Source organism: Chitinophaga pinensis (assembly GCF_007896845.1).
Taxonomy (GTDB): domain Bacteria; phylum Bacteroidota; class Bacteroidia; order Chitinophagales; family Chitinophagaceae; genus Chitinophaga; species Chitinophaga pinensis_C.
Map to the genome: position 1 here is coordinate 1 of NZ_VOHS01000015.1, position 57,671 is coordinate 57,671.

A 57,671-nucleotide genomic window follows, 5' to 3' on the forward strand; every position below is an offset into this window, starting at 1 on the left:
TTTTATTGAAATATGGGCATCACGAAATAGTTGTCAATAGTGGCAGCAACGCATGCCTGTTTCCTTGCCAGCTATCTTCTTTGACTATCTGAATTCATGCTTGTCAGCAATGTCATCCGAGGAGTAACACCTTTAGAATTTGCTGCCGCTGTATCAACAAAAGGTTTTTTCCGGCTCCCACGTCCTGATGTAATTAATACTGGCACCTGTATAAGGGGCAGGCAAACTTTGGGGAGTGGCCGCTGTTCTATTGTTATTAGGCCTGTTCTGGGCAAATAACGTTGCCGGCATCACTGATGATATCAGTAATACGCCCGCTCCTAAGACATATCTCTTAAATTCCATGTTTTTTATTAATTGGTAACGGGAAGCCGATATTTGCTACAGCCATCGCTGCCTCTGGTTGATCTTCATATCCGGAACACTATTCAGTGAAATGGCACCTGAATTTTCCTGCAATTATTTCATATACGGGATAACTGATGCTATATACAGATTCCGGGGGACCGGGATATTAACTTTATCAGAACCACTCAACCGCATTGGGAACTAATGGGATTATACCGGCGGAAGAGTGTATTTGATGTTTTACAATTACCAGCGATCCCGTTGGACAGATCGTCGGTAATGTAAATCATGTAGTAGTATAGCTTAACAATTCAATTGAAATTTGTCAGCTAAAAGCTTACCGTTTAGTTGGTATAGGTGATTACGCTAAAATGTATATCCTAATCTTAACTTAATCGGGCTTGTTGATGGTGTATTACGCTTTGCCAGAAAATCATACAACAACATGATGTTGCCTTTCATCTTGCGCTGACCTTATATTTCTTACTCACGCCCAGCAGTGCGCTTCCCTGCCAGCCACTCCAGTCAGTTAACTGACTGCATGTGTGATCGTCGATACATAGTTCTGTTCAAAACCACCATTCACGAAGAAAGTACCTTTCAGCTTCCAGTCCACGAAAGACCGTAAACCAACACCCTGATGACTGATTACGATGTTATTCCATCCCGTACCCAATCCCAGCTTGTAAGACGCGCCGATACCGGCTGTACCATTTTTTGAAATTTATATCCCACCTGTGCCGCGATATCAGATGTGGTTGGAAAATAGCGGGTAGATTTCTGAAACTGAATGTTGCCTCCAAATTCCAGTCGCTGCAGAAAACTTTTCGTTTTCATCGGATTAGGTTTGAAATCAGGCATGTCACCGGCATTGTCCAGATCGGGGAACTTTTCTTTCAGCTCATTCAGCTGCGTTCTCGCCTGATCCATCTGCTGGCCCACCGCCTGCCGGGCAGCAGGGTCACTTCCCAATCGTTGCTGAATCATCTGTTCTACCTGTGCACGTGTCTGCAAACCTTCAAGGCTCTGCGCCACATTATTGCCTCCGGCGCCCAGATTAAACATACTGGCCAGCTGCGAGTTTTTCTTAAGAAAATCATTGTAGGCCGGTATTTTCTTCATCAGCTCCATCGCCTTTGCCTCCGCCTTCTTTTTATCCTTCAGCACCGCTTTATATTCATTCACCTGCTGACCATAGTAATAAGCTTCCTTATTGATCTTCTGCAGGTCTTTGGAGAAACCGTATACTTAGACAACTGTTCTTTCAGCTCTTTTTTGTGCTCACGGATATAAGCCTTGATCTGATCGGCCTGTTGTAACTTACCCTGCAGAGATTCAAGGCTGCCGGTAGCACCGGCTAACTTGTCTTTTGAAGCGCCCAGCAAATTCCCCTTCCCTTCCAGGAATTTCAGAGAACTGCCCAGACTATCCAGATAACTGTTACCCATGGGCAACTTACTCATCACTTTACCTTTCAAACCCGATTTCAGGCTTCCCAGACTGTCTATGGATTTTGTAAAAATGTTCTTTGCAGCCACCGAGTCCACTTTCCAAAGACGTGCTTTCATTTTCTTCTCCTGCCTCAACAGACGACTCAATGCCTTGTCAGCACGTTTATTCACCTGATGCTCAACACGATCAGACTTCTTTTTGACTTCTGACAGGTATTTACCGGGCAATTGTTCTGCCTTCTGCATACTACTATCTGCGGCAACCGACATGTTCGGCTGGGTTACATTAATAGGGCCATGCAGACTCATTATAAGAAAACTTATAATAATCCCACTATTCATATATATAGGTTAAGATCTGACTTGATTTAATGATTCACGAACAAATAAGAGTAGCCTGATAAGGTATAGGGCAACATCTGATTTTTACCCGAACAAAGTTATAAAAAAAATATACACAACGGCGTTAACTGTATTATCATCGTATTATATTGAATACCAAGTTCTACAAAGAAACCAATACATCACGCATTGTATCTGCGGAGTGAACAAATAATACTATCAATCTGCTAAATTTATATACCGGCAGATTCTCCTCCAACAAAAAAAGCCCGCCAGAATAGGTCCGGCAGGCTTTATATTTCAATCTCAACAAACTACAAATTTCCTTTCTTCAGTTCCTTCACGGCGTAGTCGCAAGCTCTTGCTGTCAGCGCCATGTAAGTAATAGAAGGGTTCTGACACGCAGAAGAAGTCATACAGGCGCCATCCGTAATAAATACGTTCTTAGCCGCATGTACCTGATTCCATCCATTCAGTACTGAAGTCTTCGGATCACGTCCCATACGGGCCGTCCCCATTTCATGGATACAATGTCCCGGAGGCGGCATGCTGTCATACGTACCGACGTTTTTCAGACCGGCAGCTTCCAGCATTTCCTTCGCACTTGCTGCCATATCCTTACGCATCGCGAGCTCATTCTCTTTGAATTCGCAGTCGATATCCAGTGTCGGCAGACCGTACTTATCTTTCTTATCCTTATTCAGCGTTACTTTGTTCTCATAATAGGGCAGATGCTCGCCCCATGAACCGATGCCAAAGCTCCAGTTGCCCGGTTCTGACAATGATTCTTTCAGAGACGCACCTACGCCATCAAATGACACTCCACGACCACGTTCTGCGCCGCCCTGATAACCAAAGCCACGTACATAGTCTTTTTGTGTTGTAGCCGTATTAATGTTACGGAAACGCGGAATATAGATCCCGTTAGGTCTGCGTCCGCTACTATAGTATTGATCCTGAAAACCATCAAACTCACCTCCGGCACCGACACCATAGTGATGATCCATGAGGTTATGTCCTACCTGTTCGCTGTCATTCCCAAAACCATTCGGGAAACGGCTGGAAACAGAGTTCAGGAGAATGGAAGCCGTACCTAAAGTAGAGGCATTCAGGAAGATAATATCTGCATAATATTCCACCGTCTGCATGCTATGCGCATCGAGGATCTTTACCCCGGTAGCCTTGCCTTTCTGATCATCATAGATCACTTCCAGTACGATGGAGTCAGGACGGAGGGTCAGATTACCCGTTTTTGCCGCTGCCGGCAGGGTGACACCGTTACTGCTGAAATAACCTGTAAACGGACATCCCCGGTGACAAAGATTACGGTACTGACAGGGTCCTCTGTCGTTGTGTTTCTCGGTCACGTGTGCCACGCGGCCAATCGTCATGATACGATCATCATAACGTTCTTTAATCCTTGCTGCCACATGTTTCTCCAGACAGTTCATCTCCATGGCCTTCATGAATTTACCATCCGGCAACTGTGGCAGTCCTTCTGCCTGCCCACTGATACCAATGTACGTTTCCACGTAATCATACCAGGACTCAATATCTTTATAACGGATAGGCCAGTCAACACCAAAACCATCTTTTGCATTGGCGCCGAAGTCAATATCGCTCCAACGGTATACCTGACGGCCCCACATCAGGGAACGACCGCCTACATGATATCCGCGGAGCCAGTTGAATGGCTTTATCTGATTGTATGGATTTTCTTTATCATTCACCCAGTATTGCCGGGAAGATTCATCAAAGGCATAACACTGACTCTGTATCGGATAGTTTTCTTTTTGTTCAAGTGTGCCTGACAAACGGTGCGGAAACTCCCATGGTGCTTTCATGGCTGTCGTATAGTCCTTGATGTGCTCTACGTTACGACCACGTTCCAATACCAGGGTTTTCAGTCCTTTTTCGCATAACTCTTTGGCTGCCCAGCCACCACTGATGCCCGAACCAACTACAATGGCGTCATAGGTGTTTTCTTTCTCCGCTCTAATGTTGAGATGCATAGTGTAAAAATTAAATCAGGGAATGACAGACCACGCATTGTTGTTGGCGGTCCCTCATTCCCTGATCTATATCTGATTAAATATTTCCTTTCTTCATTTCCTTCACAGCGTAGTCTACTGCTCTTGCCGTCATCGCCATGTAAGTCAGTGACGGGTTTACACAAGCGGCAGAAGTCATAGACGCACCATCGGTCACGAATACGTTCTTCACAGCGTGCATCTGATTCCAGCTATTGAGGATGGAAGTCTTCGGATCACGTCCCATACGTGCGGTACCCATTTCATGGATCGCCATACCGGGATAAGAACCATTGTCGTAAGTCCTGATATCTTTGAATCCGGATGCTTCCAGCATTTCTGCGGCATCGTTCATCATATCCTTACGCATTTTCATTTCATTCTCTTTGAATTCGGCGTCGAACTTCAGTACTGGCTGGCCCCAGTCATCCTTCACGGAGTTGTCCAGTGTCACCTTATTATCTTCGTAAGGCAGACATTCACCGAAACCACCCAGCCCCATACTCCAGCTACCCGGTTCAGACAGCATATCTTTAAAGTCTTTACCTACGCCCATTTCAGCGATACCACGAGCCCAGCTACCACGGCTTGCACCACCCTGATAACCGAAACCACGGAGATAATCACGTTTATCGCTGCCGATATTTCTGTAACGGGGGATATAGATACCGTTTGCACGGCGACCGAAGAAGTATTTATCATCAAATCCTTCTGCGCGGCCGGAAGCACCTGTACGGAAGTGGTGATCCATCAGGTATTTACCCAGTACGCCACTATCATTACCCAAACCATTCTGGAAACGGTTGGAAATAGAGTTCATCAATACGAAGGTAGTACCCAGTGTAGAACCGTTTACGAAGATCACTTTCGCATAGTATTCGGTCATCTGTTTGGTCTGCTTGTCAATCACGCGTACACCGGTTGCTTTACCTGCTTTTTCATCATAGATAACAGAGTTAACGATGCTATCTGGTCTGAGCGTCAGATTGCCTGTCGCCATTGCAGCTGGCAGTGTTGAAGACTGCGTGCTGAAATAAGCGCCAAACGGACATCCACGGCTACACAGGTTACGGAACTGACATTGCGTACGACCCGGTAACGGCTTGGTGATATTCGCTACACGTCCCATAGTGATTCTACGATCAGGGAACGCTTTTTCTACTTTTGATTTCAGATCTTTCTCCACACAGTTCATTTCCATCGCTGGCATAAACTGACCATCCGGCAATTGTGGCAATCCTTCTGCCTGACCACTGATACCTGCAAATTTCTCTACATAGTCATACCATGGCGCCAGGTCTTTATAACGGATAGGCCAGTCAACAGCAATACCATCTTTCAGGTTCGCTTCAAAATCAAGATCACTCCAGCGATAAGACTGACGGCCCCACATGATGGATTTACCACCCACGATATCCGGGCGGTACCAGTCAAAACGCTTTACTTCATTATATGGACTCTGGGAGTCGTTGATCCAATATTTTTCGTTGTGTTCACTGTATGGATAGTCGCGGCTCAGTTTAGGATGCGTTTCACGCTGATCTATTGTTATACGGCCACGATGTTTAAATTCCCACGGATCTTTTGTTGCAGTTTCGTAATCCTTAACGTGTTCAAGTTTCTTTCCTCTATCCAGCATTAAAACTTTGAGACCTTTTTCGGTGAGTTCTTTTGCAGCCCATCCACCGCTGACACCGGAGCCTACCACAATCGCATCGTAGGTATTCTGCTCCTGAGCTTTCGTATTCAGATTCATGGAATTCTTTGTTTTGTTGTTGAGACTTTAATTCTTCCTGCACTCCGGCGTGCTTATACCGCCCATGCTTTCTCCCCTTTGGTGTAAGGGATACAGCCTTCGTATTTACCGGGTACTGCCACATAACGCAGTGCTTTGGTTGCGCCCGGTTCTGATGTGAAATAACCGGTCAGGGTCAGTTCTTTCAGGATCTGGAAATAATGGGTAGGATCGCCTTCCTTCTTGTTATCACGTTTATTGTAGTCAACACGCTCCTTATCAATAGCTGTCAGCACAGTGGTTTTCTCTTCTGCAGACAGGTCTACAAACGATTTCTTGAATTGTTTCTGACTGGCTTCATCGATTTTCTTCAGGCCTTCCAGTACAACTTTCTGGTCTTCCGGCTTATAACAATCATTCAGCATCACAACAATAAACTCATCAACCTTGGCGGCTTTAGCCCCCGGTGTGCTTGTTTCCGGAATGATCGTCTCCGCTACTTCGGCCAAAAAACTCTTGGTCTCAGGCGCCTGCAATGCATAATTATCAGGGCCTTTCGGGTTACAGCCCTCAAGGGCTGATAACGTGGACGCGGAAATTGCGCTACCCAGTAAAAGGGCAACGTTCCGGATGGCTTCTCTTCTATTCATAATAGTAAATTGATTTGACCTTCGCCCTAAGTTTCGAAAAAAAAATGACTTTTCATAAAAAAATAATTAAATGGAAGGTTAAAATCCTAAAAATGTAAGAAAACGAAAGGGCGTCCGCCTCTTCGGTGAACGCCCTTTCTATCCATTTTGTTGAGAAAACTACATAATATACTTCCCTTTTTCATCCACCAGTACGACCGGCAGCTTGTGATGGGCTTCGAAATAGTCGTAGGCATATTTCAGATCCACCCAGAATTTTTCGGAAGAATTGTCTTTCAAAGTGAAATTACCGAGGTAATCCATGGAGCGTATATTGCCAAACTTCACCGGGAATACGTGTACAGGAATGAAATCCTGACCGGAATTCTTTGCGTTCACCGCCATTACATACACTTCCTCAATGATATCGTCTGTTAACGGAATACAGCCTATTGTCAGACAGCTACCGTGGATATAGATCTCACCACCCGGCTTTTTAGGGTCACTGAGGATCTTATCTGCGAAGTTCGGATAATTGATACCCAGAGACAGGTGATAGCTGCTATTCGGGTTAAAATCGTTGATATAGTAGAAGCCTTCCGGTACCTGCCGGTCTCCTTCCTTACGTTTTGGCCCCATTTTACCTGACAGGGTACATACGCGATAGGATTTAAACAGACGGAAAGTGTCAGAAGCCTTGTTCTTCACCCAGATTTCCAGTTCGCTGTCAAGCTTAAAGGAACGAATGAAGATATACTTAGCCGGATAAGTCAGCCCTTTCTTCTGGAACTCTTCTTTGAGTTGCTCTTCTTTATCCCTGTAGGCGGCGCCTACTTTCGGAAACATTTTCTGGTTATCCAGAAATGACTGCTGCATCTGCTGGGCCTGCACTTTTCCCATTCCCAGCAGCATTAAAACTGCTAAAACGACCTGCTTCATAGATATTTTAACACAATTTTACAAGTTCACATTGTCAGAAATCTACCTTACGGGAGCATTTTGTACCGGTTGCATGTTAAAAGTCCAATATGCGAGAAAGAATAATAACAGAGAGAACAGTGCGTAAATGATCATTCCCACCTTACGGTTGGCGAAGCGCAAAATGTAGTGGCGCTGGCCCTGGTAGATCAATACAGCCGTAATCATCTGAAAAATTCCTCCCAACAAAAATAATACTCCGAACAAAGTTTGTACTCTCATAAGTAAACGATCTCTTATGCAAATTATTTTAAATTCCTGAACATTTCCAATACCATGAAAGGACCAAATAATGAGAGCCGGAGAAAATGAGGTAACAGGATGCAGAGGAATCTGAGCCATTGATGGTAAAAAGTACTGTGTATTGGCAGTAAGTACCTGAACAGCAGCGCCTGTATATGTTTTACGGAAGGTATAGGCATAAACAGGTAAAAAAATTCAATGACAGCAGTCAAAAGGCATAACAAACAATGGCCTTCATTGAAATAACGCTTTAACACTAATAAAAAGGCATATTGCCTTCCGGAATGCCTTGCGTGCATTCCGGAAGCAATATGTATAGTTTACAGGTTGCCTCTCAGCGCCTGTTCTCTTTCTATGGATTCAAACAGGGCTTTGAAATTACCCTTTCCGAAAGATTTCGCGCCCTTACGCTGGATGATCTCAAAGAATACTGTCGGACGATCCTGTACCGGTTTTGTAAAGATCTGCAACAGATAGCCTTCATCATCACGGTCAACCAGAATACCCAGCTGTTTCAGCGGCAGCAGGTCTTCATCGATCTGTCCTACCCTATCCAGCAATGTGGCATAATAAGATTCAGGTACTTTCAGGAATTCAACACCCCTGTTCTGCAGATCAGTAACTGTCTGGATGATATTGTTGGTTGCGATCGCAACGTGCTGTACACCTGCGCCACGATAGAAATCAAGGTACTCTTCGATCTGGGATTTCTTTTTACCTTCTGCCGGCTCATTGATCGGGAATTTCACACGGCCGTTGCCATTGCTCATTACCTTACTCATCAGTGCGGAATATTCGGTAGAAATGTCTTTATCATCGAAGGACAGCAGATTGCGGAAGCCCATTACCTGCTCGTAGAAATCTACCCATGTATTCATTTCATTCCAACCCACATTACCTACACAATGATCAACATATTGCAGACCGGTATCTGTTGGCTGATAGGCAGGATTCCATGCTTTATAACCCGGCAGGAATGGTCCGTTATAGTTTTTACGTTCGATGAACAGGTGTACGGTATCACCATAGATATGAATACCGCTGCGTACGATAGATCCAAATTCATCTTCTTCCGTAACAGGCTCCAGATATGGCTTTGCACCTCTTTTAACGGTTTCTTCGAATGCTGCGCGCGCATCATCCACCCACAGAGCCAGTACTTTTACACCATCCCCGTGTTCCAGAATATGACGTGCGATGTCATTGTCCGGATTCAGTGGCGTGGTCAGTACGAAACGCAGCTTATTCTGCACCAGTACATAAGATGCACGGTCTTTTACACCTGTTTCCGGACCGGCATAAGCCAGTGACTGGAAACCAAATGCTGTTTTATAATAATGAGCAGCCTGTTTGGCATTACCCACATAAAATTCAACGTAATCTGTACCATTTAATGGTAAAAAGTCCTGCGCATTAGCAGGAACAGCCGAAACGGCGGCATCTGTAGTTGTATGCATGATGGATTGGTTTTAGAAAGTAGAAAGTTTTGGTGTATGAGTCGATGGTTTTTGACTATACGTTATAGATAATATGATAAGACAATGCTTCCTTGCATTGCAAAAATGACAGGTAGAACCACGAAAATGGGCGCTGAAAAACGAATAGAATAAAACGGAAAATAAAAATAGAAACGCCCGTAAAGGCAGTATCATACCTGCGCTCAGGAGCGAGCGGAATCCATGGCCAGCGTAGCCATCAGAAAATAGTATTTTCTGTGACGCTGATCGGAAATCTTATGGTATGTATGCAGGTGAAGCATAAATTAGTTGCTAATGCAATATTAATCTTTCGGAATATGAAATCCAAATAAATATTCGGGGAAACCGGGGCTGACAAACGGCCACACTTACTTCCGGATATACTTCCCGAAATAGTCAATAAACTTATCATTGCCATAATCAGCAGCGCCTTCCTCCCGGTATACGATCTGCCCCTTTTTGCTGATGATGACCGTTGTCGGGATGGATTTACCGAGCAGCTCTGCAGGGATACGGCTATCCGCCACAAATACAGGCAGCTCGTATTGCTGCTTTTCAATGAAGCGTTTCGCCTTCTTGTAATTACCATCTGTGTCTACGGTCAGGAATACCACGTTTTTATCTGCTTTATACTTTTTGTATAATGAATTGATCGAGGGCATTTCTGCACGACAAGGAGGACACCATGTAGCCCAGAAATTAAGAAACACCACTTTTCCTTTCAAAGATGATAAGGTAAATGTATTGCCGTCTCCATCTGTAAATGCCATATCCGGCGCCACATTACTATCCGGCACCACTTCCTCCGGCACATCCGGCTGAAACATACCGACCTTCATCAAACCTTGCATAACAGCTGCTTTCACCGATGGGTTAACCAGCATCAGTACAAGAAATACGGTCATTGCTGCCGTACTTATATTTGATAAAGAAAATAAACGTTTCAAGCCCATAAATCAGTAATGTTTTAGGAGATAAAATTACGAATTTCCAGCAGTAACCTGTTCGCAGCTATTCATACCTCATCAAAATAGTGAGAGAAAAAAAGCAGGTTGCTCTTTATTACATACTAAATATTTATACTATTGTTTAGTATAATAACCAGTTAAATAATTGTCTTATAATACTTACGCTACGTTAATGCTACGTTGAAAACGTAGCATTAACGTAGCGTAAGTATTATCAAATAAAGAACAGACCATAACATACCCAAAGCATCATTCCCCGTCATTGTCATTTTCAACCACAGGCCTATCTCCTGCAAAAAAATTAGTAAGTAAACAAACGTTTACTTACTTTTGTGCTATCGGAAGGATAAAAAGACATTGTCATGAGACCAAAGAACCTTGAAAAAGAAGAAGCGATCCGTTCTATAGCATTACAGATCATTGCAGAGGAAGGACTGGAAAACCTGAGTATGCAAAAACTGGCGAAAGCGGCGAATGTGTCTCCCCGCACCATCTACATCAAGTATGAGAATAAAGAAGACTTTCTGATCAAACTGTTTATTGATGAAGTGATCGGGTCATATGAAAAAGCCGTACTGGAAAAATTCGATCCGGAAATGCCATTCGCAGAAGGTGTAAAAAAAATATGGACCAACAGCTTCCGCTACTTCAAAGAAAACAGACACTACTATGCGCTGATGCAGTATGGTAAATCCTCTCCCCTGCTTAATAAAGCGTATCAGCAGAAAGGTATCAGGGAAGGCGATTTCTTTGCACCCGTGCATACATTCCTCGCTTTTCATGTGAAGGCAGGCACGATTATAAAGTTACCTATGGAAGCACACAGAGCATTGTTATTTGCACCACTCCTTGACCTCATAAATGAATACTTCGAACATACAGCGCGACCTAAACAAGTGATCACTGATAAAGTATTGGCAGATTGCTGCGAAGCAGTGATAAAAGGTTTGCTGAAATAAACAAACATCATTCAAACCACTTCGTATGAACAACATTAAAAACAAAAAAATTGCTATCGTAGGCGGTGGCCCGGGTGGCCTTACCCTCGCGAGAATACTGCAGATGCGCCATGCAGACGTCACCGTCTATGAACGTGACATACATAAAGATGCCAGAGCACAGGGCGCTACACTCGATCTGCATCATGAATCAGGGCTCAGGGCATTGGAAGAAGCGGGTCTGATGGAAGCATTTAAAGCAAACTACCGGCCGGGTGCTGATAGAATGCGTATCATCGATCAGCATGGCACCATAGTACTGGAAGATAACCATAAAGAGGATGGTCCTGCGGAAGCGTACAGGCCGGAGATAGACCGCGGACCACTGAAAAAAATACTACTGGAATCCCTGCATCCGGATACTGTTGTATGGGATTGTCAGTTCAGCGGACTCACACCTTTTAACGAAGGCTGGCATCTGCATTTTAAAGATGGCCATACAACCTATGCAGATATCGTTATTGCTGCGGATGGTGCGAATTCAAAGATTCGTCCCTACATCACACCTATACGCCCCTTTTATGCGGGTGTAACTGTTGTGGAAGGCGCCGTATATCATTCGGAAAAGAATACTCCGCAGATACATCAATGGCTGAATGGTGGCAAGATCTTCGGTATGGGTGATGAAAAATCACTGATCGTAAGTTCTAAAGGAGATGGCAGTCTTGTCTTTTATACCGGTTGTAATACACCTGAAAACTGGGTACAGGAATCCGGCATCGACTTCTCAGATAAAGCACAGGTAATGGCATGGTTTAAAGCCACCTTTACAGGTTGGAGTCCGGTATGGGAAGAACTGTTTGAAAATGCAACAGGCACTTTTATCCCAAGACCGCAATACTGTATGCCTTTCGATCAGACATGGGAGGCATTACCCAATCTGACAATGCTGGGAGATGCAGCACATCTGATGCCGCCTTACGCAGGGGAAGGTGTTAATATGGCGATGCTGGATGCACTCGAACTGGGACTTTGTCTGACAAGTGAAGATTATCCTGATACCCATAGCGCGATTGCCGCCTATGAACAAGCGATGCGTACAAGAGCATCCGCTACTGCAGAGATGACAATGGAATCTACTGCCGCCCTGCATTCGCCGGAGGCTATTTCATTCCTTGTACAGATCGTCAGCTGATACTTAAAAAGTATTTTTCTTCTCCAGCTCAGGGAGCACTTCATCAATCCGTTTAGCCAGTTCAGGTAATTTGATAGTCGGCACAGCCGGAAACAGATGATGTTCCAGATGATAGAACATGCTGAACGTAATCTTATTTTTCCAGCCACCACGTTGTGTTCTGGCCATTTCAGGATGCTCGTCGGTATCATGATGTACCGTCCACACGGCGAAGAAAGCCATCAGGAATTCTCCGAAGACCATCACTATCACATGATACATCAGGAAAGCGATGTTAAAATAAAATACAATAAAGGCAAACGCGGCTATCGCGGCTAACTCAGCCATCACATTTCTTACATATTTTTTGTTGCCAAGCTGTAAGGTCACCTTATGGATGAGAAACATATGCACAGGACCGTAGAGGATAGCACCGTACCAGCTCATACCAGCTGATTTACCCTCATAATCCTCTTCTGATAAGCAATACTTATGATGTCTGATATGATTGAACTTGACCGCATGAATAGATGCCATCATCAGTACGCTATTGGAGAAGAGTGTAAACCATGTCAGGAATTTATTGGTACCGAGAGAATTGTGGAAGCCGTTATGCACCTGCCGTAAACCCGTCAGAAAGAAGAAAGCTGAACATGGTAAAGCCAGTGCGTAATAGCCGAAATAAGCCAGTAACCATGAAGAAAACAACCACGGTAATGTCAGGTTATTTTCGATCAGCATCTCTCTTATTGAGAGTGTTTTGAGGTCTTTCCATGCTACCTGTTTTACGATTTCTGCATGTGTCATGTGTAAGGAGTTTTGTATAGGTATATCAAAAGTACGGATCGTATGAAACAGGCATATGATAAAAATCAGTTCTATAAAAAAAGGGCTGGCCGGCCTGAGACGGACAATCCCTGTTAAAACTAAGAAGGGCCGCTCCCTCCGGAACGGCCCTCTTTTTCTTCACTGTTCAATTGACCTGTAACAGTTAGTTATTTTCTATACCAGCTGCAACTGGTATAATCTGTCGTTGATAAATTTGATCTCTTCAGCACTTAGTTTTACGTTGATGGCTCTTGCATTCTGGATAGCCTGTTCAGCGTTACGTGCACCTACCAGTGCAACAGTAATGCCAGGACGTTCAATCGTCCAGCGAATAACCAGTTGAGCCAGTGTTACACTTTTACTTTCCGCCATAGGTTTGATATGATCCAGAAAAGCGTTGATACGGTTCAGGTTATCGGTCTGATAAAATTTAGAGTTCGCACGAGTATCTCCTTCCCCAAACTGATGACCCGGTTTTATCTTACCGGAGAGCAGGCCTCTTTGTAAAGGACTATAAGCTAAGATCGCTTTTTTGTTTTCTATACAATAAGGTACCAGTTCATTTTCTATTGTTCTTTCCACCATGCTGAAAGGCACCTGATTGGAAGCAAGCTTCAGCACAGCCTCCGCTTCTTTCATCTGCGCTACATTGTAATTACATACACCTGCTTCGAGGATCTTACCCTGTTCCTTTAAACGCAGCACGGCCTCAAATGTTTCATCGATTGGTGTAGTCACATCCGGCCAGTGTATCTGTAACAGATCGATATAATCTGTTCCTAATCTCTTCAGGCTGTTCTCACATTCTTCAATCACGCTTTCTTTTCCTGCATATTTGTAAATGTCAATGGCATTACCTGCGTTGTCTTTACTGTTAAAGGCGAGAGAACCTTTCGCCAGATCCCAGCGCATTCCAAATTTAGTCAGGATCTGTACCTTTGTTCTGTCGAGTCCCTTCAATGCTTCACCGGTCAGCTCTTCACTTAATCCCTGTCCATAGATCGGCGCTGTATCGATAGAAGTAACCCCCTCATCTATAGATGCGTGAATGGCTCTTACTGCATCGTTTGCTTCGGTACCACCCCACATCCATCCACCAATAGCCCATGCACCAAATGTAATGGCAGATACTTTCAGATCACTTTCTCCTAATTGCCTGTATTCCATGTTTATGTTGATTTTCTATTTACATTAAAAATACCCTATCCTGCTGAGCCTTCTTTACTACAAATTAAGATAGTAATTATTGCCGTGGCATAAATTTGGTGCCCCTTTTCAAAAACAAGTATATGACAAATATCAAACAGGGACAAGTACCCGACAACAAACATGCCGGGAAAGATCATCCTCATGCACATATATCAAAGGACGGCAGAAAAGAAGATGATGATGCTATTTATCTGCAACCAGATGAAGACAACACTTTACAGACACCGGAAGAGTTTGCAAAGGACAAAGGGAAACGGCCTGAAGAGGGAGATGAAATTAGTGTAAACACGGAGGAATGAGCGTAGATAAGCATTGCCCGTAATCATGATACTTCCGGTAAGATCCGGTATAAACAACATACGGAATGCCTCAATAGTTGAAGCATTCCGTATGTTGTATTTTATCTTATGAAGATTATCTGCAACGATCTCCGTTGCATCGCCATGTTTAATGCTTAGTTTTTAATTCTTAATTTTCTCCTATTCCGCCCAACTCATTGTATAGCGTTCATCTTCTATTTCCAATGCTTCCTGCGTGATCTGCAGGGGATGGAAAGTATCTACCATTACTGCCAATTCTTTTGTCTCCTTCGCACCAATACTCTTTTCTACGGCACCCGGATGTGGTCCATGTGGGATGCCACCCGGATGTAAAGTGATCATTCCTCTTGTCACATGTTTACGGCTCATGAAGTCTCCGTCTACATAATACAACACTTCATCACTATCAATGTTGCTATGATTATAAGGGGCGGGAATAGCCTGCGGATGGTAATCAAATAAACGCGGGCAGAAAGAGCATACTACAAAATTATGTCCTTCGAATGTCTGGTGCACCGGAGGTGGCTGGTGTACACGACCCGTGATAGGTTCAAAGTCATGAATAGAAAACGCGAAAGGATATTCGCAGCCATCCCAACCTACGACATCAAAAGGATGATGTGCATAGTGGATCGGGTACATGATACCTTTCTTTTTAATACGGATAAGGAAATCACCAGCTTCGTCGATGGTTTCCAGATTTTGTGGCTGGCGGATATCGCGTTCGCAATAAGGTGCGTGTTCCAGTAGCTGTCCGTATTGACTGAGATAACGCTTCGGATAACGGATCGGACTGAAAGATTCCACGATGAATAGTCTGTTATCTGTACCCGTGAATTTTATCTGATAAATCGTTCCTCTTGGCACCTGCAGATAATCACCATAACCAAATGGCAGCTGTCCGTATTGTGTATGTAATACGCCTGAACCCTCATGTACGAAGATCAGCTCATCTGCGTCTGCATTCTTGTAGAAATAATCCGTCATACTCTGTCTGGGCGCGGCCAGTGATATATGACAGTCGCTATTCACCAGTACTGGTTTTCTGCTTTTCAGATAGTCTTCTTCCGGCTTGATATTAAAGCCCTGAAAACTACGGTGTTTCAGCATTTTCTCTTCTGCTACGCGGGGTGCTACGCTATAGGGTTCATCCACTTTGGTAATTTCGGTAGGCGGATGACAATGGTAGAGCAAGGTTGAATTGGAAGAAAAGCCTTCCGTTGAAAATAACTGTTCAGAGTACAATGTGCCGTCTGGCTTACGGAATTGCGTATGACGTTTATGAGGAATGTTCCCCAGTTTATGATAATGCGGCATGATGGATGGTTTTTCAGTCCGTTACCAGCGTAACAGACCGTGGAATACTGAATGACAATTTTGTGACAATAAGATGTTTTGGTGACTCATTTTCTGTCAGCTATGGATATGCAAACTGTAAAATAAGGAGACAGGTACATATCCTGATGCTAACAGGTATGCAGGACGCCGAAAAGGTCCGGAACAGCGCTACCGGCTGACGATTCCCTCCAGCAGGAAGCAGTACTTCCAGCGGCGTTTATCTATATAATATGTGAAATTGCGGAAATAAGGCATGTACAACGTGGTTAAGACAAATATAGGAATAATAAGGGTCTGGCGCTTCAGGGAACGATCAAGTCCACCTCTTATTCGTCGCCAGGCCGTCGCTTGTTCGTCTGAAAGCCCTCATGGCTATTATCCATGCACCCGGGCGACAGCGCATCTCTATTGAAAACCAATATTATTGTCCTGTCCTGCCTGTTACCCGGAATTTTTCTCAAATTACCCCAGCTCATTTTAAATAATTTCAAAACTTTGACAATTCATTTGTTAATCCAAAACTAATTCCAGACTTTTGTTAGCGAAAAGTAAATTGTTCCAAATAGTGCTACCAATAGTTACATACTTCACATCTGCATCCCGCACCATCTCCGGCGCGGGTATCAGCACTATTACAATTACATCTATTACAACCCCGGTGCGGGGTTAATATTCACATATCATCCAACGACCACTCAGGTGGTACACCCTAAAGGGATCTGGCATTTTTACGTATTAACATTCTTCTCACATGCAAGTATTAAAATTCGGCGGAACTTCCATGGGAAGCGCCCAGTCAATAGAACAGGTATGCAATATCATCCGTAACAAGAAACCCAACGGACGCTTTACCATTGTTGCTTCTGCCATGAGCGGCATTACTGATAAACTGATACAATGTGGTCAGCTGGCAGGACAAGGACAGGAACAATATAGAAACGTATTAGAAGAGATTGAATCCAGACATCTGGATACTATCCGTACCCTCTTCCCTATCACCGTACAAAGCGGTATTATCAGCCAGGTAAAAAAACGCCTGAATACTCTGGAAACCCTTTGCGATGGGATCTTTCAGGTGGGTGAACTGAGTGCAAGGTCATTGGATAAGATCATGAGTTTCGGCGAACTTTTATCTTCCTATCTGCTCGCGGAAAAGTTGAAATCTGCCGGACTCAATGCGGTATGGAAAGACAGCCGTGAACTGATTGTTACTGATAATAACTTCGGTAATGCAGCTGTAAACTTTCTGGCCACTAATCACCAGACTGCCCAATATTACCAGCAACAAACTGCTGATTTCTTCGTGCTGCCGGGTTTTGTATCTGCGACTTCTGACGGAGAAACCACTACACTGGGTCGTGGGGGTTCTGATTATACTGCGGCAATCGTCGCTGCTGCACTGCATGCAGAAGTACTCGATATATGGACTGATGTAAGTGGTATGATGACTGCCGATCCACGTATGGTATCGCAGGCAATCCCTATCCCACACATCAGTTATGAAGAAGCGATGGAGCTTTCTCACTTTGGTGCGAAAGTGATCTATCCTCCAACTATACAACCGGTTATGGATAAACGCATCCCTATCTGGATCAAAAACACTTTTGCGCCGGATGACTATGGTACACTGATCCATTCACAGGATGGTGATGGTCGTGTGTATCCTGTTACCGGTATCAGTGGTATACAGAAAATAGCCTTGCTGACATTGGAAGGTAGCGGTATGGTGGGTATACCCGGTTTCTCCAAACGCCTGTTTGAAGCCCTGCTCAGCGAGCGTGTTAACGTGATACTTATCACACAAAGTTCTTCGGAACACTCTATCACTGTCGGTATACACGAAGCAGACATGCTGAAAGCAAAAACTGCGGTAGACAGCGAGTTCTCTCAGGAGATACTGGAGAAACGTATCGAGCCACTGATCGTGGAAAGAGATATGAGCATCGTGGCAGTAGTAGGTGACAATATGAAAAATCACCATGGTACCAGCGGGAAACTCTTTGCTGCACTGGGTCGTAATGGTGTGAATATACGTGCGATCGCACAGGGTTCTACCGAAAAGAACATCTCTGTAGTGATCAATAAATCAGACGTTAAGAAAGCTCTGAACGTTATACATGAAGCCTTCTTTGAAGAGCCACTGAAACAGGTGAATGTATTCATCGCGGGTGTGGGTAATGTAGGTGGTAAATTGCTGGAACAGCTGAATCAGCAGCATAAATTCCTGATGAATGAACTGGGCCTGCATGTACGTGTAACCGGTATCGCCAACAGCCGTAAGATGGCTTTTGGTCACGAAGCGATCAACCTCGCTGAGTGGAAAAACATACTGGAGGAAGGGGAAGCTTCTGACATGGTTGCATTTGCCAGTAAGATCAAATCGCTTAACCTGCGTAACAGCGTATTCGTTGATAATACTGCCAGTAAAGAAGTAGCGGCTACTTATGGCGAGTTCCTGCAACATGGTATTTCCGTAGTGACCTGTAATAAGATTGCCTGTTCTTCTGATTATGCTTATTATAAAAGTCTGAAAGATCTGGCGCGTAAATACAATGCTTCTTTCCTCTTTGAAACCAATGTGGGTGCAGGTTTACCAGTGATAAACACTCTGAATGACCTGATCCGTAGTGGTGATAAGATCAACAGCATCGAAGCGGTATTAAGTGGTAGTCTCAACTTTGTGTTCAACAACTTTGTTAATGGAGCATCCTTCCGTACTGTGGTAAAGGCAGCGCAGGATGAAGGTTATACAGAACCGGATCCACGCATAGATCTCAGCGGTGTGGATGTGATGCGTAAGATACTGATCCTCGCACGTGAAAGCGGCGTTAAAATGGAACTGGAAGACATTACCAATCATTCCTTCCTGCCGGAAGAAGCGCTGAATGCGCCTTCTGTGGATGCTTTCTACGAACAACTGGATGTGCATGCAGGTCATTTTCTGGCATTACGTGAAAAAGCGGATGCTGAAGGCAAACGCCTGAAGTTCGTAGCCCGCTATGAAAATGGTAAGGCGTCTGTAGGATTACAATCTATTGCGCCGGATCATCCTTTCTTCAAACTGGAAGGAAAAGACAACATCGTACTTTATACTACCAACCGTTATGCGGAACAACCACTGATCGTAAAAGGCGCCGGTGCGGGAGCAGATGTAACGGCTTCTGGTATATTTGCTGACATCATCAGATCAGCGAGATAAAATCAATTAAAACTCCTTCCTCATGGATAATGAAAGCATAAGAGTATTTGCCCCCGCTACTGTCGCCAACGTAGCCTGTGGCTTTGACGTAATAGGACTGGCAATGGATGCTCCCGGTGACGAAATGATCATGCGTAAAAGCGATAAACCCGGTGTTACCATTACAGCGGTACACGGCGCATCGCTGTCTACTGATCCGGCGCAAAACGTGTGTGGCGTAGCCATTCAGGCACTGCTGCAGAAGTATGGTCAGCCGGATGTAGGTATAGAACTGGAACTCTTCAAAAATATTCCTCCCGGTAGTGGTATTGGCTCCAGTGCCGCCAGTTCGGCTGGTGCTGTAGCAGGCGCCAACCATCTGCTGGGCAATCCGTTTACACCTAAACAACTGGTACGTTTTGCCATGGAAGGTGAAAGACTGGCCAGCGGTGCTGCGCATGCTGATAATGTGGCGCCTGCTATTATGGGTGGTTTTACACTTGTAAGAAGCTACAAACCGCTGGACATTACGGGTCTGCATACACCTGCTGATCTGTGGGTAACCGTGATCCATCCGCAGATAGAAGTAAAAACTTCTGATGCCCGTGAGATCCTTAAACAAAAAGTACTGATGACCGATGCTATCCGTCAATGGGGTAACGTAGGTGCACTCGTTGCGGGTCTTTATCAGGAGAACTATGATCTGATCAGCCGTTCACTGGAAGACGCGATCGTAGAGCCTGTACGTGCGATCCTGATTCCTGCTTTCTACGAGCTGAAAGTAAAATGTAAGGAAGCGGGTGCATTGGGTGGTGGTATCTCCGGTTCTGGTCCTTCTGTATTCATGCTGAGCAGAGGAGAAGAAACAGCCCGTAAAGTAGCTGCGATGATGGATACGGTATATGCGCCGCTGGGCGTGGATTACAAGATCCATGTATCACAGATAAACAGGGAAGGTGTGAAAATTACAAAAGCGTAAAATCTAATGAAATATTTCAGTCTGCAGAATAAACAACACGTTGTATCTTTTGAAGAAGCCGTAGTACAGGGACTTGCGCCTGATAAAGGATTATACTTCCCGGAGCGTATTCCGGCTTTCGATAAAGCATTCCTTCATGATATCGTTCATAAAAACGACCTCGATATTGCCTACGCAGCGATACAGCCATTTGTAGGAGAAGAGATTCCTGAAGCGACCTTAAAACAGATCATTGCGGATACACTCAGCTTTCCATTTCCGGTAGAGAAAGTGGAAGGGAATGTATACTCGCTGGAACTTTTCCACGGGCCAACCCTGGCATTCAAAGATGTCGGCGCACGTTTTATGGCGGGTTGTCTGGGTTATTTCAGAAGAAATGATTCCCGTCCGGTAACAGTACTCGTGGCTACTTCCGGGGATACCGGCGGGGCGGTTGCCAATGGTTTCTATAATGTTCCCGGTGTACGTGTTGTCATCCTCTACCCTTCCGGTAAAGTGAGCACCTTACAGGAAAAGCAGCTGACCACACTCAACGGCAACATTACGGCCCTTGAAATAGACGGTACTTTTGATGATTGTCAGAAGATGGTGAAAACTGCTTTTCTGGATGAAGCCTTACAATCGCATATTATGCTGACCAGTGCCAACTCCATCAACGTTGCCCGCTGGCTGCCACAGATGTTCTACTATCTGCTGGCATACAAACAACTCAGCGCAGCACATCCTGATATTGTCTTCTCTGTACCGAGCGGCAACTTCGGTAATATCTGTGCGGGTATGATGGCTGCAGCGATGGGTTTACCGGTAAAACATTTCGTGGCCAGCACCAATGTGAATGATACGGTACCAAGGTTTATGCAGACCGGCGCTTATACACCCGGTAAAGCGACAGCCACCCTGTCCAATGCCATGGACGTGGCGGATCCGAGCAATTTTATACGTATACTCGAGTTGTTTGCGAATAGTCTGCCGGCACTGAAAGAAAAACTGACGTCAATTTCCTTCAATGATAAAGATACCGCGGCTACCATGGAGCAGGTCTGGAAAGACTACCAGTATATGCTGGATCCACATGGAGCGGTAGGTTACCTCGGTCTGAAGCAGTATTTACAGACGGCAGGTCCGGATACAGCTACTGCCGGTGTATTTCTGGAAACAGCGCACCCGGTTAAATTTGCAGATACGGCTCCGGCATCTCTGCAGGATAAGATCGTAACGCCAGACAGGGTACAATCCCTGTATGATCTGGAAAAACAATCCGTGCAACTTCCGGCTGAGTATGATGCATTAAAACAATGGCTGATGGCCAATTGATCCGGCATGCAATAAACGATCAATCAGGATGGCTGTCCGCTTATAGCGCGACAGCCATTCTTCATTTTAGCCCTCCCCGACCCGCTACAGTTATCATAACAGTGGAATTTCCAGCATTTTTTATATAATTGTCTTATGAAATACCTATTCCTCTTATCCATTCCTTTTTTGATTTGCTGCCATTCCGGTAAACAGGGAGAGTCTGTTCAGAAAAACGGTGCTGACTCTGCTCTTTATGCCGCTATGGTATTACCGCTGACCGACTCTATCGCACAATTTCCTGAAAACGAGGCCTTATACTTCCGCCGGGCATTGCTGCTCTTTAATACAGATCCTGTGCTGGCACAGAAAGACTTTGAAAAGGCGGCGCAGCTGAAACCGGCAGTGACCGATTTCTGGGCAGGAGCAGGAGAAGCGGCACTGGTGCTGGAACACTATCCGCAGGCAATTGCGCATTTTGAAAAAGCCTTACAGACGGCACCCGGCTATCCTTATCTGCAATACAGACTGGCGACCGCGCTGATTGAAAATAAACAGTATGCTGCTGCTGATAGTCTGGCGGGCGTACTGTCACAGTCCACCGGTACCTATGATAAAGCTTACTATCTGAAAGCCAGAATTGCCGAGGAAAATAAAGACACTACGCTGGCGATCAGTCACCTGACAGCGGCGGTAGACCATGCGGGACTGCAGAGTGATTATGATGCGGTGATGGAACTGGGCGATCTGTTGCTGACGAGACATTCTTCCAATACGCCTAAATACTACAGACTGGCGGCAAAACTGGACTCTGTGAATGCGGAACCTTATATTGCGCTGGGTCAGTATTATGAGCAGACCGGCAATACTGCGGAAGCCATCACTGCTTATACCAGCAGTATCTCTACTGATCCTGACGACGAAAGAGCTTATATGGCGTTGGGAACGATCAATGTGCGGAAAAAGAACTGGAAGGAAGGACTGCGTTATTTTGATCTGGCGGCCAAAACCTCCCCTAACAATTCGGAAGCGTATTATAACCGTGCACAGTGTCTGGAGCAGCTGGGCCGCAAGGATGATGCGATAGACGATTATATCAAGGCGCTCACTTTCAGAAAGGAATATCCGGAGGCGAAAGCTGCATTGGAGAAACTAAAAAAATAAACAGTTATATTCGTAACGATGAATAGCAGTATGGGCAGCATGTATGCTGTCTGTACATGATTTCTAATCTTTAAACGAGTGGCTTTGGAAAACAGAAACACATTTATAGCACCGTCTCTCCTGGCATCCAATTTTCTGGAGCTGGGTAAAGAAGTTGAGATGTTGAATCGCAGTGAGGCGGACTGGTTGCATCTGGACGTAATGGATGGCAGATTTGTACCGAATATCAGTTTTGGCTTACCGGTAATTTCACAGATCAGAAAGGCGACCACAAAGATCTGTGATGTACACCTGATGATTGAGGAGCCTGAGAAATATGCGGAAGAGTTTAAGAAAGCGGGTGCTGACCTGTTGACGGTGCATTATGAAGCGTGTACGCACCTGCACAGGAATATTCAACAGATTAAGAGTCTGGGGATGAAAGCGGGTGTGGCATTGAATCCGCATACGCCGGTGCATCTGCTGGAGAATATTATCAATGATGTTGATCTTGTGCTGATCATGAGTGTAAATCCCGGTTTCGGCGGACAACACTTTATTCCGAGAAGTCTGGATAAGATACGTCAGACACGGGAGATGATCAATCATTATAAAGCGCATGCATTGATTGAGGTGGATGGTGGTATCACAACAGATAATGCTGCCAGCATATTAGATGCGGGTGCAAATGTGTTGGTGGCGGGTAGTTCGGTATTTGCGTCGAAGGATCCGGAAGCGACGATCAGTGCGTTAAGGAACGCGTAGGTCAATCTTTTAAGACATTTAATGCGGTGGAACGCATTTATAAAAGCGATACTTAATTTTAATAAAAAGAGGGTTATGTCGGTATGACATAACCCTCTTTACTATATGAAGAATTTTCAACTCGCCTGTAACTTTGTAATGATTTCGCTGGATAAAGGTTTGGTGAGATATCCTTTCACGAATGAATAGTTATCTACTTTCTTACGGTCTTTATCATCGATGGAGGAAGTCAGTACAAAAATGCCGATCTGTTTGGCTAAGTCTTTGTAAAAACCGGCGTAGTCATTAAGGAAATCCCATCCGTCCATGACTGGCATGTTAAGATCAAGCAGGATCAGATCAGGCAATTGCTCGGCCTGGAAGGAATATTGACGCAGATAATCCAGTACGTCCTGCGCATCGGAAAAGGCCCTCACATTCTCTCCAATACCCTGTCGTTTGATCATTATGTTCGCGATCTGCTGATGAATAGGATCATCATCTACGATAAAAATCATGTTGTGCAATTGCATACAGGGATTTATTCTGTTTTAAAGGTAATAATAAATTTCGTTCCCCGGCCCGGTGTACTTTCCGCACGAATGCTTCCCCCCATTGCTTCAACCTGCGTTTTGGTGATAAAAAGGCCGATACCTTTCGCGTCTTTATTCTTGTGAAACGTCTTTCTGAAACCAAAAAGCTTATGACCGAAGCGCTCCATGTCGATTCCCAGTCCGTTGTCTTCTACAGTCAGCATAGTACGACCGTTTTCACGCCAGCTTCTCAGGTGCAGACGGGGCTTATGTTCAAGGGTACGATAACGGATGGCATTGGTGATCAGGTTCTGCAGGATACTGTCAAGGTACAGGCGCGGGAACTCCAGCGAAGGCGCATGTTCAAAATTTGTTGTGAGTTGTATCCCGCTCTTTTCAATATCCGCAAACAAAACGTCTTTCACATGTTGAAGACGTTCGGCAAATATAAGCTCTTCCCGTTCCATATCCACATCTTTCCTGATCTGGACAACGTCCACCAGGTCATTGAGCGTTTCATCTATCTTAAATATGACTTCCTGTAGTAAACTCAGGTACTGTTCCTTTTCATGTTGCAACACAGAATCATTATGCATCTGCATGAGTGCTTTCAGGTTGGCGATCGGTGCACGGAGGTTATGCGAGGTAATGTGTGCGAAGTCTTCCAGTTGCTGATTCTGGTTGACCAGGCTCCGGTTCAGCTTATTTAATTGTTTGTTGGCCCGGAAGAGGTCTTTTTGCATATTCCGGCTGTCGCTGATATCCCGGATAAAGACGGAGACGGTCCCGTCACTCATATGAGTAATCAGGAATTCGTACCATTTATAACGGCGGGGAAAATAGCTGCTGAAGGATTGAGAAACGGTGTCTGTCAGTGCTGCGGAGAAACGGGTCCTGAACGGACTGAGGTGGCCCAGTTCCGGTAGGACATTAAACAGGTTTTCTCCGGGGAGTACCTGACGACCGGCCATTTCTTCTGCTTTGGTATTGACAAAAGAGAGTGTGCCGTCCTTTTCCATGGTGGCGTATCCCATATCAACGGCATCGAAGAACAGGTGTAATTGTTCGGTGTTTCGTTGTAGCAGGTTGCGCATCTGGCGTTCCAGTTTTTTGTCGGTGATATCATTCACCAGTGCTACCACGATCTGTTCCTGATCAACGGGGTCGCGTAAGGGAAACAGGGTAAGGTCGAGCCAGACTTCTTTATTCTGGGCGGTCCAGCGGCTATCCTTCGAGAAATCCAGTTGCTTTTCGACACGCAGCATCTTATTATGCACCATGACGTGTATGAACAGTTCATCCAGCCCATAAAGCCGGGAAAACGGATCGTTCATGATATTGAAGGGTGTTTCACCTTCTTCATATTCGTACTGGAAGAATTCCCGCTGCGTCTGATTGATACGGCGGATAAATCCGAAGTGGTCAAATTGTATATAGCCGATGGGCAAGTGTTCTATGATGAGGTCCAGCAGGCGGGCGCTTTTCTGGAGTTGCATCAGGGACAGTTGTTTTTCGGTGATGTCGGACATGATCATGACCAGTTCGACGATACTGCCCTGCTGATCGGTGACTGCAAAGACGGTGGCTTCGTAATAAGCCGGCAGTATACGGATGACGCCATTGATGGCCTGTTCGCGATAACCGAGGAGTATTTCTCCCGTAGCGGGCCGGCAGTTACATTGCACGGCGGTAAACAGTTCGCATAGACCGGTTTCCTGAAAGACCGGTTCTTCAAAAAGGTTATACCCCGGCATACAGAGTACGGGGTCGATCCCTTCCCAGATCTGCTGTTGCAATTCATTGGCGCCACGGTGGGTACCATCGGGCGAGAAATGTTGCAGACCGAAAGGCATGGCGTGTAGTACGGAGGCGGGTTCGGCGGGACGCCTGCCGGTAATATCGGTGCCGGACAGGAGGAAATGGTCGCCTGCGGGACTCAATTTCCATTGTACCCACTGACGGGTATGGCAATACATTTCAACACAGGCCGGACGACCCATATTGAGCAGGTGACATAGCATAGGCCAGTACACCCCTGCATTCTTTCCGATGACATCATTAAAATGTACAGTTGTAATATTTCCTGCCGGATGAAATTCCCCCTCCGGTATCTGCAGCCACCCCGACGCCTGCTGATTGGCATACAAGAGGTTACCGTGCAGATCCAGTAACAGCGCTGGTATTACACCTGTCAGCGCGTTACTCATTATGGCATTCATCATAAAATCCCGAACGATAATCCCTTTAAAAATACTCAATATATGATTAAAAATAGCTATTCTTAACAACTATCTGGCGGGGAGACAGCCATTTGTATTATTTAAGGCCTTAATTTTGCGTTTTCCACCGATGTGGATTTCCCGTTTTCAGCATATGTAAAAGGATAAATATCTTTGGGGACAATAGCATACGGACAAACATTAAATGCACAATACAATGAAGTATTCATTCTCATGAGATTTGAAAAGTGACAAACCGGCAATGCGAAAGTCACTTATTTTTCTATAGTTCTTTGGTATTGAAGGTGAAGTTATCGCAGCATCTGCTCACTGTACAGGAAAAAGGCTTTGGCGTGGTTATTGCCGCTGCTCATATGGCTACTGCTCTATCTGGCGTGGTATCTGTAAACACCTTTTTTGCCAGTTTTAGTGAAGCCTTCAGACAACAAGGTTATAAACTCCAGGTTTCTTAATATAAAGCGTTTAAGGTATATTGCTTTAGACACCTTATACGGAGATACCTCAAACGATCTAAATAAAATATCACTTGACAGAATCAATTATCAGCTTAGATAGTATTAACCCTATCGAGTTCTTCGGAGTAAACAATGGAAAACTTGATCTGCTGAAAAAGAAATTTCCACTGTTAAAGATTCTCTCCCGTGGAACACAACTCAAGCTCTCCGGCGCTCAGGAAGAAGTAGCCACTGCTCAGGAAAAAATCGGACAAATCATTTCTTATCTCGAACGTAACGGTAATCTGAGCGAAAACTATTTTGAACAGATCCTGGGTGATGAAGAAACGGTAGATGCTTTCAAGGATCGCAATTCCAATGAGGTCCTGGTTTTCGGACCGAACGGCCGTAATGTAAAAGCCAGAACAGCCAACCAGAAGAAAATGGTATCGCTGGCTGACAAAAATGACATCATTTTTGCCATTGGCCCTGCCGGTACCGGTAAAACTTACACGGCTGTGGCGCTTGCTGTGAGAGCGTTAAAAAACAAAGCTGTCAGAAAGATCATCCTGACCCGTCCTGCGGTAGAAGCAGGTGAAAACCTTGGTTTCCTGCCGGGTGACCTGAAGGAGAAGATTGATCCATATCTGCGTCCACTGTACGACGCTCTGGATGACATGATCCCTGCTGACAAGCTCAGTTATTTCATGACCAACCGTGTCATTGAGATCGCTCCGCTGGCGTATATGCGCGGACGTACACTTGATAACGCTTTCATCATTCTGGATGAGGCCCAGAACGCCACCGAACTGCAGATCAAAATGTTCCTGACACGTATCGGTGCATCAGCCAAAGCTATTATCACGGGCGACCTTACGCAGATCGACCTGCCTAAAAATCAGAAATCCGGATTGGAAAAAGCGACCCGTATCCTTCGTAATATCGATGGTATCGGCTACCTCCAGCTGGACGAGGAAGACGTAGTAAGACACAGACTGGTGAAGGCTATTATACGTGCGTATGATGCGGCCAAGGAAAAGGAGGACCACTAACAATTAACACTTCTTTAACAGCGTTTTGAGTATGTTCACGCCCTTAAAACGTAAACTGTTAAAGACTTCCTTGCCTATACCGGTTTACAACAAGGAAACCAACAATTTTCAAAAATCGGGTACGGAACTAAAAAATTACAACGGCTGCACTAGCTGCTTTTTGTAATTTTCTAACTTTCCTCCTATTTTTGTTAACTGTATTATAATGAACAATTGCATGACCAGTTATCTGCGTATTCTCACCTTGGTATTATTTTTCGGTACTGTACTTGGCAGTTGCAAAAAGAGCGCTACTCCGCAGGAGGTTGCACTTAATTTTATGCATGCTATTCAGGAATCGAACTTTGACCTTGCCAGAGATTACGCAACCAAAGAATCGCAACAGGTAATACAGCTCTACTCCTTTTTTGATGCACGTCGTAACGACTCAGAACGGGATAAGATAAAAAAAGCCGGTATAGAGGTGATCGATACGGAAGAAAATGGTGATAAAGCAACCGTAACGGTATTGAACTCATCCTCTCAGCAAAAGGAAAGATTGCAATTGGTAAAGGAAAATGGCCGCTGGAAGATATCACTCACTTTTGAAAGTATCATTCCGAATTATCTGCCTCCGGCAAGCGCGCCATTGGACTCCTCCATGCTTCCACAGGATTCTACGGCTCCGCTCCCTACAGATAAATAAGATATTGTAGATCAACTCATACCTGTTTATTTTGCAGCAATTGCGAATTTACAGTTGAGTTCCTTATTTTTGCGCACGCGCCAGCAGACGTTTATTCTAAATTCCACATTAGCTTACGGTAAATCAGTTGCCAGGGTCCCGACGAAAGACTTTGCGACGTTATACCTTTCTGCAATGCTGAATAAACGCAGGCGCTTAAATACTAAATAATCAAAAAATAAAGTTTGATGATGACGACGAACAATCCATGGCATAGTGTCAGCACAGGATCAGAAGCGCCAAATGTAGTAAATGCTATTATTGAAATTCCGAAAGGATGTCGCGCTAAATACGAGCTGGACAAAGAAAGTGGCCTGCTGAAACTCGACAGGGTGCTCTATTCTTCTGTTTACTATCCGGCTAACTACGGTTTTATCCCTAAAACCTACTGTGATGACCATGATCCGCTGGATATCCTCATCCTCTCCCAGGTAGATGTAGTTCCAATGTGTCTCATGGAAGCGAAGGTGATCGGCGTTATGCAGATGATCGATAATGGTGAAGCGGATGACAAAATCATCGCGGTAGCTGCTAATGATATGAGCGTTGCGCATATCAATGACATCTCTGAATTGCCTCCTCACTTCACAGCTGAGATCCGTCACTTCTTTGAAGAATACAAGAGACTGGAGCACAAAACTGTAAAAGTGGCTGACTTCCAGAACAAAGCTGTTGCTGAGCGTATCGTGCTGGAAAGCATTGAGCTTTACAACAAGACTTTCGGCGATAAATAATTACCACGGATAACCGTAAAAGAAAAGACCATAGCAATTGCTATGGTCTTTTCTTTTATACCTGTTTCTGTTAGAAATATCGTTTGATAATACGGAGTTTATGCGTTCTTTCACCCGTATCTATATTGATAATGCCTTGGTTGTCAATAGGATCTACCCTTACCTTACCTGACGCATGAATGATCTCATGATCATTCAGCAGAATGCCTACGTGTGTGATTCGTCCTTCCGCATTGTCAAAGAATGCCAGATCGCCTGTTTTTGCTTCCTGTAGGAAATCTACCGTAGTACCCTGCGTTGCCTGCTGATATGCGTCCCTTAAGAGGGGGATGCCCAGCGTTTTAAATACCGTCTGGGTAAACCCGGAACAGTCCACACCAAACACCGATTTTCCTCCCCACAGATAGGCTGTGTTCAGGTATAAAAAGGCTGCCTTTGTCAGTGCTGCGATATCGACTGCACTGCCATCACCGATCTCCGCTGGTTTTTCCTCAACCTGTACCGTCACCTTTCCCCAGTTTGTCACGTCGGTCGTGCCGTGCTTTAGTATGCATCCAAATGGTGCCTGTAAAGGCTTTCCGTTCAGCAATACCCGATTTACCCACGAAGCGGTATAATGCGTGTAAGGTGCACTAAAAAGCCCTTCATCGATTATTTCAAGGTGATTTAAAGTAGCCCATCCCTCATATCCATCATACTGACATTTTACCCTCACCCAACCGTCTGATCCGGTGACAATAATTTCACTGCATTCCCCGAACAAGGCTTGTGAGATAATTTCACTTTTATGAGACTGTTCCGCCCGTAATGGCATAATTGGAACAACAGTAATTGCGTATGGCATATTAATTGTCTAAAATAATTATATGTCAAAAGACAACAAAATGAACTTTTTTGTCTTTTATATGTAAATATAGGTAACACTATGCTACAGCAGTTAAGTAATTTATCAGATAAAGAATTGATTTCCCGGGCGAGAAAGCTCAAGGATCAGGAAGCCGAAGGTGTACTCATGGAAAGATACAGCCACCTCATGGTTGCTGTTTGTTTACCCTACCTCAACAATGGTCCGGCTACCAGTCCGGAGGAGATTTACCCTGCTTTGCTGCAGCGTCTCAGTGACAGTCTGAAAACCCAGACGATCCCGAAAGCCAATGAATGGATCCACTATACGATCAGGGCACAACAGGCCCGGACAGATAAGAACAGTCCATTTTTTCCAAGTACGGAATCCAGAGAACAGCAACAGATAGAAGCCAGAATAGAAAAGGCGGCAACCAACCAGAAAGAACAGCAACAGCTGATCGCTACTATTGAACGTACGCTTGATAAACTGTCTGCCGAGGAAAAATATTTACTGAAAGAATTCTACATGAATAATAAAAGTTTTGCAGCACTGGCGGAAACTAAGCAGATCTCTATTGAGAAACTCAGACAGACACTGCAACAGGCAAAGCAAAAAATGGCGTCCTTATTGATGAATGAAACCTATGAGTAACTTGGAAAACAATGAAAAAATACTGAAGATCTTCAGTAACATCCGCTGTTTAAACAGAGACCAGCTGCCCGCTATCTGGACGGTCGTCTCACGGATGTCGAGAAACACCTGGTGGAACAACACCTGGTGGACTGCGATCTGTGTTTTGATGCATTGCAGGTTCTCCAGCAACAACAATACAGGGAAAAATACCAGCCGCTGTCAGCGAGTATGCAACAGTATATCCGCAACAGTATCAAACAGGTATCCCATGCACATAAAGCCGAACGCTATCAGCGCCAGGAACAGAAAAAGGAAAGCTTCCTGATCTATTTCTGGGTAGTGGCTGCTATTGCTGCCGGTGCGGGTCTTATTTATCTCATACAACAACAGGATAAATTCAAGCCATCTGTCACCAAAGCCATGGCCAGCAACGCAGAAATACCTGCTCAGAGAGTAGAAGCTCCGGCTGTACAAGCTGCCGTGGTTACGCCGGTACGTGCAGAAAGAGCGGATACCCTTAGTCACCGTCCTGCACCACCAGCCGCTACAACAACGGCTCCGGTCGCACCTCCGGCCGCTACCCCGGCACCTGCTACGCCTAAACCTGTCATTAAGGACTCTGTTAAGGCAAAAACGCCGGCAGCAGTACCCGTGAATAAGGATAGTGCGAAAAAACAGGCCCCTCCTGCCACTAAACCAGCTGAAGTAAAGGAAACTGTCAAAGCACCCGCTCCGGAGCATAAAGACACTCCTACGGTAGCAAAAAAGACAGAAGACAAACCGGAACCTAAACCGGTTCCGAAGGAAAAGAAAGATGATGACGATGATAAACCCAAACCAAAACCTGCTACAGAAACAGCTGCCAGCGGCACAGATGAGTTCCTGTATAAAGCAGCGATGGTATATCATCAACAGGGAGACCTCAACGAGGCCATTTCCCGCTATAAACACCTTTCCGGCAGTAGTGGCAAGTATGGTGAGCTTTCGCGTTATCAGCTGGCTGTATGCTACCGTAGTAAGGGGCAGACGGGTAAAGCCAGACGTATGTTCAAAGAAGTCGTTCGTATGAACGGCAGTATGAAGGACAAGGCGCAGGCCGCCCTTGATAATCTGTAATCGTTCTGCTGATATTTTCAGCCTCACTTCCTCATATAGTCCATAGAACTTTCCATAACGGAGTCTTCTATGGACTTTTTTATTTCATTATATTTTTGTGGAATCGGCTGGGTATTGCATCTTAATATTATAAGTATTTTATCTTTATCCAGTGAATTATAAGAACAGTCAGGAATTAACAGACGAAGAACTGCTGGAACGGTATAAAGCCGATGAAAACAGCAATTGGGTAGGCATCCTGTTTGACAGGTATGCGATCCTGCTATTGGGTATGTGCATGAAATACCTTAAAAATGAAGAGGATGCGAGAGACAGTGTACAACAGATATTTTTAAAAGTATTGGCAGATATCAACAAGCACAAAATTCAGTACTTCAGGGCCTGGATCTATCAGGTCAGCAAGAACCATTGTCTGATGCAGTTAAGGCATAAGAATCAGGTGAGGCAGGAAGAAGTCAGTGAGAAACATCTCAATGATCCCGGAGAGCCGGAAGAAGATAAAGCAAGGTTTGTAGAAAAGGATAACTTGCTGGAAAATATGCAGCATGCGCTGGAACAATTAAACCCGGAGCAACGCGTCTGTGTCAAACTTTTTTATCTGCAGAAACGCTCTTATCAGGATATTACGGACGAAACGGGATATACCCTGCTGCAGGTCAAGAGTTATATTCAGAATGGGAAGCGGAACCTGAAGCTCCTGCTGAGCAAACAGGGATAGGAGTAAGTATGCGGATTTCTAATTATTGAGGAAACATTTTTATGAACGAAGAATATCAGGATATTTTCACCACGACGGCCTGTCCTACGCAACAGCAATTGCTGGACTATGTACAGGGCAGGATGACAGCGGAAGAAAAGCATGAAGTGGAACTTCATCTTGCCGATTGTGAAATGTGCAGCGAGGCGGTGGAGGGATTATCAGCCTTTAAAGAAAAGGAAAAGATCCCCGTATTATTGCGGCAGATGAAGTGGCAAATGCTGCGTAAGCTCCGTACGAACAAGCGTCGTAAACACCAGATGGCCTACTTTACTGAACTGGCGATCATCGTTATCGTGATCCTGTTCATTCTGCTGGCGGCATTCTGGACGTATCATTTTATGTCGGGCAGAAAGTAAGTACATATTGACCTATATGCAAAAGTCCCGGTTCGTTATGAACCGGGACTTTTTTTATGATGTCTGTATCTATACGATTACAGGCTTTCCAGCTTCTTCTTCACTGCTTCTACTTTAGCAGTTTCGTTTTTGATAGCATAGATCTTCTGCAGTGCATACAGGCAGCTTTCGAAAGTCTGCTTGTCGCTTGGCTCCAAGGAACCAGCAGCTGTGAAGTTAGCGTCCGCTTTCTCGAAGAAAGGCAGCGCCTGATCCATCAGACCTGTTACTTTAGTCTGCAGTTCTTTTGCTTTTGGTGTGTTCAGTGATTTGCTGTCCATTGCATTCAGTTCTTTGTTGAAACCTACTGCACGGTTGAAATACAGAGCACCTAACTGGAAGTTAGCGGTTGCATCATCAGCTTTCAGTTCGATAGCTTTTTTGTAAGCATTTTCAGCTTTAGTCATGAGCTCATCGTAGTTTGCTGGTTTTGCAGCGTCTTCTTTACCATCAGAACGAGGGTTTGCGAGGTTGTCAACGCGGATACCGTAGTCGAGAATGGTCTGGAAGTCATTTGGATTTTCAGACATTTTCTTTTCCAGCATACCCAGCAACTCGGAAGTTTTACCTGTTTTAGAGTAGTAGATCATTTCCATATCGTTGAAACGCTTGTCTTTAGGGAACATAGCTTTTGCTTCTTCGATAGTTTTGATCCAGTTAGCATTATCACCTTTCTCTTCGTAAGTCTGTGCGAGGATTACGTACAGGGCTGGTTCAGCTTTGAACTGAAGATCAGCTGCTTTTCTCAGGAAAGGCAGTGCTTCGTCTTTTTTACCAGCCTGGTTAGCAGCGTAACCAGCGTAGAAGGTCATGGAAGTATCTGTAGGAATAGAACCACCCAGATTTTTGCCATTATAGTATTCAGCAATGTTGAAAGCGTCTCTGAAGTGTACGAACGCTGAATCCCATTTCTGGTCATTCAGGTTGCCATAACCTGCGTTACCTACTGTAGCATACAGGTTAAACATACGCTGGTTCATTTCCAGTAAAGCTTCCGGCAGTTTAGCGTTGATATCCAAAGCTTTTTTGTAAGCTTCGAATGCTTCCAGCGCCTGCGAAGCATCTTTCTTGTCAGTAGCTACTGCTTCGAAGATCTTTCCTTTAACATACCAGGTTTTAGCTTCACCTTTAGTTTTTTCATTTTCCAGTGCTGCCTGAATATCGGCTTTCGCTTTATCATAGTCTTTCTTGGACAGTGCCTCGTCAGCACTGCTTACTTTGGCACGTTGCGCTACTGCAACCATCGCTGCACCACAAAAGACAAATGATACCAGTAATTTTTTCATGTTGCTCAATATTTTGTTGTTTTCTATAAGTATGGCGTTAGATTTAATGCCTGTTTCAACCATAATAAATACAATCTACCGCAGGTTAACCATTAGTTCGCTTAAATAAAATGCGGCTTCTTAGTAATTATTCTGCAGGCGTTTCATCTACCGGAGCTTCTCCCAGAGTTGCTGAGCTGCCTTCCTGGCCGGACTCATTTCCTTCCATACCTTCCTGTGCTTCTTCATCGAGCCTTTGCTCTTCCTGTTCGTCCAGGCGTGCTACAGCTGCGATTTCGTCGCTATCGTCCAGTCTGATCAGACGCACACCCTGAGTTGCTCTACCCGCCTCACGGATATCAGCTACCGCCATACGGATAGTGATACCGGATTTACAGGTGATCATCAGGTCATCCTTTTCGGTCACGTCCAGAATAGCGATCAGGCTACCTGTTTTCTCAGTAATATTGATGGTCTTTACACCCTTACCACCGCGGTTGGTAATTCTATATTCCTCAATATCAGTACGTTTACCGAAACCTTTCTCTGAAACCACCAGTACAGTACGGGTTTCATCCTCCTTATTTACACAAATCATACCAACAACCTCGTCTTTGTCATTGTCTACCTCGATACCCCTTACACCGATAGCACCACGACCTGTGTCACGTACGGTATTTTCAGGGAAGCGGATAGCACGGCCACTCTTAATAGCCATCATGATCTGACTGTTACCGTTGGTCAGTTTAGCTTCCAGTAACTGGTCGCCTTCATTGATAGTGATTGCGTTCACACCATTCTGACGTGGGCGGGAGAAATCTTCCAGCAGAGTCTTCTTGATGATACCATTCGCAGTACACAGTACAATATAGTGAGAGCTGATGAATTCTTTATCACTCAGGTCTTTGATATCGATGATCGCCCTGATCTTGTCATCAGTAGGCAGGTTGATCAGGTTCTGGATCGCACGGCCTTTACCGCTCTTCTCTCCTTCCGGAATCTCGTATACCTTCAGCCAGTAACAACGGCCTTTCTCGGTGAAGAACAGCATGGTATGGTGTGTAGACGCCACAAACAGGTGTTCGATGTAGTCTTCCTCACGGGTCTTACCACCCAATGCACCACGACCACCACGTTTCTGCTGACGATAGTCATATGCAGAAGTACGTTTGATATAACCCAGATGAGAGATAGTGATTACCACATCTTCTTCTGCGATGATATCTTCCATACGCATTTCGCTCGCCAGATACTGGATTTCAGTTTTACGCTCGTCTCCGAAACGTTTCTTCACATCTTCCAGTTCTTCTTTGATGATCTTGAAACGAAGACCTTCATCAGACAGTACATCTTTCAGATAAGCGATCAGTTTCATAACTTCATCGTATTCTTCTTTGATCTTATCGCGCTCCATACCGGTCAGACGTTGTAAACGTAATTCCAGTATTGCTTTAGACTGAATTTCACTCAGTTCGAAGCGGGTCATTAAGCCCTCTTTTGCTTCATCCGGTGTACGGGACGCACGAATCAGCGCAATTACTTCATCCAGATGATCCAGCGCAATCAGGTAACCCTGTAAGATGTGCGCTTTTTCTTCTGCTTTACGCAGGTCGAAACGCGTTCTGCGTACTACCACTTCGTGGCGGAAGTCTACGAATTCAGCCAGCATATCTTTCAGGTTCAGTACACGCGGACGGCCTTTTACCAGCGCCACGTTATTGATACCGTAAGAAGTCTGTAATTCGGAGTATTTATATAGCTGGTTGATCACCACGTTGGCAATAGCCTCACGTTTCAGATCGATCACCAGACGCATACCATCACGGTCACTCTCGTCACGTGCTTCAGATATACCTTCAATGATTTTATCGTCTGCCAGTTGCGCAATTTTCTGATGCAGCGCAGCCTTGTTGATCTGATAAGGAAGTTCGTAGATCACCAGACGCTCGCGGCCTGCTTTGGAGGTTTCCACATTCACTTTACCACGTACGACAACCCTTCCGCGGCCTGTCTCAAAGCCCTGTTTCACACCTTCGTAACCGTAGATGATACCACCGGTCGGGAAGTCAGGCGCTTTTACGTGCTTGATCAGATCTTCTATTGTAATGTCACGGTTATCAATGTATGCAATCAGGCCATCTATCACCTCTGAAAGGTTGTGCGGCATGATGTTGGTGGCCATACCTACCGCAATACCCGACGCTCCGTTGATCAGGAGGTTAGGAATACGTGTAGGCAGTACTGTTGGCTCTTCCAGGGTATCGTCAAAGTTCAGGGTGAAGTCCACTGTTTCTTTATCGATATCTTCCAGCATTGCCTCTGCCATACGTTGCAGACGGATCTCCGTATAACGCATAGCTGCCGGCATGTCACCATCCACAGAACCGAAGTTACCCTGACCATCTACCAGCATGTAACGAAGGCTCCATGGCTGGGCCATACGTACAATGGTATCATAAATGGAGGCGTCACCATGCGGGTGAAACTTACCCATCACCTCCCCTACGATACGGGCTGACTTCTTGTAAGGCTTGTTACTGTTATTCCCTAACTCGTTCATACCAAACAACACGCGGCGGTGTACAGGTTTTAAACCGTCCCGGACATCCGGAAGAGCACGTCCGACGATTACAGACATCGAGTAATCGATGTAGGCCGTTTTCATCTGCTCTTCAATGTTGATCTGGATAATCCTGCCGTCTTGCTGATTTTCCGTATTTTCTGACATTATATTGTTGGTTTACAATTTATTCCGTAAAAAAATAAATAGACGCAAATATAGCCATTTTAGGCCGTATTCCGGCCTTTTTGACATAGAATGTGAATAAAAAAGGAATTGTCATATTGAACAAATAAGATATACGTTAAGAACAAATTCCACAGATAGACTATTTAATCCTTATTTTGCGTTAACTCCTTCAATTAATATTCTATATAATAGAAAAAAGGAATATTGGGAAAATAAAATATTGGCAAAGATTTTGTTTTTAACCCGATGAAAATCAGAGGGTCACGGACAGTTTACTAAAATTATCATAGGTTAAAAACGAATTTTCCTGAAAATTCGAACATTAGATAGACGACTGATGTTAAATCCCTGTTCTGTAACCATATTAAAGATGAACAAATTAATATGAAGAATATACTCTTGTTTGGTGCCGGCAAGTCGGCTACGAGCCTGATCGACTACCTGGTATCAAATGCTCCACGGCAAAAATGGCATATCACCGTCGCCGACCACGACCTCGCGCTCATCAAATCCAAAACCGGAAAGTCTTACTATGTTACCCCAGCTGCGATCGATATCAGGGATGAAGCATCCAGACAAAAGCTGATACAGGAAACAGACCTCGTCATCTCTCTGCTGCCCGCCCAATTGCATATCCTCGTCGCAAAAGATTGTCTGCAGTTCGGTAAAAACCTGCTCACCGCCTCTTATATCGACCCGGAAGTTAAAAAGCTGGAAAAAGAAATTGAAGACGCAGGCCTGCTCTTTATGTATGAAATGGGCCTCGACCCCGGCATAGATCATATGAGCGCCATGAAGCTCATTCACTCTATCGAAAAGAAAGGCGGACAAATATCTGCCTTCCGCTCCTATTGTGGTGGACTCGTATCGCCTGAAAGCAACGACAATCCATGGCAATACAAGATCTCCTGGAATGCCCGCAACATCGTACTCGCCGGTAACTCCGGCGCTACCTACCGCGAAAAAGGCAAAACAAAGGAAGTCTCTTACCAGCACCTCTTCGATCAGTCTAAAACCATCCATATTCCCAGTCTCGGTAAACTGGCCTACTACCCGAACCGCGACTCACTGAATTATATCAGTGCCTATAAACTGGAGGAAGTACCCACTTTCATGCGCGCTACCCTGCGCTATCCGGATTTCTGCGAAGGCTGGGGTACACTCGTGAAACTCGGACTGACCGACGACAATAAAAAGATCCAGACCGATAACATGACCTTTTATGAATGGACCAGTCAAAACATCGATCAGGATCCTGCTATCAGTCATGAAGAAAATATCGCCAATTATCTTGGCATCAGCGCCAAGTCTAAAATACTCCGTCAACTCAAGTTCCTGGGATTACTCAATGGTGAAACCATTCATCTCGGCGAACAAACAAACGCCTCCGTCCTTCAAAACATAGTTGAAGCCAAACTGGGCATGGAAGTCACTGATAAAGACATGATCGTCATGACCCATGAGATCGAGTTTGAAAGAAGAGGCATGAGCACCCGCCTGCATAGCTACATGATCGCACAAGGTGAAGACAACCTGCGTACCGCTATGGCCAAAACCGTAGGCTTACCACTGGGTATCATGGCGAAACTCATCCTTCAGGATAAAGTCACCCTGAAAGGCCTGCAAATCCCGATCACACCAGATATCTATAATCCGGTGCTGAAAGAACTGGAAGAGTTCAATATCCGCTTTGAAGAAAGTTTTGAATAATAAAGAGAAGAGGCAGTCCTGCATATAGCGGACTGCCTCTTCTCTTTATATCAGCCGGAAACTACAGATCAATCATACGATGCGCAGCTCCCGTTACTATTTTAACGACTTCTTCTTTTCAGACTCACCAGACAAGGCATCAGATCAATCCCTCCAAAGCCTTGATCATATCTGCAATACCCTCCGTTGCCGGTTTCTCTATCTTCATCAGATTACTCATCTGCGGCATCTGCGGTAATTTTCTGTCTATCACAAACGCCAGCGTTCCTTCCGGCAGATAATCCACCAATCCCGCGGCCGGATATACGACCAGCGAAGTGCCTATCACCGCAAACACATCTGCCGTCATCACCACTGCTGCTGCTTCCTCTATCTTCGGCACCGCCTCACCAAACCATACGATATCCGGGCGTAGTTGTCCGCCGTCAGCCGCCTTATCTCCTATGTTGATATCACTGATGATGCGATACTTCCGGTGTTCATCCAATACACTACGCATACTGAAGATCTCCCCATGGAGATGTAACACCTTCTTAGATCCTGCTCTCTCATGCAGATCGTCAATATTCTGCGTGATGATCTCTACATCAAATTGCTCCTGTAAGGCTGCCAGCCCCAGATGAGCTGCATTCGGCATCGCCGCTTTCACATCCCGGCGGCGCTGGTTATAAAAATCCAGCACTAATTGCGGGTCTTTCTGCCATCCCTGCGGACTGGCAACTTCATAAACATTATATCCCTCCCACAGGCCATCACTATCACGGAAAGTCCGTAATCCACTCTCTGCACTGATCCCCGCGCCTGTCAAAACTACCAATCTAGGCTTCATTTGTACAAGACATTTTTGATTTTTAAATATACGGGTTTTAACATTTACCGTAACTTTATCGGATAATTAAATAACAGCAATTGAAGATCTTACTGAAGCTTATGCTGTGCGGTATGCTGTTACTACAACTAAAAGCAAACGCACAGACGACAGACACCACCAATCTCCACTATACCGATAGTACCAGCTCTACGGAGATCCGTACATTAACGGAAGCCGATACTACTATACGTTATCGTATAAACGGCGCCTATCTGGGTAGCATATGGAGTGACCTGAAATATACCGTTGCAAGACCGGCACACTGGAAAGGAAAAGACTTTGTCCGACTGGGTATCGTACTTGGTACTGCCGGTGGTCTTATGGGCGTAGACTATGAAGTAAAACAGTTCTTTGCCCGTAACCACACCAATTTCTGGAACAGCGTAACTGGTCAGGTAGAACCTTTTGGTAACGCCTATTCTCCTTACCTCGTAGGTGGTATGTACCTTGCCGGCGTGATCGCCAAAGACAGGAAACTGGAGCATACGTCCCTGATGACAGCCAAGTCCCTGTTACTATCAACGCTCATTTATACCTTCGCCAAGTCAGTGGTAAGACGTGGTCGTCCTACCTACTACGACGATCCATTTGTATACAATGCGCCTTTCTCTATGGATAAATATCATACCTCCTTCCCTTCGGGTCATATGCTGACAGTGACTTCTGTTGCCACCGCACTTGCCGAAGCTTATGGAGATGAACATCCATGGGTACCATGGGTAACTTATTCCATCGCTATTATGACCGGTACCACCCGTCTGTATCAGGAAAGACACTGGGGCAGCGATGTATGGTTAGGCGCTTCACTGGGTTACTTTGTGACAAAAGGAATCTTTAAAAGACACAAAGATCTGGAGAAGAAGAAAGCACAGCTGGCACGCATAGCGCCGTGATGCAGTCAGGGATTGATAGTAATGGCTTTTTCTTAAACAAATATGCTTAAATAGATAGAGGCACTTCAGTATATCGAAGTGCCTCTTTTTTATATAAAACCGAATTGCCAGTATAAAAACGCCACCCTTCGCTGCATCTCCAATTCTTCATTCTTAATTTCTAACTCACACTTACCATCTTCCTCATCTTCCTTCTTTTGATATATTTTCTGATAAGCACTACGATCACCACCACGATCAATATACCCGGCCACATTTGTACAATGTCTACTAAAAAAGACAAGAGGTTATTCCAGCCATCCTTTATCGAAAAGAAGATGCGTGAAAAGAAGCCGGGGCCTTGTGGAGAAGAAGTAGCAAAAGTCTGCTGAATGGAAAGGCTGATTGTACTCATGGCCACGTTATGATCGATATATTGCAGGCGTCCCTGTGCCGCTTCTATTTCTTCACGGATACTCTTCAGCTGCTCCTCTACTTTCAGAATATCTTCCACTGATTTCGCCTGTTTCAGGATATCAAGATAACGCAGCTCTACTTCTTTCTTTGCCTTCATACGGGAGGCAACATCAACATATTCTTCTGTTACATCTGTTGCTGCTACTCTTTTCAACATGAGTGTACCCGCAGTCCCGGCAAGTGTTTCCAGACAGGAGTCAAAACGTTCGACAGGCACTTTTATCTTTACATTTACGATCCATGTAAGATCAGACCGGGATTCATTCTCTTCTGTGATATAACCATTATAGCGGGCGACGATCGCATGCATTTCATTTCGTGCGTCATTATAGTTTCTCACAGCATACTGCAGCTCACCATCTTTAATGATCTTTTTGGGTATTTCTGCCAATAAGGGCTCTTTAGCTATTACCGGCGGTGTAAAGTGTACACTGGATACAACACCTGCGCCATTTGCGCTTTCTTCATCAGCGGGAGCAACGTCGTCTCCTTCGGATTTATATTTTGTTGCTTCCTGACTATATTCTTTAACTGCAAGATATGAGGGAGTCGTCTTTTGTTCCGCCTTACGGGCGCAGGACATGAGTGTGAGTAAACTCAATAACAGTAGTGATACGGGGATCGGGGTATACCTGAAAAAGAAACATCTTCTTGTCATAGACCAGTATTTAGTGATAAATATTGCTATAACAAGAAGATGCAGTCAGGAATAAAATTCCACAAAAAAAATTATTTCTTCGTCTCTCCCATTTCCAGAATGGTATCAAATTCATCTTCTGTAACGGCACACACAGAAAGGCGGCCCTGACGGATGAGAGAGAGATTTTCCAGTCTTTTTTCAGCTTTCATCTGTGCCAGTGTTACCGGCGTTTTGAAAGGTTTAACCGGCTGCAGGTCTACCACTACCCAGTTAGGATCAGGTGTAGTCGGGTCCTGGTAATGTTCTTTCGCGATCTTCGCAATACCCACTACTGCCAGTCCTTCGTTACTGTGATAGAACAGTACCAGATCTCCTTTCTTCATGCCTTTCAGGTTATTGCGTGCCTGATAATTGCGCACACCATCCCAGAAAGTTTTACCGTCTTTTACAAACTGGTCCCATGAATACTTGAATGGTTCTGATTTAACAAGCCAGTAGTTCATTATCTGATGATTTAAAATTCTTCCGCTGCTTACCAGCCACTGGCCAGTACATCAGCAATATGCATAGTTTTGATATTCAGTTCGTGCTTCCGGATATAACCGTCCAGATGCATCAGACAGGAAAGATCTGTAGAAATGAGATAGTCAGCACCGCTGGCAATGGCGTTATTCACCTTCTGTTCGCCCATACCGATGGAGATCGGTTCGAACTTCACAGAAAAGGTACCTCCAAAGCCGCAGCAGGTTTCACAATCATTCATTTCCTTCAGTTCCAGTCCTTTTACATTGGAGAGCAATTTACGCGGACCTTCTTTGATACCACATTCTCGCAGGGCACCACAGGCATCATGATAGGTAGCGACGCCATTGAGGCTGGCTCCGAGATCAGTTACGTGCAGTACCTCTGTCAGGAACTCTGTAAATTCATACAGGTTCTTACGCAGGTTCTTTACTTCATTATGAGCGGCGGAATTGTCAAAGAGTTTGCCGTAGTAATTGCGGACAAACCCCGTACAGGATCCGCTTGGTGCTACGATATAATCTACGGTATGAAAGTCCTTTACGAATTTATTGGCAACGGAGCGGGCTTCATCCCAGTATCCGGCATTAAAAGCCGGCTGGCCACAGCAAGTCTGGTTGGGATTATAATCGACGTTACATCCCAGCTTTTCCAGCACCTTTACCATATTGAAGCCTGTTTCCGGGAACAGCTGATCAACGAAGCATGGAATAAAAAGCTGTACGTTCATTGAGTTAGTTCTTTTAATAGAGGCCGCAGTGGAATACTGCCGGCATCAGGAATCAATGTATCTCGGCTAAAACTGTAGCAACAATGAACATCACATGTAATAAATATGGGGCTAAAAAGCTGCTCCTACAGTTGACGCATCATAGATATCATTTTCAGCGCGGTAATCGCGGCTTCCTCCCCTTTATGGCCATGGATGCCTCCGAGTCTGTCCTGTGCCTGCTGCATATTATCGACAGTCAGGATACCAAAGATAACAGGTACGGGCAAGTCAAGGTTTAATTGCATCAGTCCTTCTGTTACGCCCTTACAAACATAGTCAAAATGCGGGGTTTCGCCTCTGATTACGCAACCAAACGCAATAATAGCGCCAGGCTGTCTATGTGTTCCTTTTGTACGTTCCCAGTATTGTTTACAGGCGAATGGTAATTCAAATGCTCCGGGTACAACCACCTTAGAGACTTTCGATACATTGTATTGTGCCAGAGATCTGTCACAACCGGCAACCAGTTCGTTGATCACCGCATCATTCCATTCGGTATACACTATAACAATACTGGCATCCTCTGATTGGAGAATGCCAGCGTCGTTCAATAAACTTTGATTATGTATTGACATGATCTGTTTTAATATCAATTACTTCTCACTTCGCTCAGGCGCGCCAGATATTTATCCATTTCGCGACCTTCAGCAGTTTGAGGATATTTGCTTTGAATCTCTTTATAGATGGCAACTGCATCAGCAGCTTTGTTTGCTTTTTCCAGTGCCAGACCTGCGCGGAACAGGTAAGTTGGTGCTGTCAGCTCGTTATCGCTGTGATGACCTGCTTTCTTGTAATATTCGATACCTTTATCGGTTTGGTTCAGTTCCATGTAAGCGTCACCTGCTAAACCGTATGCCATTGCCTGTACTATCTGGTCGCCGCCATTGAAAGATGTCAGCATATCTGCACCTTTCTGGAATTCGCCCAGTTTCACATAGCTAACGCCAGCGTAATATTTTGCTAACTGACCTGTTTTGGTGCTGCTGTATTTATCAATTACCTGCAGGAAACCTTCATAGTTACCATCGCCATTTAAAGCCAGACGGAAAGAGTCTCTTTCGAAATACTGCTGTGCATGGAATACCATGTTCTGGGCTTTCGTTTCGTTAGGACCTTTGATGAACTTGCTGTAGGCAAAAGTACCGCCCACTACCACCACTACTACGAGCAGGGCGATGATAATGCTGTTTTTGTTCTTGTTGAAAAAGTCTTCCGCTTTGTGGAGTGAGTCTTCCAGTTGGAATTCTTTAGACACAGGAGCAGGAGTATTTTCAGCTGCGGTCTTATTTTTTGTTTCGGTCATTGTAATTGTGGTCGTTAAATTGTTATTTCTTTATTACGGTACAGGTTTGGCTGTTGTAAATTTCCGCAAATATAAAAAAGGTTAGCGAATCATCCGCTTATTCTTAAACGGCCGGGATCGCTAACCTTTTCTTATTATTTAGTCAACAATGAACGGGTAATCATCCTGTACATATACGTCTTTCAGCAGTTCATCGTCAGCAGGCCATGGAGACTCTTCAGCGAACTGTACGCAATGTTCAACTTCCTGTTTTACCTTCTCATTGATAGCTTCGATCTCAGCGTCCGTAGCCCATTTATTCTTCTGGATAGTAGCCAGTACCTGATTGATAGGATCTTTATCTTTATACTCTTCTACCTCTTCTTTGGTACGGTATTTCGCAGGATCACTCATAGAGTGACCACGGTAACGGTACGTCTTGATTTCCAGTAAGGTAGGACCTTCACCGGCACGTGCACGTTTTACCGCTCTGTCGATACCTTCATGTACCGTTTCACAGCTCATACCATCGATAGTAGCACTTGGCATATCGTAGGCATTCGCCAGCTTATAGATATCCAGTACGTTAGAAGTACGTTCTACTGAAGTACCCATCGCGTACATGTTATTTTCGCAAATAAAAATTACAGGCAATTTCCACAGCATAGCCATGTTGAATGTCTCATGCAGCATACCCTGACGGGCAGCACCATCACCGAAGAAGCAAAGCGCTACGTTATCAGTTCCTTTGTATTGCTCAGCAAATGCCAGACCCGCACCAGTACCGATCTGAGCACCTACGATACCATGACCGCCGAAGAAACCTTTATCAGGAGCAAAGAAGTGCATGCTACCACCTTTACCTTTGGAACAACCTGTCGCTTTACCATACAGCTCAGCCATACATTCGTCAGGAGTCATTCCTTTCGCGATCGCCAGAGCGTGGTCGCGGTAAGCAGTGATGAACTTATCGTCCGGTTTAGTTGCTGTCATCGCACCCGCAGCAATTGCTTCCTGTCCTATGTACAGGTGGCAAAAACCACGAATCTTCTGCATCCCATACAATTGGCCGGCTTTTTCTTCAAAGCGGCGCAGCAAGAGCATCAATTCATACCAGTACAAATATGTCTCTTTGGTGAATTTCGTCTTTACGTCTGTTTTTGTAGCCACTGTTTCTTAATTTGTCCGCAAATATAACAGGAAAATCCTAAAAACTAAATACTTTGCAACTTTGCACAAAGTTACCGCGCCTGAACGCCTCTTCAACAAGGCCTGATTTCCAGTCTTTCCCGGCATCAGCGCGGATTACGATAAATTTATTTTTAATTCATAACTGATAATCAGAAGGTTAATTTGCTGTCGCTTAAAAAGATATCACTCGTTCAGTTTAAAAATTATTCGGGAAAAAGTTTCAGCTTCCAAAAACGCATCGTCGGTATCACCGGACGGAACGGCTCGGGCAAAACCAATCTGCTCGATGCCATATATTATATATGCTTCACTAAAAGCTACTTTACCAGCAGCGAAGCCCAGAATACACAGTACCAGACCAACGGCTTCCGGCTCGAAGGCTTCATGGACAGAGATCATCAGGAAGGAAAGATCGTCTGTACACTCAAAGATGGCAAGAAAGAAATTGCCCTCAATGATGAACCCTACGAACGCTTTTCCCAGCATATCGGCCGCTATCCCGCTGTCATGATCGCACCCGATGACGCCGAGATTATACTCGGTGGCAGCGAGGAACGCCGTAAATGGCTCGATGCACTGCTATGCCAGTTACACCCGGGCTATCTCGAACACCTCATTACCTATCAGAAAATACTGCAACAAAAGAATACCCTGCTCAAAACAATGAATGGTCAGGGTGGTAGTCAGGATACACTGTTAGATATATTTGATGAACAACTGGTTCGTCACGGTACGCCCGTATTCGAATGGAGACGCGCCTTCCTGCCCGGCTTCATCCAACAGGTACAACAACTGTATGATTATCTGGCTGGTAAACATGAAACAGTCAATATACAATACCAATCCGGTCTGCATGAACAGACCTTTACCGGACTCCTTGCAGCCAACCGCTACAAGGATATGATGATGCAACGTACCACCGGTGGTATCCATAAAGATGACCTGCAGTTCCTGCTCGACGATCATCCAATGAAAACAAGCGCCTCTCAGGGACAACGTAAAAGCTTTCTCTTTGCACTCAAACTCGCACAGTTTGAAGTAATTAAGGAACATAAAAAGTTCCCTCCTCTCCTCTTGCTGGATGACGTCTTCGAGAAACTGGATCAGGACAGAGTGAGCCGCTTAATTAATCTTGTCAGCAGTCCTGTATACGGACAGGTCTTCATCACCGATACCCACGCTGATAGAATAAGCACAGCATTTAAAGAAAATGCAGATAACTTTCAATTAGTGGAGATGGAGTAATCAGGAAATACGTATCTTTGCGGAATGCGTTACGGAATTACATCAATGGAGGATGCACTGAAAGATTTCATGTCGAAAAGCCGGCTCAAACCGAGGCTGACCGAAGTGCGCATACAAGAGAACTGGGAACAGCTGATGGGAAGAACAATCTCCCGTTATACAGAGAATTTGCAGCTGATCGATGGTAAATTACACATCGCTACCACTGTTGCTCCACTCAAACAGGAACTGAGCTACTCAAAAGATCGTATCATTAAACTGGTGAACGAAATGCTGGGTGAACCTGTAGTAAGAGAAGTGATCGTACGATAATTATTACCTTCTTATATACAAGAGGCTACTCAAAATAATGAGTAGCCTCTTTTTATTTGAAACACCTGACCGGATGAAAGCCGTTTAAAAGAACTCGTATTAAGACAGAAAGCTGTCGCCGAAAAACAGGATGACCTCATGGCCGCCTGATAAGAGAAAATGGCCGGTCTGCAACAGACCGGCCATTTTCTCTTATCGTAAACAATCCATTATAACTAGTTCTTCACAAAACCCTGTATCAACGCATTCACATCATCCATATGCAGCGTCGTCCGCAGATTCACCATCACAAAGTCTTCTTCATCCTGCACCAATATCACCACGTTACCCAGTTCGTCATCTTTCCCTTTGTTCATCATATACACGTTAGACTCCTCATGTCGTACTTCTACCAGTGATTCAAATCCGTCTTTTTCAATCAACGTTTGCTTTAACTGGTGAATCGCTTTGGCGTCAATCAGACTGTTGCTGATACCTGCAAGTGTATATACTTTCACCTTCTGCAGTTTACTGATAATCCTTTTCATTTCTGTGCCGTTATCCATTTTCGCACTATGAGGAATGATCCAGCTGGCGAATTTCAATGGAATCCGTCCTACGCCTATTCTCACTCCTACAGCGTCTCCACGGTACTGACGATAGAATTTACGCAATGATTTCTTTTGTGCCATCGCCGGACTAACAACCAGCAAAAGCGCTACTGCAATGATGGAAAAGTATTTCATACTATTTGGGTTGAGCTGTGGTGATAAATGAATTATTTTTTGATATTTTTCAGTTTGTCAAATCCGTCGATATTCATGCTGTTAGCCAGCTGACTGATCTCGTTGAGGTCAATATCGCCTATCAGACTCATAGCAAGGAATTCCGTATCACTACCTACCAGCATGATCAGTTCCGCAATATTCCCTTTGGCATTTTCCTTGACCATAAAACGCAGGTCGTCTTTTCCATCTCGTACCGTCATCAGTTCTTCAAACTCCTTACTCAGCAGAGAAGAGGCCTCCTTGAACAGCAGGTTGCCGCCTTTGGTATTTTCCTTGGCCAATATCCGCAGCCCCTTGATCCTTTTTACGATCTGCAGGAATTGTTTTCCCTCGTTAGAGTTGATGTCCAGCTTGCTGAACATACTGAACATTTTAGGCGTTACGCTGATCAGTGTAAAAGTCTGATCATTTTCATATTTCTCAAAAAAGCGATCAATGCCACTACCCTGTTGGGCAAAGAGATGCATACCGGTGACTGTCATAAACAGCACCAAAAACAAAAAGCGTTTCATAAGTTTTTTTTTATGTCAGATTATAGAATGGCCGTAATTAATTTGCTTTGATCTTATCAGTCGCCTCATTGAAGTAAGACAGTTTCTGTACCTGTGCCGTTCCTTTGTTGAGATTGCGGGACAAGAGCGCCAATGCTTTCTGTGTTGCCGCAAATGCCTCTTTAGGATCGTTGTAAGTATCTGCTGCTATGGATCTTTCTGCCAGTACACCATCATGTCTGCTGGTGAATTGTCTGGCGCCATAACCAATACCTATTGCCATCAGCAAAACAGCTGCGTACTTCATCCAGTGATGCCACACCATTGTTCTTACAACCGTCTTTCCGGTTGCTGGTGTCTGTCCGGTCAGGGTACCGATCTCAGGGAATACCGGCATCGGGATATCCGCTTCGGCCGCAAAGTAGCCGAACAATGCCTGCGCTTCTTTAAGATCAGCAGGCAGATGAGGGTGTTCCATGCTGAAAAAACTGCGCAGTTCCTCCTCTTCCTCCAATGTAGAGGCGCCATCCCAATAGCGGTCGACTAACTCCCTGATCTTATTAAACTCCATACACTTGCAGTTTTTGTAATTGTTCACGTACCACTTTTCTGGCCCGGTGAAGATTGGTCTTCACCTCACTCAGTTCGATGACCAGAATATCTGCTATTTCCTGGTAGCTGTATCCATCGATATCTCTCAATTGTATAATAGTACGGTATTTTTCCGGCAAGCCGGCAATGATACCATGCACTCTTTTCATGACGTCCTGCTTTTCTGCAACTATATGTGGATTCTCCTGCTGTATGGCCGGTAATTCGCTGGCAGTATCAAGGTCTTCCGACCTTCTGTACTTCCGCGCCTTCAGTTTGTCCAGCGCCAGATTGCGCACAATACGCATACACCATGCCTCCATATTCTGCAGGTCAGTCATCCGTTCCTGCTGTTGCCACACCTTCATCAGGGTATCTTGTGTTACGTCCATCGCATCCTCTTCATTTTCCAGCAGTCTGTAAGCGAAGCGATAAAGCTTCTGCCTGACAGGGACTACTTGTGAGAGAAATATTGCTAATGACATAAATAACAGATTCCTTGTTGCTAAGTTTCAGATAACCGTTGCTGCTTCCATGTCCATTCCCTCTTTTCTTCATCCCGGATGCTACAGGGCGTTTACATAAAGAAGACGATCCATAAAATACTTTGTTTCAAAAAAAGGGAAAGTTTTTTTCGGGAAATATTAACTCACTACAAATGAGTCGTTTATAACTTAATACGTGGATCAATAATGGTATACAGCAGATCCGCCAGCAGGTTAATAAGTACAAAAATACCCGCTGTAAATAAGATAGATCCCATCAGTACAGGGAAATCGAACTTCTCAAGGGCGTCTACAGTGATTTTACCGATTCCCTTCCATCCGAAGATATATTCAACAAAAAAGGCGCCTGCCAGCAGTTCGGCAAACCAGCCGGTAATAGCCGTAATAACGGGATTTAATGCATTCCTCAAGGCATGTCTGAACACAACAATCCGGGTAGGCAGACCTTTAGCATAAGCGGTACGGATATAATCCTGATGCAGCACATCGAGCATGGCGCTGCGTGTCAGTTGTACGATGATAGCCAGTGGACGGATGCCCAATGTAATGGCAGGCAATATAAGATTACGCAGATTAAGAATACGACCGGCAAAAGCGTCTGTTTCAAACAGACTCCCTGTCATATGCAGACCGGTATAATCGCTTAAAACAAACCCGAAAAGATACGCCACGACAATCCCCATAAAAAACGAGGGCGCAGAAATGCCGACCACACTGGCAAAAACAGCACCTGTATCCATCCATGTATTTTGTTTTACTGCGGATAATACGCCAAGTCCGATTCCCACCACTGTTGCAAACAACATAGCCGCTAAAGCTAATACCAGCGTGCCGGGTAATGCTTCTGTCAATATTTCCCAGACTTCTTTTTTACCCTGATAGGAACGCCGCAGATAAGGCGTTTTCAGTACGAGGATGCGTTCTTCCTCCAGATGTGCCAGCGTCAGGTAATGCATATTGCCTTTGGCTGCTGCGAGGGAATGTATGCCTATCGGCGAAAGGTCATTTAAATATAAAAGGAATTGCACCGGTAAGGATTTATCCAGATGCAATTCCTTTCTTACATTTTCCAGCGATGTGACGTCTGCGCGCTGTCCCAGTGTCAGCCTGGCCGGATCACCCGGCAGTACATTGAACAGGAAAAATACCAGTACCACTACTCCCAGTAATACCAGTATGCCATAACTGAGTTTACGCAGCAGAAATCTGAACATGCGGTTTATGGTATATCGTTATAATGCCATTTTCCTTTGATGGTGCCTTTTTCAAGCAAAATCAGACAAGGATTGCTTCTTCCGGCTGTTTTAATAGCCGTTCCATCCATCTGAACGAATGGGAACTGCAATCCGTGCGCAGCGGTAAAAGCCGAAATATCTTCCTTACTGGAAGCGGTAACACCATAAATGTAGACCTTTCCGGCTTTAAACTGTTCCTGCAGTGCCTTCATCTTGGCATCCCAGCCTTTACCTGCTTCTTTTACATTCTTTACAAGGAAAAGATAGACAGGAGTAGGTTCAGCCAGAATAGCCTGTGTCTGATTCACACCATCTGCATCCGTCAGGATGAAATCCTTTACAGGCGCCTCTCCTTCTGCTTCTCTTACTAATTTATCACGACGGTCAACAAAGACCCAGGTACTGTCTGACCATGGATAGTTCTCTGCTGTAAATTCTTTCTGCTGACCATCCTTTTCATATATCAGGACTGTCTCATATTCCGCCGGACGGGCACCTGGCGGCAGTTTCATTTTTTCCGGAATGTTGTTACCTACTTTGTAACCCAGACAGTCTACAATTGGCAGGTGTTCCAGTGTATACCATTGAATACCGCCTGCAAATACGATAGATACAATCAGCAGTATAAAGTTCAGCTGTTTGCCGAACAATGGCTTAATACGTTTATTATACAAAAAGAGGATCAGGATCATGACCAGCAATACCACATCCTTCCAGAAGGTTTGTGATGCTGTCAGTTTGATACAGTCACCAAAACAGCCACATTCTTTAATTTCTCCGCTGTACAGCGCATAGCCGGTCAGGAAGGTAAAGAAGGTGATCATGATCAGCAGCAGTATAGACACTATTCTCATACGGAAACCCAGCAGCAAGGCTGCGCCAAGGGCAATTTCCGCTGTATTCATGATAATAGAATAAGCCAGTGAATAGGGAGAGAGGAAGGTCATATGCAACACTTCAAAAAACTCTTCCATTTTATAACTGAGCCCCAGCGGATCATTTGCTTTGACCAAACCGGAGAAGATAAATAAAACACCAACGATAATTCTTAATAGGTTCAGGAGCAGTTTCATGGATAAACTTTTTTATCGGTGCTGATATACATACTTGCAGATCACCACATTATTCTATTTTTGTCTGGCAAAATAATCAATAAAATGCAAATGGATACTATGGAAGGGAAGAACGGCGAATATACCACCATCAACTGTCAGGGCACATTGCTGGATTTGTCCAAACCAGTGGTGATGGGTATTATCAACATCACGGAAGACTCATTTTTTGCCGGCAGCAGAACGCAGCATATTGATCTTATCCTGCAAAGAGCAGCACAATTACTCGAAGAAGGCGCTCAGATACTGGATATCGGGGCGCAGAGTACCCGTCCGGGTTCTGTCTCCGTCGGACCAGATACCGAACTGGAACGTCTCGTACCGGCAGTACGTACACTGAAAGAGCATTTCCCGCAGGCTATCCTGTCCATTGACACTTACTATGCGAATGTAGCTGAACAGACTGTCAATGCGGGCGCAGCGATCATTAATGATATCAGTGCCGGTGATCTGGATGCGGAAATGATACCTACGGCCGGCAAACTGGGCGTACCTTATATCGCTATGCACATGCAGGGTACACCTACTAATATGCAGCAACATCCGCATTATGAAGATGTGACAAAGGAAGTACTGGATTATTTCATACGCAAACGCGCACAATGTCTGGAAGCCGGCATCAAAGATGTCATCATCGATCCGGGTTTTGGCTTTGGTAAAACCATTGCACACAACTATACACTACTCAAAAAACTAAGTATTTTTCATATGCTGGAATGCCCTCTGCTCGTAGGTATTTCGCGGAAATCCATGATTTATAAATTACTGGAAACAACGCCTGCTGAGGCTCTGAATGGTACAACGATATTGCATACACTTGCTTTACAGCAGGGAGCGCATATCCTGCGTGTACATGATGTGAAAGCCGCCATGGAAGCGGTGAAGATCACACAGTATATGAATGCATTATAGCTGGTAAATATTTGCTATTTTTACAATCTATGGAGGATTTATTTAGTTTTTACGGATATCGTTTCCACTGGCTGAATATACTGGATGCTGCGATTGTTATATTCCTGGTGATTCAGTTGTATCGTCTGCTGAAGGGAAGCCTTGCGTTTAACATTTTCGTAGGGCTGTTGATGATATATCTTGCTTACTTTATTGTACAGCATCTGCAGATGCCGATCCTTTCGACGTTGTTACAGAGTTTCATCAACGTAGGACTGATCGCTATCATTATTATCTTCCAGCCGGAGATCCGCAAGTTCCTGCTGGTACTGGGCAAGAAAGCCCCTTTGAGTAAAGACAGTTTCTTTACCAAACTGTTTCTGCCCGACCGGTTCAAGAGTTATAAAGAAGAAGAGAATATCATTAATGAAGTGATCACTGCAGTAGCCCGTATGGCGGGTACCCGCACCGGGGCACTGATTGTGATTGCCAATACTTATCGTGTAAAGTTTGATACTGCGTCCAGCATCGCTATTGATAGTAATATCAATGCCAAACTGCTGGAAAGCATCTTCTGCAAAGGGAGCCCTCTGCATGATGGCGCATTGATCATTGTAGGTAACAAGATCCTCGCTGCAAAGGTAATACTGCCTGTATCCGAGAATCCTAATCTGCCTACGCGTATTGGTCTCCGTCACCGTTCGGCAGTAGGTATCACGGAGCATAGCGATAACCTTGCTATCATCGTATCAGAAGAAAGAGGCACCATTTCTTATGCGCAGGATGGCAATCTGGTACAGGATATTTCACTGGAAGAACTGAAGGTGAAGATGTATGAGGTGATGGTAGAAGGATATGCTTAGTACAATCAGAATTAATGATAAGAAAGAGCGTCCCGCCTATGGCTGACGCTCTTTTTATTGATAAGACAATGTCATTCCTGATTTCCCTAAAAAAAAGAGGCTGTTCACGGTCGTGAACAGCCTCTTAATATTTTAACAACCTTAGTAATTACTTGCCTGGCTGAAGAGCTGCAGGAGCTTCAGGCTTGCCTTTCACGATGTCAACCAGCTGTACGTCAAATACCAGTACAGAGTTAGCAGGGATAGGACCACTTGCCTGTAAACCGTAACCTAAAGTAGAAGGGATCAGCAGGGTAGCTTTGCTGCCTTTGTTCAGTGCTGCGATACCAGCATCCCAGCCTTTGATCACGAAACCGCGACCCAGAGGGAATCTGATAGGCTCGATTTTCGCACCTGGTCTTAAAGTAGTATCCAGGCTTGAATCGAATACAGTACCATTGATCAGTTTACCGGTGTAGTGAACAACAACAGTATCACCTACCTGTGGTTTTTCGCCAGCACCCTGTTCGGCTACTGCTACATAAACACCTTCAGGAGTGGTGGTAGTGTTCAGTTTGTTAGTTTTAGCGTATTCAGCGATGATTTTGTCATCAGCAGCTTTCTGCTTTGCGCCAGTATAGGTACCTACTACTACAAAAGTCAAATTCAGCTTATCACCTTTTTTCGCCATTGGCGGACGCTGAGGCAAGCTATCGATAGGAATAGTGAAAGTAGCGCTATCGCCTTCTTTCAGCATTACCAGACCATCCATCAGGTCGTACTTATTTACTGATTTGGAGATCACGAAAGGAACAGGACCGCCTGCTACTTTACGGGATTCAACTATAACTGAATCGTTCAGACTCTGGATGATGTTCAACAGTACGGTGTCGCCCAGCTTCAGCTGCGCGCCGCTTCCTGACTTATGAACAACGAAATCTACGCCACCTGGAGTTTTTTTGGCGCCACCACCGGCACCGCAGCTCGCCAGGAAAAGGCCTAATGCTGCAACCAATAACTGTTTGTTCTTTTTCATTTGACTGTATTAGTAGGATTGAATAACTTATTGTAACTGCTCTTCGTTTTCTTTAATGGCGTCGAGAAAATGTTCTACGGTCTTATCGAGTGTCTCAGAGCTGTGTCCGCCGGAAGCGTGGAAATGTCCGCCGCCGTCGAAATATTTTCTTGCGAAGGTATTTACGTCAAAATCTCCCTTGGAGCGGAAAGATAGCTTAATTTCCGAGTGACGGTCTATGATCAGTGCCGCCAGTTTGATACCCTGAATAGAGAGCAGGAAGTTTACCACTCCTTCTGTATCGCCGGTCTGCAGGTCAAAACGCTTCAGATCAGTATATGGGATAGCGATCATAGCGGTATTGTATTCATAGTATACTTCCATACGGTTCAGCAGGCTATGGCCCAGGAACCGCAGGCGGTTTTCAAGGAAATTATCGTAGATCGCAGAGTGGATGATTTCATGTTTCAGACCACGGTCAAACAGATCAGCCACCATACGGTGTACTCTCGCGGAGGTAGATGCAAAACGGAAAGAACCTGTATCCGTCATGGTGCCGGCATAGATACACTGCGCCATGTCTTCGTTAATGTACTGTTCATCTCCTAATTTATAGATCGTTTCATATACCAGCTGTGCAGTAGATGAAGCGCTAGTATCGCTGACGCCGTACTCGAAAGTCGGTTGCGGCTCGAGGTGATGATCGATCAGGATTTTCGTGCACGCCATCTTTGTCAGATACGGCTCCATACTCTTGGTACGGTATAGTGCATTGAAATCCAGGCAAAACAGCAGATCAATACCTTCCAGTGCCTTAAACGCCTTTTCCTGCATGGATTCAAAATCGAGTACGTCCTTTGCACCGGGCATCCAGATCAGGAAGTCCGGGAAATTGGTCGGAGAAATCACGGTTACATCATGCCCTTTCTGTCTCAGATAATGATATAAGGCCAGCGATGAGCCCATTGCATCTGCATCGGGTTTCTGATGCATCGTTATTACCACTCTTTTAGGGGTCTCCAGCAAAGGCTTAATTTCCTCTATCCTCTTCATTCTTAACCTTTAAATATGCAGGCTGACCTGCTTTTATATTAACAATAAAACGTAACCGTTTTTACGAAAAAATGAAGTGCGAAGTTCTCTTTTTTTTTATCACTAAACAAATTCTAGCTACATTTGCGCGCAAAATTAGTTAATTAGGAATTCTAAATATATGGCTAACAACAGAACTTTTACAATGATTAAGCCGGATGCCGTAGAAAACGGTCATATCGGTGGCATTCTGAACAAAATTAACGAGGCAGGTTTCCGCATCGTAGCAATGAAAATGACCCGTCTTTCTGCGCAGAAAGCTGGCGAATTCTATGCTGTGCATAAAGAAAGACCTTTCTACGGTGAACTGGTTGACTTCATGAGCAGTGGTCATATCGTGGCTGCTATCCTGGAAAAAGACAACGCTGTTGAAGATTTCCGTAAACTGATCGGTGCTACTAACCCTGCTAACGCAGAAGAAGGTACAATCCGTAAGATCTACGCTGAATCTATCGGCCGTAACGCGGTTCACGGTTCTGATTCTGACGAGAACGCAGCAATCGAAGGTGATTTCTTCTTCTCCGGTCTGGAAAAATTCTAATTACCGTGCCGGTAGTCCGCTACCGGTAGTAGATATCAGGGGCCGTCCGCCATATGGCTGGACGGCCTTTTGTATTTTTAGCCCTTCATCTTTCTTATCTTGCCACTCATGTGGGACGCTTATCTCAAAGGATTCAGGTCATATCTTCAGCTGGAACGCTCGCTTTCCGCCAATTCTATCGAGGCTTACCTCCGCGATGTCGAAAAGCTGATCCAGTACCTGCAATCTGCCAATAAACAATACCCTCCTGATCAGGTATCTCTCTCCGACCTTCAGGCCTGTGTACACTGGATTGCTACCCTCGGGATGACCGCCACCTCCCAGGCCCGTATTATTTCGGGTATCAAATCTTTTTACCGCTATCTGGCACTCGAAGATGTTGTCCGTCAGGACCCTACCCTCCTGCTGGAGGCTCCTAAAACGAAAAGACACCTCCCTGATGTACTCAGTTTTGAGGAAATTGAGCAGATTATCGGACAGATTAAGGCGGGTACTCCCGAAGGACAAAGGAACCGGGCCATTCTGGAAACCATGTACAGCTGTGGTCTCCGCGTCAGCGAAGTGATCAGCCTGCAGATCTCCCAGCTTCATTTTGACGCAGGTTTTATCCGGGTCGTTGGTAAAGGTGACAAGGAACGACTGGTACCCATCGGTAGCGACGCCATGAAATACATCAATATATATAAGGACGAAGTCAGGGTGCATGTTCCCGTCAAAAAAGGACAGGAAGACATCCTTTTCCTGAATCGCCGGGGTAGTGCGCTGACCCGTGTCATGATATTCCTTGTTATTAAAGACCTTGCGGGAGCCGCCGGTATTGATAAACAGGTGTCTCCCCATACTTTCCGGCACTCCTTTGCCACGCATCTTGTGGAAGGTGGTGCTGACCTCCGGGCCGTACAGGAAATGCTGGGTCATGAAAGTATTACTACAACCGAGATCTATACGCACCTCGACAGGGAATTCCTGCGCGATACCCTGCAGAGGTTCCATCCCAGGTTTTAAGTCTGCAGTGGAAAAATAGCTCCCGGCTGCGCTATAAGTACCACCCGGTATATGTATTTTATGTTTTCTATCCCGCTTTCATATTACTTAGATAATAGTCATCCTTCGTTGATCCTTCGTTCATCAACGAAGGATCAACGAAGGATAGTAAATACCTAAACAGTATCAGTCTCTCCTTACACACATCTCTGAAGACTATTTACCACCCTTCTCCCCCGTTTTTATAAAGATGCCGTTATACTGCAGACAAGCAGCCTATTATTACCGTATTGTTAACTCTATTTTTCGGATAGTTGGAAAGCCTTTTATATGTGTCTTTCATATGTGAAGACCCGTGCAGAATGAAAACCTGTAATAAAATCTTTACTCCATATAAACCTTAAACCTACAATTAAACCTACAAGATGAAAACACAACGTTTCATGCCCGTTGCCGGCTTTCTGCTGTCTACTGTATTCTTTTCTGCATGTTCCAAAGAGGATGTTACGCAACCAGCACCTGCACTCCGTGTTGAAAACGAAGTAGCTGTAACCGCGCAAGCTGCAGCTGTAGCAATGAACAGCTGGATGACAAGTCTGGCCGACAATACCAGCCTCGCCGCATTGTCTATTCCGGGTACGCACGACAGTGGCGCCCGTGTTGAACCTGTATCTGGTACCGCAAAATGTCAGGACCTGACCATTGCGCAGCAGCTGGAAGCGGGTGTACGTTTCCTTGATATCCGTTGCCGCCACATTGGTAATGCATTCGCTATTCACCACGGTTCTATCTATCAGAACCTGAACTTTGATGATGTATTGGGCGCCTGTACCAGCTTCCTTGCAGCACATCCGAAAGAAACCATTGTTATGAGCGTAAAAG

The 57,671-nt window shown here is 44.9% G+C and carries 56 protein-coding genes (1 of these 56 running past the window's edge); 24 read left to right on the top strand and 32 right to left on the bottom strand.

Annotated features, from left to right (window positions below):
* Positions 1–877: 877 nt before the first annotated feature.
* From FEF09_RS30760 to FEF09_RS15855, 9 genes are all read right to left on the bottom strand, one after another.
* Positions 878–1,024 (bottom strand): hypothetical protein, encoded by a 147-nt coding sequence (locus FEF09_RS30760; protein WP_186774369.1) that lies wholly within the window; start codon positions 1,022–1,024, stop codon positions 878–880.
* Positions 997–1,533 (bottom strand): hypothetical protein, encoded by a 537-nt coding sequence (locus tag FEF09_RS15820; RefSeq protein WP_146306025.1) that lies wholly within the window; start codon positions 1,531–1,533, stop codon positions 997–999. The genes FEF09_RS30760 and FEF09_RS15820 overlap by 28 nt, the downstream gene beginning before the upstream one ends.
* Positions 1,530–2,069: a hypothetical protein gene (locus FEF09_RS15825; protein ID WP_146306026.1), complete on the bottom strand. Its 540-nt coding sequence runs from the start codon at positions 2,067–2,069 to the stop codon at positions 1,530–1,532. The genes FEF09_RS15820 and FEF09_RS15825 overlap by 4 nt, the downstream gene beginning before the upstream one ends.
* A 386-nt stretch (positions 2,070–2,455) precedes the next feature.
* Positions 2,456–4,153 carry a GMC oxidoreductase gene (locus FEF09_RS15830; protein WP_146306027.1) on the bottom strand — a complete coding sequence of 566 codons (1,698 nt, stop codon included), beginning with the start codon at positions 4,151–4,153 and terminating at the stop codon, positions 2,456–2,458.
* 76 nt (positions 4,154–4,229) lie between these two features.
* Positions 4,230–5,927: a GMC oxidoreductase gene (locus FEF09_RS15835; protein ID WP_146306028.1), complete on the bottom strand. Its 1,698-nt coding sequence runs from the start codon at positions 5,925–5,927 to the stop codon at positions 4,230–4,232.
* A 53-nt stretch (positions 5,928–5,980) separates the two neighbouring features.
* Positions 5,981–6,556 carry a gluconate 2-dehydrogenase subunit 3 family protein gene (locus tag FEF09_RS15840; RefSeq protein WP_146306029.1) on the bottom strand — a complete coding sequence of 192 codons (576 nt, stop codon included), beginning with the start codon at positions 6,554–6,556 and terminating at the stop codon, positions 5,981–5,983.
* A 159-nt stretch (positions 6,557–6,715) separates the two neighbouring features.
* Positions 6,716–7,474, bottom strand: coding sequence for a murein L,D-transpeptidase family protein (locus FEF09_RS15845; protein WP_146306030.1), 759 nt, complete (start codon positions 7,472–7,474; stop codon positions 6,716–6,718).
* Between the two features lie 602 nt (positions 7,475–8,076).
* On the bottom strand, positions 8,077–9,213 hold the full coding sequence (gene hppD / locus FEF09_RS15850) for a 4-hydroxyphenylpyruvate dioxygenase (protein WP_146306031.1): 1,137 nt from the start codon (positions 9,211–9,213) through the stop codon (positions 8,077–8,079).
* A gap of 389 nt (positions 9,214–9,602) precedes the next feature.
* A complete protein-coding gene (locus tag FEF09_RS15855) occupies positions 9,603–10,139 on the bottom strand; it encodes a TlpA family protein disulfide reductase (protein WP_261387530.1) in 537 nt (178 codons plus the stop codon).
* Positions 10,140–10,564: 425 nt separating this feature from the next.
* Here FEF09_RS15855 and FEF09_RS15860 point away from each other — a divergent pair, with 425 nt between their 5' ends.
* Together FEF09_RS15860 and FEF09_RS15865 are read left to right on the top strand one after the other, a co-directional pair.
* Positions 10,565–11,161, top strand: coding sequence for a TetR/AcrR family transcriptional regulator (locus FEF09_RS15860; protein WP_146306033.1), 597 nt, complete (start codon positions 10,565–10,567; stop codon positions 11,159–11,161).
* Positions 11,162–11,186: 25 nt separating this feature from the next.
* Positions 11,187–12,335 (top strand): FAD-dependent oxidoreductase, encoded by a 1,149-nt coding sequence (locus FEF09_RS15865; protein WP_146306034.1) that lies wholly within the window; start codon positions 11,187–11,189, stop codon positions 12,333–12,335.
* A 3-nt stretch (positions 12,336–12,338) separates the two neighbouring features.
* On the opposite strand, the gene FEF09_RS15870 is transcribed toward FEF09_RS15865, so the two are convergent.
* Together FEF09_RS15870 and FEF09_RS15875 are read right to left on the bottom strand one after the other, a co-directional pair.
* Positions 12,339–13,121, bottom strand: a complete 783-nt coding sequence (locus FEF09_RS15870; RefSeq protein ID WP_146306035.1) for a fatty acid desaturase family protein — start codon at positions 13,119–13,121, stop codon at positions 12,339–12,341.
* Positions 13,122–13,316: 195 nt separating this feature from the next.
* A complete protein-coding gene (locus FEF09_RS15875) occupies positions 13,317–14,309 on the bottom strand; it encodes an aldo/keto reductase (RefSeq protein ID WP_146306036.1) in 993 nt (330 codons plus the stop codon).
* A gap of 122 nt (positions 14,310–14,431) precedes the next feature.
* On the opposite strand from FEF09_RS15875, the gene FEF09_RS15880 reads away from it, so the two are divergent.
* Positions 14,432–14,650, top strand: a complete 219-nt coding sequence (locus FEF09_RS15880; RefSeq protein WP_146306037.1) for a hypothetical protein — start codon at positions 14,432–14,434, stop codon at positions 14,648–14,650.
* A 180-nt stretch (positions 14,651–14,830) separates the two neighbouring features.
* Here FEF09_RS15880 and FEF09_RS15885 read toward each other — a convergent pair whose 3' ends face one another.
* Positions 14,831–15,988 carry a homogentisate 1,2-dioxygenase gene (locus FEF09_RS15885; RefSeq protein WP_146306038.1) on the bottom strand — a complete coding sequence of 386 codons (1,158 nt, stop codon included), beginning with the start codon at positions 15,986–15,988 and terminating at the stop codon, positions 14,831–14,833.
* A gap of 772 nt (positions 15,989–16,760) precedes the next feature.
* On the opposite strand from FEF09_RS15885, the gene thrA reads away from it, so the two are divergent.
* The 5 genes from thrA to rpe all read left to right on the top strand — a co-directional run bounded on the left by thrA (position 16,761) and on the right by rpe (position 23,367).
* Positions 16,761–19,208 carry a bifunctional aspartate kinase/homoserine dehydrogenase I gene (thrA, locus tag FEF09_RS15890; protein WP_146306039.1) on the top strand — a complete coding sequence of 816 codons (2,448 nt, stop codon included), beginning with the start codon at positions 16,761–16,763 and terminating at the stop codon, positions 19,206–19,208.
* 22 nt (positions 19,209–19,230) lie between these two features.
* On the top strand, positions 19,231–20,166 hold the full coding sequence (locus FEF09_RS15895; RefSeq protein ID WP_146306040.1) for a homoserine kinase: 936 nt from the start codon (positions 19,231–19,233) through the stop codon (positions 20,164–20,166).
* 6 nt (positions 20,167–20,172) lie between these two features.
* Positions 20,173–21,480, top strand: a complete 1,308-nt coding sequence (thrC, locus tag FEF09_RS15900) for a threonine synthase (protein WP_146306041.1) — start codon at positions 20,173–20,175, stop codon at positions 21,478–21,480.
* 135 nt (positions 21,481–21,615) lie between these two features.
* Positions 21,616–22,623 carry a tetratricopeptide repeat protein gene (locus FEF09_RS15905; RefSeq protein ID WP_146306042.1) on the top strand — a complete coding sequence of 336 codons (1,008 nt, stop codon included), beginning with the start codon at positions 21,616–21,618 and terminating at the stop codon, positions 22,621–22,623.
* Positions 22,624–22,707: 84 nt separating this feature from the next.
* On the top strand, positions 22,708–23,367 hold the full coding sequence (rpe, locus tag FEF09_RS15910) for a ribulose-phosphate 3-epimerase (RefSeq protein ID WP_146306043.1): 660 nt from the start codon (positions 22,708–22,710) through the stop codon (positions 23,365–23,367).
* 116 nt (positions 23,368–23,483) lie between these two features.
* Here the strand turns inward: rpe and FEF09_RS15915 are convergent, their stop codons facing one another.
* Together FEF09_RS15915 and FEF09_RS15920 are read right to left on the bottom strand one after the other, a co-directional pair.
* Positions 23,484–23,879: a response regulator gene (locus tag FEF09_RS15915; protein ID WP_012793031.1), complete on the bottom strand. Its 396-nt coding sequence runs from the start codon at positions 23,877–23,879 to the stop codon at positions 23,484–23,486.
* A gap of 8 nt (positions 23,880–23,887) precedes the next feature.
* Positions 23,888–26,101 carry a sensor histidine kinase gene (locus FEF09_RS15920; RefSeq protein WP_146306044.1) on the bottom strand — a complete coding sequence of 738 codons (2,214 nt, stop codon included), beginning with the start codon at positions 26,099–26,101 and terminating at the stop codon, positions 23,888–23,890.
* Between the two features lie 544 nt (positions 26,102–26,645).
* Here FEF09_RS15920 and FEF09_RS15925 point away from each other — a divergent pair.
* The 3 genes from FEF09_RS15925 to FEF09_RS15935 all read left to right on the top strand — a co-directional run bounded on the left by FEF09_RS15925 (position 26,646) and on the right by FEF09_RS15935 (position 29,063).
* Positions 26,646–27,605 carry a PhoH family protein gene (locus tag FEF09_RS15925; RefSeq protein WP_012793033.1) on the top strand — a complete coding sequence of 320 codons (960 nt, stop codon included), beginning with the start codon at positions 26,646–26,648 and terminating at the stop codon, positions 27,603–27,605.
* Positions 27,606–27,810: 205 nt separating this feature from the next.
* Positions 27,811–28,290 carry a DUF4878 domain-containing protein gene (locus tag FEF09_RS15930; RefSeq protein ID WP_146306045.1) on the top strand — a complete coding sequence of 160 codons (480 nt, stop codon included), beginning with the start codon at positions 27,811–27,813 and terminating at the stop codon, positions 28,288–28,290.
* A 227-nt stretch (positions 28,291–28,517) separates the two neighbouring features.
* The gene (locus FEF09_RS15935) at positions 28,518–29,063 is read left to right on the top strand and encodes an inorganic diphosphatase (RefSeq protein ID WP_146306046.1); all 546 of its coding nucleotides are present in this window, start codon (positions 28,518–28,520) and stop codon (positions 29,061–29,063) included.
* Between the two features lie 70 nt (positions 29,064–29,133).
* On the opposite strand, the gene FEF09_RS15940 is transcribed toward FEF09_RS15935, so the two are convergent.
* Positions 29,134–29,877 carry a C40 family peptidase gene (locus tag FEF09_RS15940; protein ID WP_222596991.1) on the bottom strand — a complete coding sequence of 248 codons (744 nt, stop codon included), beginning with the start codon at positions 29,875–29,877 and terminating at the stop codon, positions 29,134–29,136.
* Between the two features lie 111 nt (positions 29,878–29,988).
* Between FEF09_RS15940 and FEF09_RS15945 the strand changes: the two genes are divergently transcribed.
* The 4 genes from FEF09_RS15945 to FEF09_RS15960 all read left to right on the top strand — a co-directional run bounded on the left by FEF09_RS15945 (position 29,989) and on the right by FEF09_RS15960 (position 32,775).
* Positions 29,989–30,561: a sigma-70 family RNA polymerase sigma factor gene (locus FEF09_RS15945; RefSeq protein ID WP_146306048.1), complete on the top strand. Its 573-nt coding sequence runs from the start codon at positions 29,989–29,991 to the stop codon at positions 30,559–30,561.
* Positions 30,562–30,672: 111 nt separating this feature from the next.
* Positions 30,673–31,659, top strand: a complete 987-nt coding sequence (locus FEF09_RS15950; protein WP_146306049.1) for a tetratricopeptide repeat protein — start codon at positions 30,673–30,675, stop codon at positions 31,657–31,659.
* Between the two features lie 151 nt (positions 31,660–31,810).
* The gene (locus tag FEF09_RS15955) at positions 31,811–32,377 is read left to right on the top strand and encodes an RNA polymerase sigma factor (RefSeq protein ID WP_146306050.1); all 567 of its coding nucleotides are present in this window, start codon (positions 31,811–31,813) and stop codon (positions 32,375–32,377) included.
* A gap of 41 nt (positions 32,378–32,418) precedes the next feature.
* A complete protein-coding gene (locus FEF09_RS15960; protein ID WP_146306051.1) occupies positions 32,419–32,775 on the top strand; it encodes an anti-sigma factor family protein in 357 nt (118 codons plus the stop codon).
* Between the two features lie 77 nt (positions 32,776–32,852).
* Here FEF09_RS15960 and FEF09_RS15965 read toward each other — a convergent pair whose 3' ends face one another.
* Together FEF09_RS15965 and gyrA are read right to left on the bottom strand one after the other, a co-directional pair.
* Positions 32,853–34,100, bottom strand: a complete 1,248-nt coding sequence (locus FEF09_RS15965) for a tetratricopeptide repeat protein (RefSeq protein ID WP_186774370.1) — start codon at positions 34,098–34,100, stop codon at positions 32,853–32,855.
* A gap of 127 nt (positions 34,101–34,227) precedes the next feature.
* On the bottom strand, positions 34,228–36,807 hold the full coding sequence (gene gyrA / locus FEF09_RS15970; protein ID WP_146306053.1) for a DNA gyrase subunit A: 2,580 nt from the start codon (positions 36,805–36,807) through the stop codon (positions 34,228–34,230).
* A gap of 405 nt (positions 36,808–37,212) precedes the next feature.
* Between gyrA and FEF09_RS15975 the strand changes: the two genes are divergently transcribed.
* Complete coding sequence (locus tag FEF09_RS15975; protein ID WP_146306054.1) at positions 37,213–38,538, top strand: saccharopine dehydrogenase C-terminal domain-containing protein; 1,326 nt, start codon at positions 37,213–37,215, stop codon at positions 38,536–38,538.
* Positions 38,539–38,677: 139 nt separating this feature from the next.
* On the opposite strand, the gene FEF09_RS15980 is transcribed toward FEF09_RS15975, so the two are convergent.
* On the bottom strand, positions 38,678–39,367 hold the full coding sequence (locus FEF09_RS15980; RefSeq protein WP_146306055.1) for an SIR2 family NAD-dependent protein deacylase: 690 nt from the start codon (positions 39,365–39,367) through the stop codon (positions 38,678–38,680).
* An 80-nt stretch (positions 39,368–39,447) separates the two neighbouring features.
* On the opposite strand from FEF09_RS15980, the gene FEF09_RS15985 reads away from it, so the two are divergent.
* Complete coding sequence (locus FEF09_RS15985) at positions 39,448–40,302, top strand: phosphatase PAP2 family protein (RefSeq protein WP_146306056.1); 855 nt, start codon at positions 39,448–39,450, stop codon at positions 40,300–40,302.
* 160 nt (positions 40,303–40,462) lie between these two features.
* Here FEF09_RS15985 and FEF09_RS15990 read toward each other — a convergent pair whose 3' ends face one another.
* From FEF09_RS15990 to pdhA, 6 genes are all read right to left on the bottom strand, one after another.
* Complete coding sequence (locus FEF09_RS15990) at positions 40,463–41,416, bottom strand: DUF4349 domain-containing protein (RefSeq protein ID WP_146306057.1); 954 nt, start codon at positions 41,414–41,416, stop codon at positions 40,463–40,465.
* A gap of 71 nt (positions 41,417–41,487) precedes the next feature.
* Complete coding sequence (locus FEF09_RS15995) at positions 41,488–41,901, bottom strand: EVE domain-containing protein (RefSeq protein ID WP_146306058.1); 414 nt, start codon at positions 41,899–41,901, stop codon at positions 41,488–41,490.
* A 29-nt stretch (positions 41,902–41,930) separates the two neighbouring features.
* Positions 41,931–42,650 (bottom strand): (Fe-S)-binding protein, encoded by a 720-nt coding sequence (locus FEF09_RS16000; RefSeq protein WP_146306059.1) that lies wholly within the window; start codon positions 42,648–42,650, stop codon positions 41,931–41,933.
* Positions 42,651–42,775: 125 nt separating this feature from the next.
* The gene (ribH, locus tag FEF09_RS16005; RefSeq protein WP_146306060.1) at positions 42,776–43,267 is read right to left on the bottom strand and encodes a 6,7-dimethyl-8-ribityllumazine synthase; all 492 of its coding nucleotides are present in this window, start codon (positions 43,265–43,267) and stop codon (positions 42,776–42,778) included.
* 14 nt (positions 43,268–43,281) lie between these two features.
* Complete coding sequence (locus FEF09_RS16010; RefSeq protein WP_146306061.1) at positions 43,282–43,995, bottom strand: tetratricopeptide repeat protein; 714 nt, start codon at positions 43,993–43,995, stop codon at positions 43,282–43,284.
* Between the two features lie 138 nt (positions 43,996–44,133).
* Entirely contained in the window at positions 44,134–45,144 is a 1,011-nt protein-coding gene (gene pdhA / locus FEF09_RS16015) for a pyruvate dehydrogenase (acetyl-transferring) E1 component subunit alpha (protein ID WP_146306062.1), read from the bottom strand.
* A 183-nt stretch (positions 45,145–45,327) separates the two neighbouring features.
* Here pdhA and recF point away from each other — a divergent pair, with 183 nt between their 5' ends.
* Both recF and FEF09_RS16025 read left to right on the top strand, forming a co-directional pair.
* Entirely contained in the window at positions 45,328–46,410 is a 1,083-nt protein-coding gene (gene recF / locus FEF09_RS16020) for a DNA replication/repair protein RecF (RefSeq protein WP_146306063.1), read from the top strand.
* Between the two features lie 24 nt (positions 46,411–46,434).
* Complete coding sequence (locus tag FEF09_RS16025; RefSeq protein ID WP_089814011.1) at positions 46,435–46,722, top strand: DUF721 domain-containing protein; 288 nt, start codon at positions 46,435–46,437, stop codon at positions 46,720–46,722.
* A 215-nt stretch (positions 46,723–46,937) separates the two neighbouring features.
* Here FEF09_RS16025 and FEF09_RS16030 read toward each other — a convergent pair whose 3' ends face one another.
* The 6 genes from FEF09_RS16030 to FEF09_RS16055 form a co-directional block, all read right to left on the bottom strand.
* On the bottom strand, positions 46,938–47,447 hold the full coding sequence (locus FEF09_RS16030; RefSeq protein WP_146306064.1) for a DUF4252 domain-containing protein: 510 nt from the start codon (positions 47,445–47,447) through the stop codon (positions 46,938–46,940).
* 32 nt (positions 47,448–47,479) lie between these two features.
* Positions 47,480–48,001: a DUF4252 domain-containing protein gene (locus FEF09_RS16035; RefSeq protein ID WP_146306065.1), complete on the bottom strand. Its 522-nt coding sequence runs from the start codon at positions 47,999–48,001 to the stop codon at positions 47,480–47,482.
* A gap of 37 nt (positions 48,002–48,038) precedes the next feature.
* Positions 48,039–48,551 carry a hypothetical protein gene (locus tag FEF09_RS16040; protein WP_146306066.1) on the bottom strand — a complete coding sequence of 171 codons (513 nt, stop codon included), beginning with the start codon at positions 48,549–48,551 and terminating at the stop codon, positions 48,039–48,041.
* On the bottom strand, positions 48,541–49,056 hold the full coding sequence (locus FEF09_RS16045; RefSeq protein ID WP_146306067.1) for an RNA polymerase sigma factor: 516 nt from the start codon (positions 49,054–49,056) through the stop codon (positions 48,541–48,543). The genes FEF09_RS16040 and FEF09_RS16045 overlap by 11 nt, the downstream gene beginning before the upstream one ends.
* 182 nt (positions 49,057–49,238) lie before the next feature.
* The gene (locus tag FEF09_RS16050; RefSeq protein WP_146306068.1) at positions 49,239–50,291 is read right to left on the bottom strand and encodes an ABC transporter permease; all 1,053 of its coding nucleotides are present in this window, start codon (positions 50,289–50,291) and stop codon (positions 49,239–49,241) included.
* 5 nt (positions 50,292–50,296) lie between these two features.
* Positions 50,297–51,385 carry a BT_3928 family protein gene (locus FEF09_RS16055; RefSeq protein WP_146306069.1) on the bottom strand — a complete coding sequence of 363 codons (1,089 nt, stop codon included), beginning with the start codon at positions 51,383–51,385 and terminating at the stop codon, positions 50,297–50,299.
* An 84-nt stretch (positions 51,386–51,469) separates the two neighbouring features.
* Here FEF09_RS16055 and folP point away from each other — a divergent pair, with 84 nt between their 5' ends.
* Both folP and cdaA read left to right on the top strand, forming a co-directional pair.
* Positions 51,470–52,336 (top strand): dihydropteroate synthase, encoded by an 867-nt coding sequence (gene folP, locus FEF09_RS16060; protein ID WP_261387532.1) that lies wholly within the window; start codon positions 51,470–51,472, stop codon positions 52,334–52,336.
* A gap of 29 nt (positions 52,337–52,365) precedes the next feature.
* Complete coding sequence (cdaA, locus tag FEF09_RS16065) at positions 52,366–53,178, top strand: diadenylate cyclase CdaA (RefSeq protein WP_146306070.1); 813 nt, start codon at positions 52,366–52,368, stop codon at positions 53,176–53,178.
* A 148-nt stretch (positions 53,179–53,326) separates the two neighbouring features.
* Here cdaA and FEF09_RS16070 read toward each other — a convergent pair whose 3' ends face one another.
* Positions 53,327–54,193 carry an FKBP-type peptidyl-prolyl cis-trans isomerase gene (locus tag FEF09_RS16070; protein WP_146306071.1) on the bottom strand — a complete coding sequence of 289 codons (867 nt, stop codon included), beginning with the start codon at positions 54,191–54,193 and terminating at the stop codon, positions 53,327–53,329.
* A 27-nt stretch (positions 54,194–54,220) separates the two neighbouring features.
* Positions 54,221–55,225, bottom strand: a complete 1,005-nt coding sequence (locus FEF09_RS16075) for a DHH family phosphoesterase (RefSeq protein WP_146306072.1) — start codon at positions 55,223–55,225, stop codon at positions 54,221–54,223.
* Between the two features lie 160 nt (positions 55,226–55,385).
* Here FEF09_RS16075 and FEF09_RS16080 point away from each other — a divergent pair, with 160 nt between their 5' ends.
* The 3 genes from FEF09_RS16080 to FEF09_RS16090 form a co-directional block, all read left to right on the top strand.
* A complete protein-coding gene (locus FEF09_RS16080) occupies positions 55,386–55,805 on the top strand; it encodes a nucleoside-diphosphate kinase (RefSeq protein WP_146306073.1) in 420 nt (139 codons plus the stop codon).
* Positions 55,806–55,913: 108 nt separating this feature from the next.
* Complete coding sequence (gene xerD / locus FEF09_RS16085; protein WP_146306074.1) at positions 55,914–56,810, top strand: site-specific tyrosine recombinase XerD; 897 nt, start codon at positions 55,914–55,916, stop codon at positions 56,808–56,810.
* Positions 56,811–57,214: 404 nt separating this feature from the next.
* Positions 57,215–57,671: the start of a phosphatidylinositol-specific phospholipase C gene (locus tag FEF09_RS16090; protein ID WP_146306075.1), read on the top strand. Its footprint extends 521 nt past the window's final position; the window shows 457 of its 978 coding nt (coding positions 1–457); it begins with the start codon at positions 57,215–57,217; its stop codon lies off the right edge, out of view.

Excerpts from the sequence above, each read along its gene's own strand:
- cdaA (WP_146306070.1), top strand. The coding sequence starts at position 52,366 with ATGGAGGATTTATTTAGTTTTTACGGATATCGTTTCCACTGGCTGAAT.
- FEF09_RS15930 (WP_146306045.1), top strand. The coding sequence starts at position 27,811 with ATGAACAATTGCATGACCAGTTATCTGCGTATTCTCACCTTGGTATTA.
- FEF09_RS15895 (WP_146306040.1), top strand. The coding sequence starts at position 19,231 with ATGGATAATGAAAGCATAAGAGTATTTGCCCCCGCTACTGTCGCCAAC.
- FEF09_RS15885 (WP_146306038.1), bottom strand. The coding sequence starts at position 15,988 with ATGCCGCATTATCATAAACTGGGGAACATTCCTCATAAACGTCATACG.
- FEF09_RS16045 (WP_146306067.1), bottom strand. The coding sequence starts at position 49,056 with ATGTCATTAGCAATATTTCTCTCACAAGTAGTCCCTGTCAGGCAGAAG.
- FEF09_RS16070 (WP_146306071.1), bottom strand. The coding sequence starts at position 54,193 with ATGAAAAAGAACAAACAGTTATTGGTTGCAGCATTAGGCCTTTTCCTG.
- FEF09_RS15830 (WP_146306027.1), bottom strand. The coding sequence starts at position 4,153 with ATGCATCTCAACATTAGAGCGGAGAAAGAAAACACCTATGACGCCATT.
- FEF09_RS16010 (WP_146306061.1), bottom strand. The coding sequence starts at position 43,995 with ATGACCGAAACAAAAAATAAGACCGCAGCTGAAAATACTCCTGCTCCT.
- FEF09_RS16080 (WP_146306073.1), top strand. The coding sequence starts at position 55,386 with ATGGCTAACAACAGAACTTTTACAATGATTAAGCCGGATGCCGTAGAA.
- xerD (WP_146306074.1), top strand. The coding sequence starts at position 55,914 with ATGTGGGACGCTTATCTCAAAGGATTCAGGTCATATCTTCAGCTGGAA.
- FEF09_RS15940 (WP_222596991.1), bottom strand. The coding sequence starts at position 29,877 with ATGCCATTACGGGCGGAACAGTCTCATAAAAGTGAAATTATCTCACAA.
- FEF09_RS16050 (WP_146306068.1), bottom strand. The coding sequence starts at position 50,291 with ATGTTCAGATTTCTGCTGCGTAAACTCAGTTATGGCATACTGGTATTA.
- FEF09_RS15980 (WP_146306055.1), bottom strand. The coding sequence starts at position 39,367 with ATGAAGCCTAGATTGGTAGTTTTGACAGGCGCGGGGATCAGTGCAGAG.
- FEF09_RS15960 (WP_146306051.1), top strand. The coding sequence starts at position 32,419 with ATGAACGAAGAATATCAGGATATTTTCACCACGACGGCCTGTCCTACG.
- FEF09_RS15915 (WP_012793031.1), bottom strand. The coding sequence starts at position 23,879 with ATGCAATTGCACAACATGATTTTTATCGTAGATGATGATCCTATTCAT.
- hppD (WP_146306031.1), bottom strand. The coding sequence starts at position 9,213 with ATGCATACAACTACAGATGCCGCCGTTTCGGCTGTTCCTGCTAATGCG.
- FEF09_RS16000 (WP_146306059.1), bottom strand. The coding sequence starts at position 42,650 with ATGAACGTACAGCTTTTTATTCCATGCTTCGTTGATCAGCTGTTCCCG.
- FEF09_RS15840 (WP_146306029.1), bottom strand. The coding sequence starts at position 6,556 with ATGAATAGAAGAGAAGCCATCCGGAACGTTGCCCTTTTACTGGGTAGC.
- FEF09_RS15920 (WP_146306044.1), bottom strand. The coding sequence starts at position 26,101 with ATGATGAATGCCATAATGAGTAACGCGCTGACAGGTGTAATACCAGCG.
- FEF09_RS15990 (WP_146306057.1), bottom strand. The coding sequence starts at position 41,416 with ATGACAAGAAGATGTTTCTTTTTCAGGTATACCCCGATCCCCGTATCA.
- FEF09_RS15945 (WP_146306048.1), top strand. The coding sequence starts at position 29,989 with ATGCTACAGCAGTTAAGTAATTTATCAGATAAAGAATTGATTTCCCGG.
- FEF09_RS16030 (WP_146306064.1), bottom strand. The coding sequence starts at position 47,447 with ATGAAATACTTTTCCATCATTGCAGTAGCGCTTTTGCTGGTTGTTAGT.
- FEF09_RS15880 (WP_146306037.1), top strand. The coding sequence starts at position 14,432 with ATGACAAATATCAAACAGGGACAAGTACCCGACAACAAACATGCCGGG.
- FEF09_RS15835 (WP_146306028.1), bottom strand. The coding sequence starts at position 5,927 with ATGAATCTGAATACGAAAGCTCAGGAGCAGAATACCTACGATGCGATT.
- thrA (WP_146306039.1), top strand. The coding sequence starts at position 16,761 with ATGCAAGTATTAAAATTCGGCGGAACTTCCATGGGAAGCGCCCAGTCA.
- FEF09_RS16025 (WP_089814011.1), top strand. The coding sequence starts at position 46,435 with ATGCGTTACGGAATTACATCAATGGAGGATGCACTGAAAGATTTCATG.
- FEF09_RS15855 (WP_261387530.1), bottom strand. The coding sequence starts at position 10,139 with ATGACCGTATTTCTTGTACTGATGCTGGTTAACCCATCGGTGAAAGCA.
- FEF09_RS15995 (WP_146306058.1), bottom strand. The coding sequence starts at position 41,901 with ATGAACTACTGGCTTGTTAAATCAGAACCATTCAAGTATTCATGGGAC.
- FEF09_RS15845 (WP_146306030.1), bottom strand. The coding sequence starts at position 7,474 with ATGAAGCAGGTCGTTTTAGCAGTTTTAATGCTGCTGGGAATGGGAAAA.
- FEF09_RS15825 (WP_146306026.1), bottom strand. The coding sequence starts at position 2,069 with ATGTCGGTTGCCGCAGATAGTAGTATGCAGAAGGCAGAACAATTGCCC.
- FEF09_RS15875 (WP_146306036.1), bottom strand. The coding sequence starts at position 14,309 with ATGGAATACAGGCAATTAGGAGAAAGTGATCTGAAAGTATCTGCCATT.
- thrC (WP_146306041.1), top strand. The coding sequence starts at position 20,173 with ATGAAATATTTCAGTCTGCAGAATAAACAACACGTTGTATCTTTTGAA.
- folP (WP_261387532.1), top strand. The coding sequence starts at position 51,470 with ATGCAAATGGATACTATGGAAGGGAAGAACGGCGAATATACCACCATC.
- FEF09_RS15965 (WP_186774370.1), bottom strand. The coding sequence starts at position 34,100 with ATGAAAAAATTACTGGTATCATTTGTCTTTTGTGGTGCAGCGATGGTT.
- FEF09_RS16055 (WP_146306069.1), bottom strand. The coding sequence starts at position 51,385 with ATGAAACTGCTCCTGAACCTATTAAGAATTATCGTTGGTGTTTTATTT.
- FEF09_RS16075 (WP_146306072.1), bottom strand. The coding sequence starts at position 55,225 with ATGAAGAGGATAGAGGAAATTAAGCCTTTGCTGGAGACCCCTAAAAGA.
- FEF09_RS15865 (WP_146306034.1), top strand. The coding sequence starts at position 11,187 with ATGAACAACATTAAAAACAAAAAAATTGCTATCGTAGGCGGTGGCCCG.
- FEF09_RS16035 (WP_146306065.1), bottom strand. The coding sequence starts at position 48,001 with ATGAAACGCTTTTTGTTTTTGGTGCTGTTTATGACAGTCACCGGTATG.
- FEF09_RS15905 (WP_146306042.1), top strand. The coding sequence starts at position 21,616 with ATGAAATACCTATTCCTCTTATCCATTCCTTTTTTGATTTGCTGCCAT.
- gyrA (WP_146306053.1), bottom strand. The coding sequence starts at position 36,807 with ATGTCAGAAAATACGGAAAATCAGCAAGACGGCAGGATTATCCAGATC.
- FEF09_RS15935 (WP_146306046.1), top strand. The coding sequence starts at position 28,518 with ATGATGACGACGAACAATCCATGGCATAGTGTCAGCACAGGATCAGAA.
- FEF09_RS15870 (WP_146306035.1), bottom strand. The coding sequence starts at position 13,121 with ATGACACATGCAGAAATCGTAAAACAGGTAGCATGGAAAGACCTCAAA.
- FEF09_RS15975 (WP_146306054.1), top strand. The coding sequence starts at position 37,213 with ATGAAGAATATACTCTTGTTTGGTGCCGGCAAGTCGGCTACGAGCCTG.
- FEF09_RS16040 (WP_146306066.1), bottom strand. The coding sequence starts at position 48,551 with ATGGAGTTTAATAAGATCAGGGAGTTAGTCGACCGCTATTGGGATGGC.
- FEF09_RS15860 (WP_146306033.1), top strand. The coding sequence starts at position 10,565 with ATGAGACCAAAGAACCTTGAAAAAGAAGAAGCGATCCGTTCTATAGCA.
- ribH (WP_146306060.1), bottom strand. The coding sequence starts at position 43,267 with ATGTCAATACATAATCAAAGTTTATTGAACGACGCTGGCATTCTCCAA.